Source organism: Streptomyces sp. NPDC047049 (assembly GCF_040643995.1).
Classification (GTDB): domain Bacteria; phylum Actinomycetota; class Actinomycetes; order Streptomycetales; family Streptomycetaceae; genus Streptomyces; species Streptomyces mooreae.
The window spans coordinates 636850-690737 of sequence record NZ_JBEYVM010000001.1 but is presented as its reverse complement, the minus strand read 5'-3'; the positions used below and the strand labels follow the sequence as shown (position 1 = coordinate 690737).

General features: G+C 72.2%; 54 protein-coding genes, 1 pseudogene and 1 riboswitch (2 of these 56 only partly in view). Of the genes and pseudogenes, 23 read left to right on the top strand and 32 right to left on the bottom strand.

Annotated features, from left to right (window positions below; translation table 11 throughout):
- Positions 1-662, top strand: partial view of a response regulator transcription factor gene (locus ABZ851_RS03220; RefSeq protein ID WP_361121806.1) — the 3' portion only. Its footprint begins 97 nt before the window's first position; the window shows 662 of its 759 coding nt (coding positions 98-759); its start codon lies beyond the left edge, outside the window; it ends in the stop codon at positions 660-662.
- Positions 663-714: 52 nt separating this feature from the next.
- On the opposite strand, the gene ABZ851_RS03215 is transcribed toward ABZ851_RS03220, so the two are convergent.
- The 7 genes from ABZ851_RS03215 to ABZ851_RS03185 form a co-directional block, all read right to left on the bottom strand.
- Entirely contained in the window at positions 715-2676 is a 1962-nt protein-coding gene (locus ABZ851_RS03215; RefSeq protein ID WP_361121317.1) for an FAD/NAD(P)-binding protein, read from the bottom strand.
- Positions 2677-2788: 112 nt separating this feature from the next.
- Complete coding sequence (locus ABZ851_RS03210) at positions 2789-2866, bottom strand: hypothetical protein (RefSeq protein WP_358463345.1); 78 nt, start codon at positions 2864-2866, stop codon at positions 2789-2791.
- Positions 2867-2966: 100 nt separating this feature from the next.
- Positions 2967-3044 carry a hypothetical protein gene (locus ABZ851_RS03205; RefSeq protein ID WP_358463345.1) on the bottom strand — a complete coding sequence of 26 codons (78 nt, stop codon included), beginning with the start codon at positions 3042-3044 and terminating at the stop codon, positions 2967-2969.
- 136 nt (positions 3045-3180) lie between these two features.
- Positions 3181-3258, bottom strand: a complete 78-nt coding sequence (locus tag ABZ851_RS03200) for a hypothetical protein (protein WP_358463345.1) — start codon at positions 3256-3258, stop codon at positions 3181-3183.
- Between the two features lie 9 nt (positions 3259-3267).
- Complete coding sequence (gene lanKC, locus ABZ851_RS03195) at positions 3268-5988, bottom strand: class III lanthionine synthetase LanKC (protein ID WP_361121314.1); 2721 nt, start codon at positions 5986-5988, stop codon at positions 3268-3270.
- Positions 5985-6809, bottom strand: coding sequence for a GNAT family protein (locus ABZ851_RS03190; RefSeq protein WP_361121311.1), 825 nt, complete (start codon positions 6807-6809; stop codon positions 5985-5987). Before ABZ851_RS03190 ends, lanKC begins: the two co-directional genes overlap by 4 nt.
- A gap of 95 nt (positions 6810-6904) precedes the next feature.
- Positions 6905-8164: a beta-ketoacyl-ACP synthase II gene (locus ABZ851_RS03185; RefSeq protein WP_361121308.1), complete on the bottom strand. Its 1260-nt coding sequence runs from the start codon at positions 8162-8164 to the stop codon at positions 6905-6907.
- A 542-nt stretch (positions 8165-8706) separates the two neighbouring features.
- On the opposite strand from ABZ851_RS03185, the gene ABZ851_RS03180 reads away from it, so the two are divergent.
- A complete protein-coding gene (locus ABZ851_RS03180; protein ID WP_088798687.1) occupies positions 8707-8886 on the top strand; it encodes a DUF5708 family protein in 180 nt (59 codons plus the stop codon).
- A 57-nt stretch (positions 8887-8943) separates the two neighbouring features.
- On the opposite strand, the gene ABZ851_RS03175 is transcribed toward ABZ851_RS03180, so the two are convergent.
- Positions 8944-10191 carry a helix-turn-helix transcriptional regulator gene (locus ABZ851_RS03175; RefSeq protein WP_361121303.1) on the bottom strand — a complete coding sequence of 416 codons (1248 nt, stop codon included), beginning with the start codon at positions 10189-10191 and terminating at the stop codon, positions 8944-8946.
- 372 nt (positions 10192-10563) lie between these two features.
- On the opposite strand from ABZ851_RS03175, the gene ABZ851_RS03170 reads away from it, so the two are divergent.
- Together ABZ851_RS03170 and ABZ851_RS03165 are read left to right on the top strand one after the other, a co-directional pair.
- Positions 10564-11223: a DUF1707 domain-containing protein gene (locus ABZ851_RS03170; protein WP_336047390.1), complete on the top strand. Its 660-nt coding sequence runs from the start codon at positions 10564-10566 to the stop codon at positions 11221-11223.
- A gap of 14 nt (positions 11224-11237) precedes the next feature.
- Entirely contained in the window at positions 11238-12074 is an 837-nt protein-coding gene (locus ABZ851_RS03165; RefSeq protein WP_361121299.1) for an ABC transporter permease, read from the top strand.
- Positions 12075-12325: 251 nt separating this feature from the next.
- Here the strand turns inward: ABZ851_RS03165 and ABZ851_RS03160 are convergent, their stop codons facing one another.
- Together ABZ851_RS03160 and ABZ851_RS03155 are read right to left on the bottom strand one after the other, a co-directional pair.
- Positions 12326-14047 carry a thiamine pyrophosphate-binding protein gene (locus ABZ851_RS03160; protein WP_361121296.1) on the bottom strand — a complete coding sequence of 574 codons (1722 nt, stop codon included), beginning with the start codon at positions 14045-14047 and terminating at the stop codon, positions 12326-12328.
- Entirely contained in the window at positions 14044-15288 is a 1245-nt protein-coding gene (locus tag ABZ851_RS03155) for an aldehyde dehydrogenase family protein (protein WP_361121293.1), read from the bottom strand. Before ABZ851_RS03155 ends, ABZ851_RS03160 begins: the two co-directional genes overlap by 4 nt.
- A 415-nt stretch (positions 15289-15703) precedes the next feature.
- Here ABZ851_RS03155 and ABZ851_RS03150 point away from each other — a divergent pair, with 415 nt between their 5' ends.
- Positions 15704-16945, top strand: a complete 1242-nt coding sequence (locus ABZ851_RS03150; RefSeq protein ID WP_361121290.1) for a helix-turn-helix transcriptional regulator — start codon at positions 15704-15706, stop codon at positions 16943-16945.
- Between the two features lie 70 nt (positions 16946-17015).
- Here ABZ851_RS03150 and ABZ851_RS03145 read toward each other — a convergent pair whose 3' ends face one another.
- Both ABZ851_RS03145 and ABZ851_RS03140 read right to left on the bottom strand, forming a co-directional pair.
- Positions 17016-17444, bottom strand: a complete 429-nt coding sequence (locus ABZ851_RS03145; protein WP_361121287.1) for a 4'-phosphopantetheinyl transferase superfamily protein — start codon at positions 17442-17444, stop codon at positions 17016-17018.
- Between the two features lie 759 nt (positions 17445-18203).
- Positions 18204-18467 (bottom strand): acyl carrier protein, encoded by a 264-nt coding sequence (locus ABZ851_RS03140; RefSeq protein ID WP_361121284.1) that lies wholly within the window; start codon positions 18465-18467, stop codon positions 18204-18206.
- Between the two features lie 199 nt (positions 18468-18666).
- Here ABZ851_RS03140 and fabI point away from each other — a divergent pair, with 199 nt between their 5' ends.
- Genes fabI through ABZ851_RS03125 form a run of 3 tightly spaced genes read left to right on the top strand, consistent with a single transcriptional unit; the run spans position 18667 to position 21497 of the window.
- The gene (gene fabI / locus ABZ851_RS03135; RefSeq protein ID WP_336047397.1) at positions 18667-19437 is read left to right on the top strand and encodes an enoyl-ACP reductase FabI; all 771 of its coding nucleotides are present in this window, start codon (positions 18667-18669) and stop codon (positions 19435-19437) included.
- A 6-nt stretch (positions 19438-19443) separates the two neighbouring features.
- Positions 19444-19977 (top strand): MaoC family dehydratase N-terminal domain-containing protein, encoded by a 534-nt coding sequence (locus ABZ851_RS03130; RefSeq protein WP_361121281.1) that lies wholly within the window; start codon positions 19444-19446, stop codon positions 19975-19977.
- Positions 19974-21497: a class I adenylate-forming enzyme family protein gene (locus ABZ851_RS03125; protein ID WP_361121278.1), complete on the top strand. Its 1524-nt coding sequence runs from the start codon at positions 19974-19976 to the stop codon at positions 21495-21497. Before ABZ851_RS03130 ends, ABZ851_RS03125 begins: the two co-directional genes overlap by 4 nt.
- Before the next feature lie 445 nt (positions 21498-21942).
- On the opposite strand, the gene ABZ851_RS03120 is transcribed toward ABZ851_RS03125, so the two are convergent.
- Positions 21943-22473 (bottom strand): DUF6344 domain-containing protein, encoded by a 531-nt coding sequence (locus tag ABZ851_RS03120; RefSeq protein WP_361121275.1) that lies wholly within the window; start codon positions 22471-22473, stop codon positions 21943-21945.
- 366 nt (positions 22474-22839) lie between these two features.
- On the opposite strand from ABZ851_RS03120, the gene ABZ851_RS03115 reads away from it, so the two are divergent.
- The 4 genes from ABZ851_RS03115 to ABZ851_RS03100 are packed head-to-tail and all read left to right on the top strand — an operon-like array spanning position 22840 to position 26659.
- A complete protein-coding gene (locus tag ABZ851_RS03115) occupies positions 22840-23778 on the top strand; it encodes an ABC transporter ATP-binding protein (protein WP_336047401.1) in 939 nt (312 codons plus the stop codon).
- 10 nt (positions 23779-23788) lie between these two features.
- Positions 23789-24592: an ABC transporter permease gene (locus ABZ851_RS03110; RefSeq protein WP_361121271.1), complete on the top strand. Its 804-nt coding sequence runs from the start codon at positions 23789-23791 to the stop codon at positions 24590-24592.
- A gap of 53 nt (positions 24593-24645) precedes the next feature.
- Entirely contained in the window at positions 24646-25974 is a 1329-nt protein-coding gene (locus ABZ851_RS03105; protein WP_361121268.1) for a sensor histidine kinase, read from the top strand.
- Positions 25967-26659: a response regulator transcription factor gene (locus tag ABZ851_RS03100; RefSeq protein WP_361121265.1), complete on the top strand. Its 693-nt coding sequence runs from the start codon at positions 25967-25969 to the stop codon at positions 26657-26659. Before ABZ851_RS03105 ends, ABZ851_RS03100 begins: the two co-directional genes overlap by 8 nt.
- A gap of 191 nt (positions 26660-26850) precedes the next feature.
- Here the strand turns inward: ABZ851_RS03100 and ABZ851_RS03095 are convergent, their stop codons facing one another.
- From ABZ851_RS03095 to ABZ851_RS03080, 4 genes are all read right to left on the bottom strand, one after another.
- Positions 26851-27288: a DUF5994 family protein gene (locus ABZ851_RS03095; RefSeq protein ID WP_361121262.1), complete on the bottom strand. Its 438-nt coding sequence runs from the start codon at positions 27286-27288 to the stop codon at positions 26851-26853.
- Positions 27285-28271: an acyl-CoA desaturase gene (locus ABZ851_RS03090; protein WP_361121259.1), complete on the bottom strand. Its 987-nt coding sequence runs from the start codon at positions 28269-28271 to the stop codon at positions 27285-27287. Before ABZ851_RS03090 ends, ABZ851_RS03095 begins: the two co-directional genes overlap by 4 nt.
- Complete coding sequence (locus ABZ851_RS03085) at positions 28268-28579, bottom strand: hypothetical protein (RefSeq protein WP_361121256.1); 312 nt, start codon at positions 28577-28579, stop codon at positions 28268-28270. Before ABZ851_RS03085 ends, ABZ851_RS03090 begins: the two co-directional genes overlap by 4 nt.
- Positions 28580-28827: 248 nt before the next feature.
- Positions 28828-29403, bottom strand: coding sequence for a TerD family protein (locus tag ABZ851_RS03080; RefSeq protein WP_361121253.1), 576 nt, complete (start codon positions 29401-29403; stop codon positions 28828-28830).
- 238 nt (positions 29404-29641) lie between these two features.
- Here ABZ851_RS03080 and ABZ851_RS03075 point away from each other — a divergent pair, with 238 nt between their 5' ends.
- The 4 genes from ABZ851_RS03075 (at position 29642) to ABZ851_RS03060 (ending at position 33227) form a co-directional block, all read left to right on the top strand.
- Positions 29642-30226 carry a BlaI/MecI/CopY family transcriptional regulator gene (locus tag ABZ851_RS03075; protein ID WP_361121250.1) on the top strand — a complete coding sequence of 195 codons (585 nt, stop codon included), beginning with the start codon at positions 29642-29644 and terminating at the stop codon, positions 30224-30226.
- Positions 30227-30229: 3 nt separating this feature from the next.
- The gene (locus tag ABZ851_RS03070; protein ID WP_361121247.1) at positions 30230-31195 is read left to right on the top strand and encodes a M56 family metallopeptidase; all 966 of its coding nucleotides are present in this window, start codon (positions 30230-30232) and stop codon (positions 31193-31195) included.
- A 217-nt stretch (positions 31196-31412) separates the two neighbouring features.
- A complete protein-coding gene (locus ABZ851_RS03065; protein WP_361121244.1) occupies positions 31413-31592 on the top strand; it encodes a hypothetical protein in 180 nt (59 codons plus the stop codon).
- 306 nt (positions 31593-31898) lie between these two features.
- Positions 31899-33227: an LCP family protein gene (locus tag ABZ851_RS03060; RefSeq protein WP_361121803.1), complete on the top strand. Its 1329-nt coding sequence runs from the start codon at positions 31899-31901 to the stop codon at positions 33225-33227.
- A 133-nt stretch (positions 33228-33360) separates the two neighbouring features.
- On the opposite strand, the gene ABZ851_RS03055 is transcribed toward ABZ851_RS03060, so the two are convergent.
- On the bottom strand, positions 33361-33633 hold the full coding sequence (locus tag ABZ851_RS03055; RefSeq protein WP_336047412.1) for a DUF1876 domain-containing protein: 273 nt from the start codon (positions 33631-33633) through the stop codon (positions 33361-33363).
- Between the two features lie 169 nt (positions 33634-33802).
- A complete protein-coding gene (gene cobN, locus ABZ851_RS03050; RefSeq protein WP_361121241.1) occupies positions 33803-37405 on the bottom strand; it encodes a cobaltochelatase subunit CobN in 3603 nt (1200 codons plus the stop codon).
- A gap of 56 nt (positions 37406-37461) precedes the next feature.
- A riboswitch (cobalamin riboswitch) is annotated at positions 37462-37534 on the bottom strand.
- Positions 37535-37795: 261 nt separating this feature from the next.
- On the opposite strand from cobN, the gene cobG reads away from it, so the two are divergent.
- From cobG to ABZ851_RS03035, 3 genes are read left to right on the top strand one after another with little or no spacing between them, the layout of a single operon-like run.
- A complete protein-coding gene (gene cobG / locus ABZ851_RS03045) occupies positions 37796-39268 on the top strand; it encodes a precorrin-3B synthase (RefSeq protein WP_361121238.1) in 1473 nt (490 codons plus the stop codon).
- Positions 39269-39323: 55 nt separating this feature from the next.
- The gene (locus ABZ851_RS03040) at positions 39324-40001 is read left to right on the top strand and encodes a precorrin-8X methylmutase (protein ID WP_336047415.1); all 678 of its coding nucleotides are present in this window, start codon (positions 39324-39326) and stop codon (positions 39999-40001) included.
- Positions 39998-41641, top strand: coding sequence for a precorrin-2 C(20)-methyltransferase (locus ABZ851_RS03035; protein ID WP_361121235.1), 1644 nt, complete (start codon positions 39998-40000; stop codon positions 41639-41641). Before ABZ851_RS03040 ends, ABZ851_RS03035 begins: the two co-directional genes overlap by 4 nt.
- A gap of 33 nt (positions 41642-41674) precedes the next feature.
- Here the strand turns inward: ABZ851_RS03035 and ABZ851_RS03030 are convergent, their stop codons facing one another.
- Both ABZ851_RS03030 and ABZ851_RS03025 read right to left on the bottom strand, forming a co-directional pair.
- Entirely contained in the window at positions 41675-42172 is a 498-nt protein-coding gene (locus tag ABZ851_RS03030; RefSeq protein WP_361121232.1) for a type II toxin-antitoxin system HicB family antitoxin, read from the bottom strand.
- The gene (locus ABZ851_RS03025) at positions 42169-42381 is read right to left on the bottom strand and encodes a type II toxin-antitoxin system HicA family toxin (RefSeq protein WP_361121229.1); all 213 of its coding nucleotides are present in this window, start codon (positions 42379-42381) and stop codon (positions 42169-42171) included. The genes ABZ851_RS03030 and ABZ851_RS03025 overlap by 4 nt, the downstream gene beginning before the upstream one ends.
- 243 nt (positions 42382-42624) lie before the next feature.
- Here ABZ851_RS03025 and ABZ851_RS03020 point away from each other — a divergent pair.
- Positions 42625-42852, top strand: a pseudogene (locus ABZ851_RS03020) (precorrin-3B C(17)-methyltransferase); the annotation flags it as partial.
- An 89-nt stretch (positions 42853-42941) separates the two neighbouring features.
- Here ABZ851_RS03020 and ABZ851_RS03015 read toward each other — a convergent pair.
- The 7 genes from ABZ851_RS03015 to ABZ851_RS02985 form a co-directional block, all read right to left on the bottom strand.
- Positions 42942-43526 carry a hypothetical protein gene (locus ABZ851_RS03015; RefSeq protein ID WP_361121226.1) on the bottom strand — a complete coding sequence of 195 codons (585 nt, stop codon included), beginning with the start codon at positions 43524-43526 and terminating at the stop codon, positions 42942-42944.
- Positions 43527-43531: 5 nt separating this feature from the next.
- A complete protein-coding gene (locus tag ABZ851_RS03010) occupies positions 43532-45196 on the bottom strand; it encodes an alpha/beta hydrolase (protein ID WP_361121223.1) in 1665 nt (554 codons plus the stop codon).
- A gap of 618 nt (positions 45197-45814) precedes the next feature.
- Positions 45815-46072, bottom strand: coding sequence for a hypothetical protein (locus tag ABZ851_RS03005; RefSeq protein ID WP_361121220.1), 258 nt, complete (start codon positions 46070-46072; stop codon positions 45815-45817).
- Positions 46073-46134: 62 nt separating this feature from the next.
- Positions 46135-46686, bottom strand: a complete 552-nt coding sequence (locus ABZ851_RS03000) for a CchlQ (RefSeq protein WP_361121217.1) — start codon at positions 46684-46686, stop codon at positions 46135-46137.
- Positions 46656-46886: a DUF397 domain-containing protein gene (locus ABZ851_RS02995; RefSeq protein WP_361121214.1), complete on the bottom strand. Its 231-nt coding sequence runs from the start codon at positions 46884-46886 to the stop codon at positions 46656-46658. Before ABZ851_RS02995 ends, ABZ851_RS03000 begins: the two co-directional genes overlap by 31 nt.
- Positions 46887-46909: 23 nt before the next feature.
- A complete protein-coding gene (locus tag ABZ851_RS02990) occupies positions 46910-47119 on the bottom strand; it encodes a DUF397 domain-containing protein (RefSeq protein ID WP_361121211.1) in 210 nt (69 codons plus the stop codon).
- Positions 47116-47943, bottom strand: a complete 828-nt coding sequence (locus tag ABZ851_RS02985) for a helix-turn-helix transcriptional regulator (RefSeq protein ID WP_361121208.1) — start codon at positions 47941-47943, stop codon at positions 47116-47118. The genes ABZ851_RS02990 and ABZ851_RS02985 overlap by 4 nt, the downstream gene beginning before the upstream one ends.
- Positions 47944-48093: 150 nt before the next feature.
- Between ABZ851_RS02985 and ABZ851_RS02980 the strand changes: the two genes are divergently transcribed.
- Positions 48094-48321 carry a hypothetical protein gene (locus tag ABZ851_RS02980; protein WP_361121800.1) on the top strand — a complete coding sequence of 76 codons (228 nt, stop codon included), beginning with the start codon at positions 48094-48096 and terminating at the stop codon, positions 48319-48321.
- Positions 48322-48456: 135 nt separating this feature from the next.
- Here ABZ851_RS02980 and ABZ851_RS02975 read toward each other — a convergent pair whose 3' ends face one another.
- Positions 48457-49236: a cobalt-precorrin-6A reductase gene (locus ABZ851_RS02975; RefSeq protein WP_361121204.1), complete on the bottom strand. Its 780-nt coding sequence runs from the start codon at positions 49234-49236 to the stop codon at positions 48457-48459.
- Between the two features lie 92 nt (positions 49237-49328).
- Between ABZ851_RS02975 and ABZ851_RS02970 the strand changes: the two genes are divergently transcribed.
- On the top strand, positions 49329-50498 hold the full coding sequence (locus ABZ851_RS02970) for a cobalt-precorrin-5B (C(1))-methyltransferase (protein WP_361121797.1): 1170 nt from the start codon (positions 49329-49331) through the stop codon (positions 50496-50498).
- A 27-nt stretch (positions 50499-50525) separates the two neighbouring features.
- Here the strand turns inward: ABZ851_RS02970 and ABZ851_RS02965 are convergent, their stop codons facing one another.
- Positions 50526-50891 carry a hypothetical protein gene (locus ABZ851_RS02965; RefSeq protein ID WP_361121201.1) on the bottom strand — a complete coding sequence of 122 codons (366 nt, stop codon included), beginning with the start codon at positions 50889-50891 and terminating at the stop codon, positions 50526-50528.
- Positions 50892-51628: 737 nt separating this feature from the next.
- On the opposite strand from ABZ851_RS02965, the gene ABZ851_RS02960 reads away from it, so the two are divergent.
- Positions 51629-51856 carry a bacteriocin gene (locus ABZ851_RS02960; RefSeq protein ID WP_361121198.1) on the top strand — a complete coding sequence of 76 codons (228 nt, stop codon included), beginning with the start codon at positions 51629-51631 and terminating at the stop codon, positions 51854-51856.
- 152 nt (positions 51857-52008) lie between these two features.
- Here ABZ851_RS02960 and cobM read toward each other — a convergent pair whose 3' ends face one another.
- Both cobM and cbiT read right to left on the bottom strand, forming a co-directional pair.
- Positions 52009-52839 (bottom strand): precorrin-4 C(11)-methyltransferase, encoded by an 831-nt coding sequence (gene cobM / locus ABZ851_RS02955; RefSeq protein WP_361121195.1) that lies wholly within the window; start codon positions 52837-52839, stop codon positions 52009-52011.
- Positions 52836-53888 carry the 3' portion of a precorrin-6Y C5,15-methyltransferase (decarboxylating) subunit CbiT gene (gene cbiT, locus ABZ851_RS02950; RefSeq protein WP_361121192.1) on the bottom strand. The gene runs 399 nt beyond the window's last position, so the window shows 1053 of its 1452 coding nt (coding positions 400-1452); its start codon lies beyond the right edge, outside the window — the gene reads right to left on this strand; it ends in the stop codon at positions 52836-52838. The genes cobM and cbiT overlap by 4 nt, the downstream gene beginning before the upstream one ends.

Here is a 53888-nt window from a genome sequence, read left to right as displayed (position 1 = left end):
TACGGGTGCTGGTGGCCGATGACCAGGCCGCGGTGCGCTCCGGACTGGTGCTGGTGCTGCAGACCGACCCGGGCATCACGGTGGTCGGCGAGGCCGGCGACGGTGCGGCGGCGGTGCGGATGGCCGCCGAACTACGGCCCGATGTGGTCCTGATGGACGTCCAGATGCCGCAGCTCAACGGGGTCGCCGCCACCCGCAGGATCGTGGAGCGCGGCCTCGCCGAGGTGCTGGTGCTGACCACCTTCGACATCGACGAGTACATCTTCGGGGCGCTGCGGGCCGGTGCCGGCGGCTTCATCCTCAAGAACGCGGAGCCGGCCGTACTGGTCAGCGCGGTACGGGAGGTGGCACACGGGGACGGCTTCCTCACCCCCGCCATCGCCCGGCGGCTGATCACCGAGTTCGCCGGCCGCCCCCCGGTGGCCGGTCCCACCCTCCCGGCGGGCGCCGCGCAGTCCCTCGACACCCTCACCAAACGGGAGCTGGAGGTACTGGCCTGTATAGCCCGCGGCCTGGCCAACAGCGCCATCGCGGAAACCCTCCACCTCGCGGAGGGCACCGTGAAGACACACACCAGCCGGATCCTGTCGAAACTCAACCTGCGCAGCCGGGTGCAGGCCGCGATCCTGGCCCAACAGCACGGGATCGCGCTGCGGGGGTGAGGAGCCGGGAGGGGGCCGCGCGGGGGCGGCCCCCGGGCCGGGCGGCCCGCGCTCAGCCGTCGGCGAGCAGGCCGCGGGCGATCGCGTCGTTCTGGCGGAAGTAGACGGCGTTGGTCTGCGGGCGGGGGAACTGGGCCGGTCCGGCGATGGTCCGGTCGTGGTGCACGGTGCCGGTCGAGTCGACCGGGTGCAGGTCAGCGCCGGACAGCCGCAGCATGCCGGCCGCGCCGTCCTCGGGCCCCTCCTGGACCAGTTCGCCCCGGGACAGCAGGGCACGCAGCAGAGGATCGGTCACCCGGCCGGGCTCGGGCGCCACCAGCCGGGCGTCGAGGAGGATGTCCGCCTCGTACACGGTGCCGGGGAGGGCGGGGCTGACCGCGCGGAAGACGGCACGGCGCGGGGCACCGCCCACGGCCTCGTCTCCGGGTAAGGCCCGGTCTCCCAGCACGCCCCCGGGTCCCTCCACGCCCCCGTGTCCCTCCACGCCCCCGTCGCCAGGCACGCCCCCGTCGCCAGGCACGGCCGCCACCCGCATCCCGGGGCCCACGAACGTCACCACGCCCGCCTCGGCCAGCGCCAGCAGCTGCTCGGCGCGCAGCGGTGGCGGCCCCGAGCTGAGGTACGTGCCGAGTGCGAAGCGGTTCAGTGCCTCGGCCAGTTGGCCGGCGGACAGCTCGCCGGAGCGCCACAGCTCCTCGATGACCGCGCCGGCCCGCTGCAGGCCGTCGACCAGGGCGGTGGCGACACCGCTCGCGGGGCCGGTGCGGCGGCGCAGCTCCTCGGCGAGCAGGCCGCGCAGGCGGTGCTGGAGGTCGTCGGGGCCGGCGAACCGCCGGCCGGCCAGCGGGGCGGCCAGCCGGTCCAGGTCGAGGCGGTCGGCGGGGTCGGGCACCGCCTCGCGGGCGAGCTTGGCCAGCCGGTCGGCATCGGGGTGCAGCAGGGCGTACTGGGCGTCGAAATCCGGCCAGCTCATGCGGGTACGGGCGGGCTGCCCGGCGAAGAGGGCGCGGTAGTGGCACCAGCCCAGTTCGGCCACCACCAGCGGCCACACCTCGCCGCCGAAGGAGGCGCCGGGCCGGGACAGCACGGCCCGGCAGGCGTCGACGGTGGCGAAGCGCGGGGCGGCGGGGGCTGCCGGGGTGCCGGGGGCTGCCGGGGTGCCGGGGGCTGCCCCGGGCGCGGCCGGTGGCGCATACGCCGGTTTGGGCGGCAGGGGGACGCCACGCCGGGAGCCCGCGTACAGCCGGGGCTCACGGCCGGACGGCACGTAGCGCAGCGGGCCGCCGGGGGCGGGGCGGACGAAGCGGCCGCCGCGGCCCTCCGTCAGCAGCGCCAGGCAGTCGATGAAGACCAGGCCCAGGCCGCGGACCAGTACCCGCGCGCCGGGCGGGACGGCCGCCAGCGCCGCCGGGTCGGCGGGGCCGGGGCCGATCCGGGTCAGGCCGGCCGGTGCGGGGACGGCGAGGGTGTCCGCATGGCCCTGGGCGAACACCACCCGGTCGGCGAGGAAGGGCGGTTGGCCGGAATCGAGGATCACCTGCTGGCGGCCCCGCCCGCCCGGTGCCGCCCCGGCGGGCGTGCGCCGCAGGTCGACCGCCCGCGCCCGGTGGACGAACAGCCGCACCGAGGCGGGCCGCTCGCGGGTGACGGTCTCGAAGAAGTGCCGCAGATAGCGGCCCTGGTCGCGGCGGGCGGCGTAGGCGCCGTCGTGCAGCGGGGCGTCGAGCCAGCCGGCGGTGGTGGGGCCGGGGCGCGGCGGCCCGGCGCACGCCACGCTCTCGTCGGGGTACATCGTGACCTGCTCGGCGGCGGAGTTCATCCACAGCAGACCGGGCTGGTCGGTGCGCCAGGTGCGGCCCGCGCCGGGTGGGTACGGGTCGACGATGTGCAGGTCCAGGGGCCGGTCGCCGTACAGGGCGGGGACGTTGGCGAGGATCCGCTCGACGATCGAGGCGCCGCGCGGACCGCAGCCGATGAGACACAGGGAGCGGGCCGGGCCCACCGGGTCGTTCACCTGGCCTCCGTCCAACGGCCGTGGTCCATGGGGTGTGTTGGGGTGGCGCGGACGCCGCCGAACACAGGGGCCCGGCGGCCCGTGCCGTAGCAGGGGGCCGCCGGGCGCCGTGTCAGCAGCCGCCGCTGATCGTGGAGCCGAGCGCCTGGGCGTCACGCTCGCCCGGCACCTCCAGGCCCTGAAGGTCCATGATGGTCATCTACGACACCTCCCTTCCGCGGATCGGTGGACATGTGTACGGTGAGATACACGGCGCGTGGTGGAATACGCACACCGTGTGGCCGGCTGTGTCAGCAGCCGCCGCTGATGGTGGAGCCGAGCGCCTGGGCGTCACGCTCGCCCGGCACCTCCAGGCCCTGAAGGTCCATGATGGTCATCTACGACACCTCCTCCCGGGGACTCGTCGTGGTGCGGAATCACGGTGCTGATGTGCCAGGTGCCGTTGCGGGACACCTGGAGCCGGTGGGCCGTGCATGACAGGTGCACGGTCCGCCCGGCGTCGCGTCAGCAGCCGCCGCTGATCGTCGAGCCGAGCGCCTGGGCGTCACGCTCGCCCGGCACCTCCAGGCCCTGAAGGTCCATGATGGTCATCTACGACACCTCCCTTCCGCGGTGCGTAGTGCCCGCTGCCCCGGACGGGGCGGTGGGGGTGGCGGCGCGGTGGGCGCCGCCGGCGCGTCCCGGGGCGGCCGGATGAACGGCCGCCGCGAGGCGCGAGTCGGTGAGGAACGGGAGCAGCGGGGTGCCCCGTTCGGTGGCGGAGAGCGCCAGCAGGACGCCGGCGCCGCCGTCGGCCAGGCCCATGGAGATCCGGGCGCGGCCGTCGCAGGGGAAGACCGTCGCGCCGTGCCAGGTCAGGGCGTGCTGGCCGAGCCGGGTCAGATGGCGGCGCAGATACCGGTCGACGGCTGGGCCGCTCAGCGCGGGGCCGTCCGGCCGCTCCCCGGCGTCCGGGGAGAGCGGCACCCGGTCGCGGAGCACCGCCAGGGTGGCGAGCAGGCCCGCGCGGCCGCCCAGCAGCCCCGACTCGATGACGAAGTCGGCGGCGCAGGCGCGCAGCAGGGCGGGCAGCGCCGCGCGGATCCGGTCGTCGTCGCGCACCCGGAGCAGTTCGGCCGCCACCAGGGCGATACCGGCGCTGCCGTTGTCCAGGTAGGGCAGGAGCCGGAAGCCCTCGTCCACCTGGAGGGTGTGCTGCGGTCCCGGTGCGCACCGGTCGAGGTCGCGGTGGACGGCGTGGACCGCCTCGTCCAGCAACGCGGGGTCCCCGGTGGCGCGGTGGGCGGCCAGGAGGAAGAGCGCGGCGCCCGACCAGCCGTACATCAGGCCGGCGGCGTCCTTCGAGCCGCGCCGGCGGCGGCGCTCGACGGGTTCGGCGCGGGCGGCGGTCAGCCGCTCGGTGACCCGGTCGGCGAGGCAAAGGGCCTGTCGGCGCAGGTCGGCGCTGTCGAGCGCGCCGGCGAAGTGCAGCAGGTTCAGGCCGACGCCGGACAGACCGCGGTAGAGGCTGGGGCAGTGGCGTACGGAGAGCTTGTCCGCCGCCCGGTCCAGGGCCCGCAGGGCCGCCTCGTCGTCGCCCAGCTGCCGTAAGACGTAGGCCATTCCGTGCAGGCCGTCGTAGAAGCCGGTCCGCTCGGCGGGGACCCGGTCGACGGCGGCGCGCAGCCAGGCCACGCCCTGTTCGTCGCATTCGCCGAGGGCGGTGTGCCGGGCCCACAGGACGCCGGCGGCGCCGTGTCCGAAGCCCGCGCCGCCCTCGACGAACTGCTCGAAGCCGCCGGGATACAGCCGGTCGGAGCGGTGCGGGGTGGCGCTGTCGCGCAGCCCGCGGGCGAGGGAGACCAGCACATCGGTGGGTGGGAAGGTGCCCGGAGAGGAGCGGAGCGTGGAGGTCGTGTTGTCGTTGGGGGCCAGTTGCGGAGCCAGCCGGGCCACCAGCGCGTCCGGCAGCCCGAACCGCTCGGCCGCGGCGCTCAGCAGCGCGGACGCCTTGTCCGGGGCGAGCCCGCCGAGGGCGGCCAGCGGCAGGAAGAGCCACAGTCCGATGGCGGCGAGTGCGTAGTGGTCGCCGTCCGCGCCGGTCGCGTCGGCGCGGTGGAACCCGGGGGCGCCGAGGCTGCTGGGGGTGGCCCGGTCGAGCTCGTCGGCCACCTCGAAGTCGATGAGGACCGGTACGTCACCGGGCCTGATGATGAGGTTGCCCGGGTGCAGGTCCCCGATCCGGATGCCGCGGCCGTGCACCGTGGCGACCAGCGCCTCGATCCGGCCGAAGAGGGCCAGGGCGCGGTCACGGTAGTGCGCGACGGCCTGCTCGTCGGGGTCGGGGACGGTCAGCGGGTGATGGGCGGCGAGCCAGGTCTGGAAGTCCTGTCCTGCGATGTCCTCCAGCACCAGGAAGAGGTGGTCGCGGACCTGGAAGGTGCCGAAGGTGCGCGGGATGCCGGGCATCCCCGCCAGCCGCTGCAGCATCCGGTGCTCGTGGGTGATCCGGCTGACCGCGTCGCGGCCGGTGCCGTCGGTGCCGGAGTAGGGACGGCCCTCCTTGAGGACGACGCCGGCCTCCCCCGCGCCGGGGGCGTCGGCGCGGGTCGGGACGGCGCGGTAGACACCGCCGCCGTGGGAGAACTGCAGCGCCCCGGTGATCCGGTAGGGGAAGTCGTCCAGCGCCTGCCGGGCGGCCAGCGAGTCCTTGAGCACGTCCGGCAGCCCGACCCAGTCGGGGGTGTGGAAGACCGGGGTGCGGCGGTCCGGCTCCGGGGTGCCGTCGGGGCGGTGGAGGGCGGTGACCAGCTCGCCGTCGGTGTCTTCCATGTAGTGGGTGCGGAAGCCGCCGTAGCGTACGTGGAGCGGGCCCTGCCGAAAGCGCAGGTCGGTGAGGACGTACGGGCCGGGCCGGCCGCCGACGAGGGCATCGAGCCCTTCGAGGGTGCGGGCGAACTCGGCGTCGTCCACCGGGTAGACGGTCAGCAGCTTGCCGGCCGAGGAGCGCTGGGCGTATTTGCGGCTCAGGGCGCGCAGCACGTTGGCGCTCTTGAGGTACTTGAAGGCGATGCCGTGCCGGCTGCAGTAGCGGGCGACATCGGCGAGGGTGCGGACGGCGTCGTCCGGTGCCGCGCTGACGTGGATCTTCCAGCCCTGGTCCGGGAGTTGGTCCTCGGGCGGGCGGCAGAAGGTCCAGGCCTCATTGTCCTCGCGCCGCCAGCCGTCGGGCAGCGGCGGGGCGGGGAAGCGGGTGGCCTCCAGGTCCCAGTTGCCGGGCCAGTCGAAGAAGGTCCGGTCGGCCAGGGCGAAGCTCTCGGCGCCGTCTCTCATGCGGCACCCCGGGCGGGGGCGGGGGCGCCGGCCCCGGCGGGCGGCGGTGCGGTGGGCTCGGTGAACGCGGCGGCGAGCGGATCGGCCCCGGCGGTTCCGGCGGTTCCGGCGGTTTCGACGGCCCCGGTTTCCGCGGCGAGCGACGCGGCCGGCCGGCCGGGCTCGGCGGCCCCGTCCAGGTAGGCGTCGAGTGCGGTGCGGCGGCCGGTCGCCAGGTGTTCGGCGAGCACGGCGCGGGCCTGGATCTTGTCGTCGTCGGAGAGGAAGTCGGCGAGGCCGACGGCCAGGACGCGGTTGTCCTCACTGGGCTCGAGCGAGGCGTAGTGCTCGTCGCGCAGCAGGCCCCAGACGATCGCGTCGTGGTACCGCCCGTCGAGGTAGCAGTGGTCACGCAGGATGCCCTCGACCACGAACGGGGTCTTCGTCATCAGCCGGATGACGCCCTTGTTGTAGCCGGCGGTGGTGACCTGCACGCGGTGCGCGTCGAGCTGGTGGAAGAGGTAGTCGACAAGCAGGACGACGGCCTCCGCGCCGTAGCCGCGGCGCCACAGCTCGGGCGAGCCGATCGCGCCCCCGACGGTGAAGCCGCCGATCCGGCCGGAGCGCTGGTAGCTGACGGTGCCGATGCGCTCGCCGTCCTTGGTGCGGATCACCAGGTGGTGGACCCGGCCGGAGCGGTTGGCCTGCTCGACCTCGGCGGCGCCCAGCAGCTCCCAGTCCCCGCTGAGCACGGCGGCCGGCGAGCCGGGCCGCAGCCAGGAGGCGATCGCCGCCCAGTCGTCGTCGCCGGGCCATTCCAAGGTCACCAGTCGTCCCTGCACGGTGCGTTTCCCTCCTCAGCGGGTTGGCGGATCGTCAGCGGGTGGAGCGGGTCGTCGGGCACGTGGAGCGCGTCATCGGTGCGTGGAGCGGGTCGTCAGCGCGTGTAGCGGGTCAGTACGAGGACGGCGTTGTGGCCGCCGAAGCCGAAGGAATTGCTCAGCACCACATCGCCGTCCCAGTCACGGGCGCCCTTGAGGACCAGGTCGAGGTCTTCTTCCGCGGGGTGGTCGCAGTTGCGGACCGGCGGGATCTTGCGGTCCCGGAGGGACAGCACCGCGGCGGCGGCCTCGGCGGCTCCGGAGGCGCCGAGCATGTGCCCGGTCATGCTCTTGACCGCGGTGACCGGTGTACGGCTCAGATGGTCGGGGCCGAGCGCCTGGCGCAGCGCCGCCGCCTCGATGCGGTCGTTCAGGAGGGTGCCGGTGCCGTGGGCGCTGACCTGGCCGACGTCCTCGGGGGCGAGGCCGGCGTCGGCGAGCGCGCCGCGCATCGCGCGGACGGCTCCGGCGCCGGTCGGGTCGGGGGCGGTGGCGTGGTGGGCGTCGGTGGTGGCGGCGTAGCCGGCCACCTCGGCAAGGATCTCCGCGCCGCGGCGTTCGGCGTGGCCGGCCTCCTCCAGCATCAGGACGGTGGCGCCGACGGCCATCACGAACCCGTCGCGGTCCCGGTCGAAGGGCCGGCTGGCGCCTTCGGGGTCGTCGTTGCGGCGGGAGAGCGCCTGGGCGTTGGCGGTGCCGGCGAGGTCGACGGCAGTGAGGGCGTCGTCGGTGCCGCCGGCCAGGGCGAGGTCGGCGCGGCCGCTGCGGATCAGCTCGGTCGCCTCGCCGAGGGCCACCGCGCCGGTGGCGCAGGCCGCGGAGACCGCGCAACTGGGGCCGCTGATGCCGTACTTGATCGACAGCAGGCTCGCCGGGTGGTCGATGGCGGTGAGGACCGAGTGGTACGGGGAGACCCGGCGCGGGCCCTGTCCCTTCAGGACGTCGTACTGCTGCTGGATCGCATGGGCGGCGCCGTAGCCGGAGCCGATCACCGCGGCGAAGCGGTGCGGGTCGGTTCCCGCCTGCTCCTCCAGGCCGGCGGCCCGCATCGCCTGCGCCGCGGCGACCACCGCGTACTGCGTGAAGCGGTCGCTGCGCCGGGCTTCCTGCGGGGTGAGGTAACCGGTCGTGTCAAAGCCGGTGACATCGCCGCCGATACGGACCGGAAGGCCGGAGACGTCGAAGCGGGTCACGGGGCGGACGCCGCTACGGCCGGCGAGAAGAGCGGCCCAGAAGTCCGCGGTGGTGTTTCCCACGGGGGACACCACGCCGCAGCCGGTGACGACCACGCGTCGCCGATCCGTGCGCAACTCCATGAAACCCGCCTCCTGATTTCCTGCCCCGTTGTCACGCTCAGGGCGTCCTCATGACCAGAAACATGACAGGTGAGTCATTGCCCTGTCAACGGTTCGCCCGGAAGGCAGTCAGCCGCCACTCCACGGATCACCCCACAGTCCACCAGGACCAGGCCTCGTACCAGCGAAAACGCTCTCAGCTGCATGACTCGCAGAGTCACTAAAATTGACTGACCCCACATGTGACTGCTGTTCGACGGGGGCACCGGCGCCCGTGCGGCGGGAGTGGAGGACCCGGCCGGGGCAGGGGCACCCCGGGGTCACCACCCCGCTCGCCACCCCACTCCTGCCGCCCACCACCCCACTCCTGCTGCCTGCCCGGCGGCCCCGCACCACCCCGTCCGGGGCCCCTTCGCCTCCCCCCGGCAGGCCCGGGAGTACATAGAAAGTGACAGACGGCGGGACGGAAAGTGCCTACCTGCGGATGATCCGAATGCGCCGGCTGGGCGGGACGCTGGTCCGTACAACGCGCTCCGACACATCACAGGGAACGAGGGGAACTCATGAAGGGTATTGCCGTAGGCATTGTGCTGGCGATCGCAGGTCTGGTCCTGTGGCTGACCACAAAGGAAGTGGAGACCCCGATCGTCTCGCTTCACAAGGCCGGGCTGATCCTGGCGATCATCGGCGGCGCGGAGGCCTTGTTCGCGCTCCTGGGATTGGGAAAGAAAGCTAATAAATAAACGCGCATTGCGCGCAAGAGTGGCATTGCACCACAGCGGGACACGGCCCCGGTGCCGTCAGTCCCGTTTTTCGAGGAGAGCCGTCAGCCGTTCCCGGGCCCGCTCGGCGTGCCGGTACGCCTGGGCCCCGCGGAACAGTTCCGCGGAATACCGGAAGTACCCGGCCGCCCTTTCCCGGTCCCCCACCCGCTCACATGCCGCCGCGATCTCACCGAGCGCGGCGGCCTTCTCATGACTGCGGCCGGTATCGGGCAGCGCGGCCAGCCGCTCGCCCAGCGCGAAGAGGCGGTCGGTGTCACCGGCCGCCTCCGCACGGACCGCATCGGCGGCCGTGAGCCACAGCGGGAACTCCGGTTCCTGCGCCACCGAGGCCACCACCAGCCCCCGCTCGACGAAGCTGTGGGCCGCTTCCGTCTCGCCCCGCTGCAGCAACAGCAGGGCGTACCGGCCGTTGATCTTCTCCCAGAGCGGGAAGCCGGCGGCCGGGGTCACCCGGCGCGCACACTCCCCCAGCAGGGCGGCGGCGCGCTCCGCCTCGCCCCGGTCGGCCAGGTCGAGCGCCCGGTGCAGCGCGATGGCGGCGTGCGGCCCGGGGAGCACGCCGTCCGCCGGGGGCCGGACCTGATCGCCGCCGGGAGCCCAGTCGGGGCAGCCGCTCCAGTACGCGCAGCGGGTGAGCACTTCGCGGGCCAGCAGCGAGTGGAACCCGGTCTCGGGGCCGCGGCCTTCGCAGGCGAGGGAGCCGGTGAGCGCGTGGCGCAGCCCGTCCTGGACCCGGCCGGCCGATTCCAGCAGATCGGCCAGCGCGATCAGAGCGCGCAGCCGGGAGTCGGCGTACGGCACGGGGTCCGGCGCCGCCAGCATCCGCAGCAGGACCTGTGCGCCCTCGTCGGCGCGGCCGAGCGTGCCCAGTATTTCGGCAATGGCGAGCTGCGCCTCGGTAAATACGTCGTCCGGCCGGCCGGACGGTTCCCGCTCGGCCAGTGCGCGGAATTCGGACAGCGCACCCTCGGCGTCACCGCCGTCCCATTGCCTGCGCGCCGCCACCAATCGCCCGACGAGGTCGAGCCTGCGGACCCGGCCGGTGGTTTCGGCTTGCCCGGTGGTACCGGATATTTCCTCCACGCCCACGCCGAGGCGTTCCGCCAGGATCTTGAGTGCCCGGCCGCTGGGAATACGCTTCCCGCGTTCCACCAACGAGATGTAGCTGGATGACATGTCGGGCCCGGCGAGGTCGTGCTGTGTCATACCGGCGCCGACCCGGAGCTCTTTGATTCTCCTCCCGGTGTCCGCCAGCTCAGGCATTCGACAAACCCTCCGGATTTCGGACGACGGATGATCCCGGCCGGCTGCATCAAATCGCCGAGTCACAATGAGTGGTCGGCACTTTACCAAGCAGTCAAGAAGAAGTCGACCAATATTCGGATTCCTCCCCCGGGCCTTCACCGAGTCCGCCGAGATCATTTCGATGCCCTCGGTGCATTGCGTCCGGCGCCGCGCCGAGAGGCCGGTGCGCCCACCGAAAAACCGGCTGCCGGGTACACCGAACTGTGTGCCGCGGGGCCGTGGGTCAACCTTTCGATGTACTACCGCACGGCGATGCACACCCCGCGGGTGCCGTGGTCGGATGAGGCATCAAGCGCCCCACCACCGCCGGACTCCGCGGAGGCACCACCCATGACGCAGCCCCCACGCCCGGATCTGCAGAAGAATCCGGCGCCCCCTTCCCCCTCGTCGCCCTCGGTGCTGGCCTCCGACGCCGAGCGCGAGAACATGGTCGAACGGCTCAGAGAGGCCGCCGTGGAAGGCCGGTTAACCCTGGAGGAGCTGGCCGAACGGTCCGAGGCCGCCTACCTGGCCCGTACCCGCACGGAGTTGCTGTCCGTCGGCGACGACCTGCCGCAGGTGACGCCCCCGCAAGCAGGCCCGTCGGGTCCGGCGGGAGCGCGCACCTTCCGTGCCGCCTTCGGCGACCTCGTCCACCGCGCCCCCGTCCTGGAACACGGCATCGAGGCGACCGCGGTCTTCGGGGACCTCACCCTGGACCTGTGCGCCTCCCCGGCGCCGTCCACCGGCGAACTGACCATCGCGGCCCGTGCGATCGTCGGCGATGTGCACCTGCTGCTCCCCGAGGGCGTCCGGGTCGAGATGAACTGCAGCCAGGTCCTCGGGGACGTGCGCGACCTGACCCGGGCGCACGCCGGCCCGGAAGCCATCACCCCGCTCGTACGCATCACCGGCACCGCCGTCCTCGGCGACATCATCGTCGCCCACCCCGACAGCGACCGCCGCACGTACTGGCAGAAGTGGCTCGACGAGCGCCGCACCAGGGCCTGACCCGAGGAGCTGTCGTGGCATCCGCGCAGACCCTGCCCCGCTCCGGACCGTCCGCCCCCGTGCCCGACGAGGGCCGGATCACACTACGGGCGAGCGCCCGGCACACCGGCGCGCTGGTCCGCCGCAACCTCCTCCAGATCCGGCAGAACCCGGCGGCGATGACCGACGCGCTGCTGATGCCGGTGGTGCTGACCGTGCTGTTCGTCTTCGTCCTGGGCGGCGCGGTCGACCCCGGCGGGAACCGTGTGCGGTACACCGCCTTCCTGGTGCCGGGCCTGATGGTGATCCTCGGCATGACCATCGCCATGGCCGTGGGCGTCGGCGTCAACGACGACTTCCGTACGGGCGTGATGGACCGCTTCCGCACGATGCCCATCGGCCGCTCCCCGGTGCTGGTGGCCAAGGTGGTGGTGGAGACCGGCCGGATGCTGGTGGCCATCACGGTGCTGCTGCTCGTCGGCGCGCTGCTCGGCTTCGACGTCGCCGGGCACTGGCCGGGCCTGCTGGCCGCGACCGCCCTGACCGCCGTGTTCGGCACCTCGCTGGTGTGGACCTTCATGCTGCTGGGCCTGACCCTGCGCACCGCACAGGCCATCCAGGGGCTCTCGGTCCTGGTGCTGACCCCGCTGGAGTTCGGTTCCTCGATCTTCGTACCGCCCTCGACCATGCCGGACTGGCTGTACACCTTCACCCGCTTCAACCCCCTGACCCATATGGCCGACGCGGCCCGCGGACTCGCCCTGGGCGAGGGCCCGGTGGCCGGCCCGGTGCTCTGGACGCTGGTGTGGTCGGTGGGGCTGACCGCCCTCACCGCCCCGGTGGCCGTCGCCAAGTTCCGCACCAAGACCTGACACCGATCCGTACGGAGTCGAGCGCCTCCCTGGCACGCCCTCGGCGTGGCTCCCTCCGTACGAAGAAGTCGTGCCCGGCTCCCTCCGGCACCCCCGGGCCGGAGGGAGCCGGGCACGCGACCTCCCCGTCGGGGCCGCACCTTCCCGGTGCCGCCCACCGTCCGCTGTCCACTGCCCGCTGTCCGCCGCCCACCGGCCCCGGGCCGACAGGCCTTGACTGCCCGGCAGCCGCCATGGCCCCCACGGCCCCCTCAGCCCTGGTGTCCCTCCCGCTCCGGGAAGTCCCCCGCGGCGGCGGTCATCCCGGGCGGGGTGTCGGCGAGCGCGGTCGCCACCTCGACCACGGCGGTGGTTCCGGCCGCGACCTGCCGCCAGGCGTCGGCCAGCGCCCCGGGCAGCTCGTCGGCGTCCGTCACCCGCCGGTAGCCCAGGCCGTAGGCGCCGGCCAGGCCCTCGGTGCCGGTCGGGCCAGGCCGGGTGAAGGCGAAGCGCGAGCCGCCCGGCGAGACCCGGTCGAGGTTGGACTGCAGCCAGCCGTAACCGCCGTTGTCGAGGACGACGTAGAGCACGGCGACGCCCGCGTCGGCGACGGTGGGCAGCTCGCCGCGGAAGAGGTTGAAGGCGCCGTCGCCGACCACCGCGACCACCGGCCGCCCGGCCGGTCCGGCCAGCCGTACGCCCACCGCGGCGGCCGCGCCGAAGCCGAGCGGGGTCTGCTCGCTGGGCACCACGGAACCGCCGCCGGACCCCAGCGACCAGTGCGGGAAGAAGTACGACCACATGTCCTGCAGGCCGTTCTCCTGGACCAGGACGCGGTCCGCGGGCAGCGCGCGGTCGAGGGCGGCCAGCACCCGGGCGACCGGCACGGCCCCCTCGGCCACCGTCTTGGCGGCCTCCTCGGCGCGGTCCGCCGCCCGCCGCTCCAGCGCGGCCCGCACCGCACGGACCCGCGCCGGCCAGTCGCCCGTGGGCCGGTGACCGGACAGCAGCTCCGCCCAGCCGTCGACGATCCGTCCGGCGTCCCCGAGCACATGGCCGCCGGGCCGCTCCATGGACAGATTCTCCTCGCCCAGCACCGCCTGGATCACCGGGAGTTGTGCCGTCTCCGATGGCCAGCCGAAGGTGGCGGTCTCCTCCAGGCGGCTGCCCAGCGCGATGACCAGGTCCGCCTCGCGCCACAGCGCGTCCATCGGGGCGACGGTGTAGAGACCGCTGACGCCGCAGTGCAGCGGGTGGTCCTCGGCGACCGTGCCACGGCCGGAGGCGGTGCTGAAGAGCCCTGCGCCGAGCAGTTCGGCGAAGCGCTCGATGCGGCGGCCGGTGTTGCGGTGCCGGGCGCCGCCGCCGACCAGCAGCAACGGCCGCTCGGCCGCGGCGATCCGGGCGGCGGTGGCGGCCAGCGCGTCGGGGTCGGGGGAGGGCCGCTGGGGCGTGGCCGGGCGCCACGGCCCGTGGCGGGTGACCGGTTCGGCGGCGATCTGCTCGGCGAGCTCCAGGTAGACCGGCCCCGGGGCACCGTTGACGGCGAGCGCGGCGGCCTTCTCCAGGGCGCCGGGCAGCCGCTCGGGGTGGTCGACGCGGGCCGCCCACTTCACGTACGGGCGGATCGCGGTCAGCTGGTCCAGCTCCTGGAAGGCGCCGGTGCCGAGCCGGTCGAGCCGGGTGCCGTCGGCGATGAGGAGCAGCGGCACGGCGGCGGAGCGCGCCTCCAGGACGCCGGTGAGCGCGTTGGTCAGCGCCGGGCCCTTGCCGATCACGCAGACGCCGGGGCGGCCGGCGACGAGCGCGTAACCGGTCGCCATGAACAGGGCGTTGCGCTGGTCGCGGCAGAGCACCACCTCGGTGTCGGACCGCTCCAGCTCGCCGAGCAGCGCCATGTCGTCGCCGGGCAGCCCGAACACCACCTCGGTGCCCAGGTGGTGGAGGTGGTCGGCGATCGCGGCCCAGGCGGTGGGGTGGGTGGTGGGGGTCATCGTCCTGCTCCCGGCCGGTGGGCGGCGACGGCCTGGGAGATCAGTACGGGTTCGGCCCGCACGTCCTCGCCGTCGGCGATGTAGTTGGCCATCCGGCCGTAGCCGCCGAACGGGGCGTTGCCGTTGTCGATGGAGAGCAGGGTGGTGTCGAGGGTGACGGTGGTGCGCCGGCGCAGCGCCTCGACGAGGCCGGGGGCGTGGCCGTAGACGCTGGAGCCCAGGGCGCGTTCGGTGAACATGCCCGTGGTGAGGGTCGCGGCCAGCGCGTCCTCGTCGCGGTAGCCGGTGACGTGGAAGATCGGGGCGAAGAACTCCGGTACGTGCGTGCGCGGGGTGACCTCCGGCCCGACGACGACGGTGGGATCGAGCCGCCGGCCGCGGAAGTCGACATGCCCGCCGTGCACGATGCCGCCGTGGTTGCGGGCGAGGAACCGCGCGCCGTCCTCCAGCGCGCTCTCGTAGAAGATCGGCCCGAAGTCGGCGTCCGGGTCGGAGTAGGGGCCGTAGCGCAGCCCCTTCAGCTCGCTGACCAGGGTGTCGACGAACGGGTCGAGCAGCGACTCGTGGACGCTGAACAAGTCGGGGCCCAGGCAGTCCTGACCGGTGTTGAGGACCCGGATGGCGATCGCGTCGCGGACCGCCCGCTCGACATCGGCACCCGGGGCGACGACGAACGGGTTGACGCCGGAGCCGAGGAAGAGGAAGAGCTGCCCGGGGGAGAGCTGGGCGCGGATCTGCTCGGCGTTGGCGTAGGCGCCGGTGAAGACGACGACATCGGCGGGGCGGACGTGCTCCTGCAGGAACTCCCGCTGGCTGGCGCAGGTGAGGGTGATCGGCAGGCGGTGCCGCTCGGCGAGCAGGGTGTGCAGCCGGCGCATCTGGTCCTTGACCCGGCTGGAGGGGCGGAAGACCAGCCGGTCGGTGTAGAGCGACGGGACCAGGAGGTAGAGGGCGTAGGAGTAGAGGAGGACGTTCGACGGCATGAAGGCGGCCAGGTGGGGGACGCGGCCGGGCCGGTGGGCGGCCACCTCGTCCAGGGCCCCGTCGAGGGTGGCGATGGTCGACTCGATCTCGTAGCGCGCGGCGCGGTGGGTGGAGATCTCGCACAGCAGCTGGTGCACGGTACCGGCGTCGTTCACCAGGAAGTCCCGGACCCGGTGCACGGCCGCCACACGCCGGCTGTCGGTGCTGTCCTCCTCCGGCTCGGCGGCCACGGTCGGCCATGCGGGAGCGGAGCTCATATGTCCCTCCTCGGGGCGTAGTCCATGGAGGGTCAGCGTCAGCCAACTGTCATTTATTGTCAAGTAAAGTCATTGCACTCGACTGCCTCATATGACAAGCGGCCGCCCTCCCGGCCGGTCCGCGGCCCCCTTCCCCCTGCTGCCTGTCGCCGCGTCAGCCCCCTGAGGCCACCTCTCATCTGTCGTAATACTCCTCCCCGAACCAGGGGAATGCCACGCTCCGAAAGTGACAAAAAATGACTCCGGCGGGGAACCGGGTCGTTCACAAACGCCCCTGAGCAGGCCTGCGACGAGTAGACTCGCGGTCATTGCGTTCCGTCTGTCCGCAGCGTCCGTACCCCCGTCACCGTCCGTCCGCCCCACTCAACTGCGAGCGATTTTCTTGACGATTGAGCAGCCTGCTTTCGGTAAGCGAGTGCGGGAGGTCCGGCGCTCTCAGGGTCTGTCCCAGGGGGACCTCGCCGGGGACGATCTCTCCCCCAGCTATGTCTCGCTGGTCGAGAACGGCCGCAGAGTCCCCGGCGCCAAGATCGCCCGGTCCCTCGCCCAGCGCCTCGGCACGACGGTCGAGGCACTGTGCGCCACCGACGAGCCCGGCGACCGGCTGACCCGGCGCCTGGGCCTGGTCGGCCAGTTGGTGGCCGCCCGCTCCAGCCAGCTGGCCGGTGACTGGCCCGCCGCCCGGCGGCAGTTGGAGTCCGTGGTGGAGCAGGCCGGCACCGGTCACGACGAGGTGCGCTGGGAGGCGCGCTGGGAACTGGCCACCGTCCTCGGGCGGCTGGACGACCCGGCCCGCCACGAAGCGGCACTGCGCCACCTCCTCGACGACCCGCTCACCCGCTCCGCGCCGGTGCTGCACGCCCGGGTCGCCGTCGAACTCGCCCAGCATCTGCGCGCCGCGGGCCGCCTCGCGGACGGGGTCCGCTTCGCCGAGGAGGCCGTCCGCGTCACCGGCGAGCTGGAGCCCGGCCGCCCGGAGCGGGCGCAGGCCCGGATGGCGCTGCTGTCGGTGTCCGTCGACAGCGGGGAGTGGAGCCGCGCCGAACAGCTCGGGGCACAGCTGCAGGCGGAGGTCACCCCGCTCCCGGCCGGTGAACTGCGGGCCGGCGCGCTGTGGGCGGTGGCCGGGGCGCAGTACCTCGGCGGGCATCCGGAGCGGGCGCTGGAGCTGCTGGCCGAGGCGGAGGAACTGCTCGCCGCGACGGACGGCGTGCGGCTGCGGCTGCAACTGGCCCGCGCCCGTACGCTGCTGGCCCTCGCCGCGGGCCCGGCGGACGAGGCCGACGCCCTGCTGGCGCGGGCCCGGCAGGCCGCCGCGCTCATCGACACCCCGGCCTCCAGGACCTGGCTCGCCGTCCTGGAGACGGCCGGTGCGCTGCGCCACCACCGGCCGGCGGCGGCCGCCGAGCACGCCACCGCGATCGATCCCGACGCCGCCGGGCTGACGCCCCTCGACCGGGCCCGCGCGCTGCTCCACCTCGCCCGCGCCCATCGCGCGGACGGCGGCGCGGAGGCCGCGGAGGCCGACTTCAAGGAGGCCGCCGAGGGCTACGAGCACGCCGGCGCCTTCCGGCTGGCGCTGGAGAGCTGGCGGGAACTGAGCGCCGGCGGCCGTACGGGCGAGGGGCCTGATCCGCACGCGGTGCTCATGCCGTAGGGCGGTGGCCGGGGCTCGGGGGAGTCTGGCTCCAGGCGTCCCCGGTAGTCGTTGCCTCCGGGCGTCCTCTCTAGGCGTCCCTCCAGGCGCTGCCCGCCTCGGTTGGTGCGTCGCCGTGGGCACCGGCGGGCGCGCACGGCGGGTTCGCCCGCCAGATCCGGACCCCGGGTGCCGGGGCCGGGGTCGCCGCGCAGGCCACGGTCTGCGGGCCCGCGGGCAGTTCGCGGACGTACGCCGTGCCGCCGGGGCCCGCGGCGGATCCGGGGATCACGATCGTGCCCTCCCGCGCACCGCTCAGCGCGTCGATCGCGTCGGCGGCGGCCAGCTCGCCGCGCCCGGTCAGCCGTAGTGCCGCTTCCTTACGGGTCCACAGCCACGCAAGCCGCCGCCCCCGCCGGCCCGCCGGGGCCTCCTGGACGTAGTCGCGCTCCAACGGGGTGAAGGGGAGCAGCAGTTCGCCGACCGGCCCCCGGGGCACCGTGTGTACGGACAGCGCCACCGGGAGGTCCCTGATCAGGGCCAGGAACCGACGGCCCGTGTCCGCACCGGCGTCGAGACAAAAACGGGTGCCCGGTCGCCGGCCGGCGGCGGCGGGCGGTTCGGCGCACACCGGTCGTCCGAAGCCGTCCCGGGACACCCGAATATCACCGGGAGAACAATGCAGCAGCCGGCCCAGAAATGCCGTTAAACAGTCGGACTGTCGAATGTCAACGGGTACGTTCGAGAATATATGCAGAAAACCGTCGGCTAATTCTGATGAGCGGGACGCATCCCAACTCGCCTCCGTTTGTGGCGCGTTGGCCGGTCCACCGTCATGGCTGAGCGAATGCGCGCCACAGGAAGGCTGGTCCCCCCGCATAGATCCCCTCGCACCATGTCTCCTTTCCGGACGGTCACATCCGAGAAAGCAGTGCACTGAGTCGATTTGATTTACACTCCGGAGATCTTCAAGGTATCCCTGGTCTATGCCTGCGTCAACAAGCGACGACCGAAAATCAACTTCGTTTTACCCGGGGGCATTACGAGATTTCGCCACCCCGCGGCCCGCCGCGACGCGGTGAACGCCGGGTGGCCGCAAGCCGAGGGCCGTTCGCTCTTCAGCCGGCGGCAACCTGACTGTTATTCATCTCCTTTGCAGGGCCGCCTTCTTGCGCGAGCACCCACCCGCTCGGGTGTGCACGCGCTGGGGCACCTGCGTGCGGGGTGCGCTTCTGCCGGTGCGGCACGGCCGGCAGAAGCGCACGGCCGGCGGCCGCCCTCAGGACGCCGCCTGCTTCTCCACCCGGATCACTATGTCCAAAACCGTGCGCATGCCCTTCATCTCCTCTTCGGGCAGCTCGACCCCGAAGCGCTCCTCCGCCACGACGATGACCTCGGCCATCGCGAGCGAGTCCACATCCAACTCCTCGACCAGGTACTTCTCTTCGGTCACCTCGGCCGGAACCACGCCGGCCACCTCGTGCAGGATCTCGGCGAGCTGCGCAACGATCTCTTCGCGGGTCGGGACGGTCGGGACGGTCATAACGGTCACCTCTCTGTTCCGGCGTCACGTCCGCGCCTCCATGACACCAGAGTCATTGTTTTGACTATACTTGACTATTCCAGTCAACTGGAGGTCCGATAGGTTGTCAATGACGTCCTTTCAAGACCAAGCCAGGACACAGCTTCTGAGTTGACTTCAGTGACTCCGAAGTCCGGACTGAGTCAGACGGAGGAACCGCATGAGCGGTCTGCTCGACGGAAAGCAGCTGGTCATCACGGGTGTGATCACCGAAAGCTCGATCGCCTACGCGGTGGCACGCCTCGCCCAGGAAGAGGGCGCCAAGATCGTCCTCACCGCTTACGGACGGCCGAGCCTGGTCGCCCGGCTCGCCCGGCGGCTGCCGGAAGAGCCCCCCGTCGTGGAGCTGGACGTCACGGACGAAGACCAGCTCAGCACCCTCGCCGACCGCGTCGGCGCGCACCTCGACGGCCTCGACGGCGTCCTGCACTCCGTCGCGGGCGCCCCCGCCGGCTGCCTGGACGGCGGCTTCCTGACCGCACCGTGGCGCGATGTGTCCGCCGCCCTGCACACCTCGACGTACTCCCTGGTGTCACTGGCCATGGCCTGCCGGCCGCTGCTCCGCCCCGGGTCGAGTGTCGTCGGCGTCGACTTCGACGCCTCCCGTGCCTGGCCCGGATACGACTGGATGGGCGTCGCCAAGGCCGGTCTGGAGGCCTGCTCCCGCTATCTGGCGCGCGATCTGGGGGGCCAGGGCATACGGGCCAACCTCGTCGCGGCCGGCCCCCTGCGTACCCTGGCCGCACGCGGGATCGGCGGCGACGGCCCGTCCTTCGAGAAGAGCTGGGCGGCCCGCGCCCCGCTCGGCTGGGATCCGCAGAACGCCGAACCGGTCGCCCGTACGTGTGTGGCGCTGCTCTCGGACTGGCTGCCCGCCACCACCGGCGAGATCGTGCACGCGGACGGCGGCCACCACATGATCGGCGACTGAGCGGCGATGTCGGAGAGCGCGGCAACGACGGGCGGGCCGACGGCGGGCGGGGCGACGACGGGCGGTGCGGTGGCGCCCACCACGCTGTGCTGCGGCCCGTACGCCATCGAGCGGCTGCGGATCGCCGCCTTCGCCGCCGCGCTCGGCGACCCCCACCCCGCCTACACGGACCCGGCCGCCGCCCGCGCCCTCGGCCACCCGGACGTCATCGCCCCGCCCACCTACCTGGCCGCCCTCGCCGGCCACGCCGAGGACCAACTCCTGCGCCGGCAACCGGCCCCCGTCACCGTCGAGGGCGCCGTGCACCGCGCGCAGACGCTGCGCCATGCCCGCCCCGCTCACGCCGGCGACACCTTGCACGCGACCGTGCACCTCACCGCCACCACCCTGGCCGGCCGCCCCCTCCTCACCCTCGACTGCGAGTTCCGGGACGAGGGTGGCGCCCGGGTGGCCACCACCACGTCCTCGCTGCTGTGCCCGGCCGCCGCACCGCGGCCCGCCCGGCGGCCGCTCGACACCACGGAATCGGACCACCCATGACCGACACCATCGCCCCTCCGGTCGCCGCCGCCCGCCTCGTCGACGGGACCGCGGCCCCGGCCCACGGCACCGCGGCCCCGCCAGGCGCCACCGGCCGCCTCGACGGCCCGGCGCTCGGCCGCCGGATACGCACCACCGCCCACGCCTTACAGGAGCTCGGCCTCCGCACCGGCGACCGGGTCCTGGTGCAGGGCGACAACAGCGTCGACTACGTCGTCACCCTGCTGGCGCTGATGCAGCTGGACACCTCACTCATCCCGCTCGACCACCGGCTCTCCGGCGCCGACGCCGCCGCGGCCGGCCGCCAGGCCCGGGCCCGCTGGCTGGTCACCGCCGCCGACCGCGCCACCGGCTTCCCCGGCATCCCCGACCGGCGCGTCATCCACTACCCGCGGCTCGCCGCCGACGCCCCGGCGCCCCCGCCCGGCCCCGCCGGTCCAGGGGCCTGGTTCCGCCGCCCCGACGCCCTCGTCCTGTGGTCCTCGGGCACCACGGGACGGCCCAAGGGCATCATCAAGCCCGGCCGGGCCGTCCTCGACAACTCGCTGCGCACCATCCAGGCCATGGGCTACCGGGAGGACGACGTCCTCGCGCCGCTGCTGCCCTTCTCGCACCAGTACGGTCTCTCCGTCATCCTGCTGTGGTGGCTGGCCCGTTGCACCCTGCTGGTCACCCCCTACCAGCGGCTCGACGCGGCCGTCGGCCAGGCCGCGGCCCACGGCGCCACCGCCGTGGACGCCGCCCCGTCCACGTACCACTCGCTCCTCGGCGTGGTCCGCCGCCGCCCGGAGGTACGCGCCGGACTCGCCGGCGTACGGCTCTGGGGCGTGGGCGGCGCACCGCTGCCCGCTCCGCTGGCCGAGGCCTTCCACACGACGATGGGCCGCCCACTCCTGGACGGCTACGGTCTGACGGAACTCGGCAATGTCGCGCTGGCCACCCCCGACGCACCGCACGGCTGCGGGCGCCCGTTGCCCGGCGTACGGCTGCGCGTCATGCGCCCCGACGGCAGCGCTGCCGGCCCCGGCGAGCTCGGCGGCATCGAGGTGCGCTCACCCGGGCTGATGGCCGGCTACCTCCAGGAGGACGGCTCGCTCACGCCGGTCGACCCGGACGCGTGGTATCCGACGGCCGACCTGGGCAGTGTCGACGCCGAGGGCACCGTACGGGTGGTGGGCCGCAATCAGGCCGTGCACCGGCTGGGCTTCACGCTCTACCCCGAGAGCCTGGAACGCCGTGCCGAGGCCTGTGGCCGGCCGGTGAAAGTACTGGCGGTCGAGGACCAACGCCGTGGCAGTGCACTGCACTTCGTGGTCGCCGACCCCGACGGGGAGGCTCCGCTCACCTGGCGCCGACGGCTCGCCGAACACCTCGCGGAGTATGAACAGCCCAATGCGGTCCATGTCGTCGACCACTTCCCGCTCACGGCCAACGGAAAGCCCGACACGCGTGCGCTGCGTGCGGAGCTCGGGCTGGAGCTGGGAGGGGGTCCGGGGACCGACGCCCCGCTCGGGGGCTGAGCCGGACAACTCCGGGTGAAGGGCGGGTGGTTCAGGTATACGGGATCCCCGGGAAGTCCGGGTGGTTCACGTCTGTGGGTGGTTCACATCTGTGGGTGGTTCACGTCTGTGGGTGGTTCACGTCTGCGGTTGGTTCACGTCTGCCGTTGATTTACGTCTGCGGGCGGTTGGTTCATGCCCGCGATGAGTCAAGCCTGCGGGTGAGTCACGTCTGCGGATGAGTCACGTCTGCCGTTGTTTCACGTGGAACATGTCGGTCTGCGCTGCTTCTACGACGCTCCTTCGCCGACGTCCGCGCCGGAATGGACTCCGTGTGAGCATTCGCTCGCTGTGAGGTCCCTCGGCGTGAGCCTTCGCTCGGCGTGCGTGTCCGCCGGAGCTGTCACGCGTCGTTGCGCCCTTTTCCCAGGGCCGGGTACCGGCTTCAGAACAGCTGCCGCCCGGTTCAGACGGCGCGAGCGGTGTGCGCATGGCGGCGGGCCGCCGGAACGACCGCGGGGCGGGCGTCCGCCTCGGCGCCAGTGTCCGGCCCGGTACCGGCAGGAGCAGAGGCCGGGGCCGGGGCGGCGGACTCGTCGGCCGTCGGCTCGGTGCGGGAACGAAGGCGGGTGCGTAGACCGGGCGAGGTGCCATGGGCCTCGGCGCTGATGCGCTGCTTGATCGTCGGCGGCAGCTCGGGCCGGGCGAACATCCGCCGGGCGGGACCGGCCTGGCAGTACAGCGGTACGGCGCGCGGCGCGGGCACGGCAGGGGTTCTGGTCCCTGGACCGCGGTCCGGTGCGCCGCAGCTCACCTCCTCCGGGGCCTCGGCCGCGGGCGCGTCGGTGCCCGCCTTCTCGTTACCCAGGGTCCGCTCGTACAGTGCGGCATCCCGGCGCGCGGCCGAGGCCGTCGCGGAGACACCCAGTGCTGCCAGCAGCTTGCCCAGCACGGCAAGGCACACCGCCCAGAACTTCATGACCTTGGTCGCAGCCATGGCCCCTCACTTTCGGTCAGGATCTCCCCGAGAGATCCGTTGCGTCTGCTTCGTTGTGCTTCTTCAGTTGCTTCGCTTCAGGCGCTTCACTTCGGTTGCTTCGCTTCAGTTGCGCCGCTTCCGGTGCACTGCTTGGATGGCGTCGCTTCTGTTGCGTTTTCTTATGATGAGTACGCAATGGGAGGATTCACGGACCGACGCCCCCGGATCGGCGTTCTTCCGATGAACACCACCCGTACGCAGTAGCCACAGCCGTCGGACGGCAGGCCGGCGACGGGTCGCAGCCTCCAGTCAACCGATCGGTTGATGCCGTTCCGAGCGGGTCGGGCGATGTGCCACCGGGGGCGCCGGGCGGATTCTCGGGTTATGGCAATCATCGAAGTCACCGGTCTGCGCAAGGTCTACGGGGGCCGGGCCGTGGTCGACGAGGTCTCCTTCGCCGTAGAGGAGGGAGAGATCTTCGGCGTCCTCGGCCCGAACGGCGCCGGCAAGACGACGACCGTCGAATGCATCGAGGGCCTTCGCGTCCCGGACGGCGGGACGGTGCGCGTGGGCGGGCTGGATCCGGTCGCCGACCACGACCGGGTCACCCAGATCCTGGGCTCCCAGCTCCAGGAGAGCGAGCTGCAGAACAAACTCACCGTGCAAGAGGCGCTGGAGCTCTACGCCGCCTGCTATCCCCGCCCGGCCGACTGGCGCCGGCTCGTCGAACGGCTCAGCCTCACCGACCGGCTCTCCGCACGCTTCGGCAAGCTCTCCGGCGGCCAGAAGCAGCGGCTGTTCATCGCGCTTGCCCTGATCGGCAATCCGCGGGTGGTGGTGCTCGACGAGCTGACCACCGGCCTCGATCCACGGGCCCGCCGGGACACCTGGCAGCTGATCGAGGAGGTCCGTGCTTCCGGGGTGACGGTGCTGCTGGTCACGCACTTCATGGAGGAGGCCCAGCGGCTGTGCGACCGGATCGCGGTGATCGACCGCGGCCGGGTCGCCGCGCTGGACACCCCGGCGGGTCTGATCAGCAAGGCCTCGCGGTCCGTCGTCATCTCCTTCACGCCGTCGGCCCCGCTCGACCCGGCCGAGCTGGCGGCGCTGCCACAGCTCGGGTCCGTGGAACGGAGCGGCCGGACCGACGGACGGGGCGCGCCGGGGTCCGCCGGTGAGCGGCTGGTGATCCACGGCACGGACGCCACGGTCGACGCGGTGATCTCCCTGCTGGCCCGGCACCGCATCACCGCACGTCAACTACGGGTCGGCGACGCCACGCTCGACGACGCCTTTCTCGATCTGACCGCGCAGGAAGCCTGAGGTGCCCGCCATGCCCGCCACGTCCACCACATCCGCCCCGGCACACCCGCCTGCCGCGCCGAAGACCCGGGCCGCGGCCGTCTCGCGCGCCGTCCTGAAGACCGAGGCCCGGCTCTTCCTGCGTGAGCCCGCGTCCTTGTTCTGGATCCTGGTCTTCCCGACCCTGCTGCTGACCATCCTCGGCCTGATCCCCTCCTTCCGGGAGGCCAATCCGTCGCTGGGCGGACGGCGGACCATCGATCTGTATGTGCCGGTGGCCCTGCTGCTCGCCGCGATCACCACCGGAATCCAGGTGATGCCCGCGGTGCTGACGGGCTACCGGGAGCGCGGCATCCTGCGCCGGATGTCGACGACCCCGGTACGGCCCGCGGCGCTGCTCGGCGCACAGATCGCCCTGCACGGCGGGGCCACCGTGGTCTCCATGGCGCTGGCGCTCACCGTCGGCCGGCTCGCCTTCGGGGTGGCGCTGCCCGGGCAGCTCGTGGGCTATGTGCTGGCGGCCGTGCTGACCCTGTGCAGCGCGCTCGCCCTGGGCTGCCTGCTCTGCGCGCTCTCCCCGACCACCAAGGCGGCGAGTGTGGCCGGCTCGGCGGTGTTCTTCCCGATGATGTTCACGGCGGGGGTGTGGGGTCCGGTCCAGTCGATGCCGGACACGCTGCAGCAGATCGTCCAGTTGCTGCCGTTCGGCGCTGCCTCACAGGCACTTACCCAGGCCTCGTCCGGCCACTGGCCCGGCTGGTCGCATCTCGCCGTGCTGGCGGTGTGGGCCCTCGTACTGGGCCACGTGGCCAGGCGTCGCTTCCGGTGGGAGTGAGGGTGGCGACCGGAGTCCGGGGGTCCGCACGCCGCCCGGGAGACACTGGCCGCATGGCAAGCGTCGACAGCAAGGGCGGGACGGCGGGACCCGTCACCGGGCCACCGGTCTTACGCGGCTCGCCCACGCTCGCGCAGCCCCGCAGCTCCGCGCAGCAGGAGTGGGACCACAACTTCCGGCGGTGGGGCGGCTACCCCCTGCTCGGCCTCGGGGTCCTGACCTCGGCCGCGTCGGCTGACGAGCTGCTGCCGGGACAGGAGCCGTGGGCGGCGGGGGTACTGGTGGCGGCCGCGCTGGCGCTCCAGGTGTGGTGGAGCCGGGCCGGCTACCGGCTGCCCGCGCAGGCACCGGCCGGGCAAGTCCACTACCTCGTCCGCTTTCTGCTGGCCTTCGCGCTGACCTGGCTGAACCCCTTCTTCGCGATCTACGCGGTGCTCGGCTACTTCGATGCCTCGCACTTGCTGCGACCGCGTTTCGTCCGCGCGGGGCTGCTGGGCACCGCGGTGATCATGTCCGGCTCGCAGTCCGGTGGGCTGCCCCCGGCGAGTGCCGTGAACTGGGTGGCATTCGGGCTGCTGTTCCTCCTCAACGCCCCCTTGGTCCTGGTCTTCAGCCGGATCGCCGTCCAGGAGGCCGAGCACGCCGCGGCGAATGCCGCCACCATCGCCGAGCTGGCACGCACCAACGCCCGGCTGGAGTCGGCGCTGGAGGAGAACGTCGGCCTCCACGCACAGCTGCTGGTCCAGGCGCGGGAAGCGGGCATCGCCGATGAACGCCGCCGGCTGGCCGCGGAGATCCATGACACTCTCGCGCAGGGCCTGGCCGGCATCATCACCCAGCTGGAGGCCGCCACCGAGAGCAGCGCCCCGGCGGCCGCCCGCGGGCACGCCCGGCGCGCCATGGCGCTGGCCCGCGACAGCCTCGGTGAGGCCCGTCGCTCCGTGCACAACCTGGGCCCCGGCGTGCTGGAGCATGCCGCACTGCCGGATGCCCTGCGCAGCACCGTCGAGGAATGGTCGGCCGTGGCGGGCGTGCGCGCCGAGTTCACCGTCACCGGGACCGCCGAGCCGCTGCACGACGAGGTCGAGGCCACCCTGCTGCGGATCGCTCAGGAGGGCCTGGCCAATGCCCGTCGGCACGCGGATGCTTCGCGGGTCGGCGTCACCCTCTCGTACATGGGGGACGAGGTGACCCTGGACATCCGCGACGACGGCCGCGGCTTTGACCCGGCGGCGCTGCCGCCCCGTGAACGCACCGGCGGCTTCGGCCTCGGCGGGATGCGGGCACGCGCCGAACGGATCGCGGGCGCCGTCGGCATCGAGTCCGAACCGGGCCAGGGAACAGCCGTCTCCGCACGCGTACCGTTGGTCCGCCATGGCTGAACACACCGAGCGAACCGAGCGCGCCGAACGGACCGAGCCCAGCGGCCGCACCGGCCCGGCCGCCCCCGTCACCGTCCTGATCGTCGACGACCACCCCGTCGTCCGGGACGGTCTGCGCGGCATGTTCGCCTCCGCCACCGGCTTCGAGGTGCTGGGTGAGGCCGGGGACGGCATCGAGGGGGTGGAACTCGCTACCCGCCTCGACCCCGATGTGGTCCTGATGGATCTGCGGATGCCGGGCGGCGGCGGGGTCGCGGCCATCGTCGAGCTGGCGCGCCGGGCGCCGCGCTGCCAAGTGCTGGTGCTCACGACCTACGACACCGACTCCGACACCCTCCCGGCGATCGAGGCCGGTGCCACCGGCTACCTCCTCAAGGACACCCCTCGCGAGGAACTGTTCACGGCCGTCCGTGCGGCGGCCGAGGGCCGTACGGTGCTCTCGCCCGCGGTCGCCTCCCGTCTGGTCTCACGGGTCAGGTCACCGGGCAACGAACCGCTCAGCGCCCGCGAGCGCGAGGTCCTGGCACTCGTCGCCAAGGGCACCTCGAACCGTGAGATCGCCGCCGTGCTGTTCATCAGCGAGGCAACGGTCAAGACCCATCTGACCCATATCTACGGCAAGTTGGGCGCGAAGGACCGGGCCGCGGCAGTGGCGGTGGCGTACGACCGGGGGATTCTCGGCTAGCGATGCCCGGCGCGGCCGTGCCTTCGGGGTGGTGCGGCGTCGTCCTCGGCCGGTGCGGCCGTTTCACGTGAAACGGCCGCCGCCGACTGCCCGTTGGCATGGGGCAGCCCACGCAGCCCATGCAGCCCCCACAGCCCATGCAGCCCATGCAGCCCATGCAGCCCATGCAGCCCATCGACCCTTGCTCCCGCTCAGGCCGGTGTCAGCTCACCCGTGCGGGCCATCTGCGCCATCATGCGCACGGCCTCCGGCTCGGGGGTGCTGGGCGGGATGATCAGCAGGTCCCAGCGGCCGTGGCCGGGGGAGACCAGGCAGATGGTGTCGGGGCCGGGGCGGCCGGTGGTTCTGCGGAGGCGGACGACATGGCCTTCGACGAGGGTGTGGGCCGGGAGGGCGGACCAGGGGGCGCCGTTCACCGTGGCGTGGGTGATCCGGGGCCAGTCGAAGGGGAGCGCGGCCAGCAGCTCGGGGAGTTCGGCCAGCAGGTCGGCCGAGTGGGGCCACCAGACACCGTCGATGCACCGCACCGTATCGGTGTGCGGGGCGATGGTCAGCCGGGCGACGAGGGGTGGCGCGTGCGGGGCGTGGTGGCGGGAAGGGGCTGGGTGGGGATCCCCGGCGGTGGTCATGCGGTGCTCCTGATGCGGCGGTCCGCCACCCGGGCCGGGTCGGGCCACCGCACGTCCCAGACCCAGCCGAGACGTTCGAAGAGCCGGATGACGGCGGCGGACACATCGAGCTGACCGCGGTCGACGCCGTGCCGGGCGCAGGTCGGGTCGGCATGGTGCATGTTGTGCCAGCTCTCCCCGAACGACAGCAGGGCCAGGGGCCACAGGTTGGTCGCCCGGTCGTGGCGCCGGGTGCGGAACGGCCGCTCCCCGATGACATGGCAGAGCGAGTTGACGCTCCAGGTGACGTGGTGCAGCAGCGCGATCCGGATGAACCCGGCCCACAGCAGGGCGGTCAGCGCGGTGACCCAGGAGCCGCCGAGCACCCAGCCCAGCCCGAACGGCAGGGCGAGGGTGAGCAGGCACAGCAGCGGGAACGCCCGGTCGACCGCGCGGATCTTGGGGTCGGCGAGCAGATCGGGCGCGAAGCGCCGGTGCGAGGTGGGGTCGTTGCCGAACAGCCAGCCGATGTGCGAGTGGACCAGTCCGCGCAGCTGACCGCGCAGGCTGGTGCCGTAGCGGTAGGGGGAGTGCGGATCGCCGGGCCGGTCGGTGTAGGCGTGGTGGCGGCGGTGGGTGGCGACCCAGTCGATGACATCGCCCTGGAAGCTGAGCGAGCCCGCGAGGGCGAGCGCGACCCGCAGCGCGGGGGCGGCGGTATAGCTGCCGTGGGTGAGGCCGCGGTGGAAGCCGATGGTGACGCCCAGGCCGCTGATGACGTAGAAGACGGCCAGCAGAACGAGGTCGGTGAGGTGGACGACGCTGCCCCAGAGGAGGGGGATGGCGACAGCCAGGCCGACGAAGGGGGCGATGACGATGACGGCGGTCACCGTCACGTACATCCGGCGGCCGGGGGTCGGCGGGTGCTCGGTGCCGCTGTCGGGGAACGGGGAGGTCCCGTCGTAGTCCCGTGCCGACGGGTGGCCTCGGGCGGTGGACGTCACGGGTCGCCACCTGCCTTGTCCGGTGGCGTCGGTGGGGCGGCCGTCGGTGGGGCGGCCGTCGGTGGGGCGGCCGTCGGTGGGGCGGCCGTCGGCGGCCCTGCTGCCGGCGGCGCGGCCGGCGGTGCTTCGGGGTGGGCATCGTCGTGCTCGTGCGGGGGCCTGTGCTTCCGGTCCCGCAGCGACTGCTTCCAGTCCGCGTAGCGGTGCGGGGCCATCCGTCCGGCCCCCTGGGCATTGACCCGGGCGATGAACAGTGCCCCCAGCGCGACCAGCGCCAGCAGCACGACCACGGTCCACAGAGTCTGCATGGTGCTCACCTCACCGAATGCGCGCCTCCCCGGGCTCCCTGGGCGTCCCCAGGCGCCCTCGGCGCCCTCGGCATCCTTCGGCGTTCCGGTGTTTCCAAGGTACCCCGCGGGTGGCCGTTACATCCCGTTGTGGGTGGTTATGGGCGAGAGGGCGCGGTGACGGGTGCCGCACCCGTCCCCGCGCCCTTCCCTGGCACCGGCTCAGCGGCTCAGCGGCTCAGCGGCTCAGCGGCTCAGCGGCTCAGCGGTCAGACGTTGACGCCGAAGTCCGCCGCGATCCCCGCCAGGCCGGAGGCGTACCCCTGGCCCACGGCGCGGAATTTCCACTCCGCGCCGTTCCGGTAGAGCTCACCGAAGACCATCGCGGTCTCGGTCGAAGCGTCCTCGCTCAGGTCGTAGCGGGCCAGCTCCGCCCCGTCCGCCTGGTTGACGACGCGGATGAAGGCATTGCGGACCTGGCCGAAGCTCTGTCCCCGGCTCTCGGCGTCGTGGATGGAGACCGGGAAGACGATCTTTGCGATCTCGGCGGGCACCGTCGACAGCGTGACCTCGACGGCCTCGTCGTCCCCCTCGCCCTCGCCGGTCAGGTTGTCACCGGTGTGCCGCACCGAGCCGTCGGGGCTGGTGAGGTTGTTGTAGAAGACGAAGTGGGCGTCGGAGACGACCTTGCCCGCCTCGGTGCACAGCAGCGCGCTGGCATCCAGGTCGTAGTCCGCGCCCGTCGTCGTCCGTACGTCCCAGCCGAGGCCGATCGTGACCGCGGTCAGTCCGGGCGCTTCCTTCGACAGCGAGACGTTGCCGCCCTTGGCCAGCGAGACTCCCATGGCTTCCCTCCAGGTGTTGCCTGCATTCGGGGTGAGCTCAAAATCTACAGGAGTGTAGAAGTTAGCGGCCGGAGTCCGTGGCGTCCGGCGACGGTACGAGCGGACCACCGCCCCGGATACGGCGCCCGGTGGCCCGCCCGGATCCGGGGCACGCGACGAGCCGCCCGGACCAGGCCGCTCAGTAAGATGCCCCGACGTCCCGGCCAGCGGGACACCCGGAGCGACGGGAGGCGACGGCATGGGCGGGAAGGCCTTCGGGAACTTCGGCGGCGCCGGACGGGAGCGCGCCCGCAGGCGGGGGCAGGGCCAGCTGGAGGCCCAGGTACTGGCCGCGCTGCACCACGCGCCGGGGCCGGTCACCGCCGCCTGGGTGCAGGAACGGCTCGGCGACGACCTCGCGTACACGACCGTGATGACGATCCTCTCCCGGCTGCACGCCAAGCAGGCCGTCACCCGCGAGCGGTCCGGCCGTGCCTACCTCTGGACCCCGGCCGCCGACGAGGCCGGGCTCGCCGCACTGCGGATGCGCCGCGTCCTGGACGGCGAACCGGACCGGGACGCCGTACTGACCAGCTTCGTCTCCGCGCTCTCCACCCACGACGAGCAATTGCTGCGCACCCTCCTCGACCGCGACGCGGCCGAGGACCCCACGGCGACCGAGGACACCACAGCCACCGAGGCCCCCACGGCCACCGAGGCCCCCACCGCGACCGAGGACACCACGCCGGCCGAGGACACCGCGGCGACCGAGGGCCCCACAACGGCCGGCACCCCCACGCCCCCCGCCCGGCACCACCCCTCGGACGAAGCGCGCGGAGGCTGACCGGTGGGTGTCTTCGTGTTCCTGCCGCTCGTCCTGCCGCTCACCGCCCTGCCGATCGCCCGGCTCGCGGAGCAGCACCTCCACCCCCGCGCCACCACCCGCCTGCTGACCCTGCTCGCCGCGGTCCTCGGCCTGTGCAGCACGCTGTGCCTGGGTCTGCTGGTGGTCGTCGGCACCGCCCAACTGCGCGGCAATCCGCTGCCCGACGGCTGGTCGGACCCCCAGGTGCGGGCCGCGGTCCCGTTCGCCGAGGTCGCGGGCGTCGCCGCGATCCCGCTGCTGGCCGCCGCGCTCACCGTGTGCGGGGCGGCACTGCGCCGGCACCGCCGTATCCGGGCCCGTACCCACCGGGCGCTGAACGGGCTGCCGGCCGACGCCGATCCCGCGGTGCTGCCGGACGACGAGCCCTACGCCTACGCCGTGCCCGGCACCCCGGCCCGCCCCGGACGGCCCGCCAGGCCCGGCCGGGTCGCGGTCTCCCGCGGGATGCTGCGCAGCCTGGACGGCGACGAGCGGCGGGCCCTGTTCGCCCATGAGCGCGCCCATCTGCACTGCCGCCACCACCGCTCGCTGCTCGTCGTACGCCTGGCCGGCTGCGTCAACCCGCTGCTGCTGCCGCTGCGTTCCGCGGTCGCCTTCGCCACCGAGCGCTGGGCGGACGAGGAGGCGGCGCAGGTGGTCGGCGACCGGCGGCTGACCGCGCGTGCGGTGGGCAAGGCGGCGCTGGTCACCCGGTCCGCGCCGGAACCGGGGCTGGCGCACTTCGCGGCGCCCGGACCGGGGCCGGTGCCGCGCCGGGTGGTGGCGCTGCTCGGGCCCGTGCCGCCGGCCCGCCACTGGCCGCCGGCGCTGACCCCGGCCGGTCTGGCGGCCCTGGTCGCCGCGGCGGGCACGGCCGCCTCCGCCGTCTCCGCGCTCAACGCCGCGGTAGCGCTGTTCGTTGTTCTGAAGGCAGCAACGCCCCTCTAGGGGCACACTGACCCTTGACCCTCACGGGGCACGCACGGCGCACCCGCGCGGTGCGTAACCGTACCGGGCAACTTCTACAACTCTGTAGACCTTGTCGGTACAGTGGCGCGCACCTGCGCAACAGGCGCCGCCGGAGGGGGAGATGGCAACGAGGTGCGGACTCCTGACCTGGGACTGCCCGCCCCCAGAGGCGGAGGTGCGATGGGTTTATCAGCCGGTGGAGGTCCAATACGCGGACGGCGGATGGGCGTTGGGGCGGATCAACGCCTGGTGGACGGACGGCTCGGGCGAGTTGTGGTGCCGGCTGCGCACCCTGCCCGGCAGCGCGAGCGCGTGTCCGCAGTGGCTGCGGTTCGACCCCGAGTCCATACTGCTGCTGCCCAGCACCGGCATCTGACCCGCCCTCCCCTGCCGCCACAGCAGACGCTGACGGCACAGCAGGCCCTGCCGCCCCAGCCGACACCGTCGGCCGCCGCTGCCGCACCCTCCCCCCTAGAGCACCGCTCGCCTCACCAGTATCAGAAGGACCAGAAGGGCCATCGGCGTGCATGACAGGCAGACGCAGCAGCAGACGGCCCGGCGGGGCACCGGCGGCGCATCCGGAACGTCCCGCGGCACCGCCGGCACGTCGCGTGCCGGCGGCAGAAGGTCCCGTACCACCGGCGACGGCGCCGGTCCCGCGGCCGGTAAGGGCAGGCTGCGGATGACCCGCCGCGGCCGCGTCCTCGCCTGGACCGGCGGCGTGCTCGGCGTGCTGCTGCTCGGCACGGCCGGTGTCGGGGCGTGGGTCTACCAGCACCTGGACGGCAACATCCACGGCGTGGACATCGGGGTCGACGGCGCCCGGCCGGTCAACCTCAGCCCCGGCTCCAAGAACATCCTGGTCGTCGGCTCCGACAGCCGCGCGGGTGCCAACGCCAAGTACGGCAGGAACCTCACCACCATGCAGTCGGACACGCTGATGGTGCTGCACATCGCCGCGGACCGTAAGTGGGCCACCGCGCTGTCCTTTCCCCGGGACTCCTGGGTGCAGATCCCCGCCTGCACCCGGGGCAACGGCTCGAAGTCGTCCCCGCACCACTTCAAGATCAACGAGGCGTTCTCGATCGGCGGTGACTCCGGCGACATCCGCAAGGCCGCGGCCTGCACCATCAAGACCGTCGAGAAGAACACCGGACTGCGCATCGACCACTTCACCTCGGTCGACTTCCAGGGCTTCAAGGGCATGGTCAACGCGCTCGGCGGCATAGAGGTCTGCCCCAAGCACGCCATCCACGACAAGAAGGCCCACCTCGACATGGACGCGGGCTGCCAGAACGTCCGGGACGAGAAGGCGCTCGGCTACGTCCGCACCCGCTACAGCGTCGGCGACGGCTCCGACCTCGGCCGCATCGGCCGCCAGCAGGAATTCATGAAGGCCCTGGGCGCCAAGGCCCAGTCCAAGCTCACCAGCCCCGGCGAGCTCTACGACTTCCTGAACTCGGCCACCAAGTCCCTCACCACCGACAAGGACCTGGCCGGAATCAAGCCGCTCTACGACCTGGCCGCGACCGTCAAGGACATCCCCACCGACCGTCTCACCTTCCTGACCGTCCCCAACTACTACCGCGAGGCCGATGTCCCCACCGACAAGGCCAATGTCGTCTGGCAGTACCCGCAGGCCGGCCGGCTCTTCAGCGACCTGGCGCACGACCGCGAGATCGGCGCCGCCGGAAAGCAGCAGCTCGCCGAGGCCGCGAAGAACCCGGTGACCGCCCACGCCGTGCGGGTCCGCGTCCTCAACGGCACCGGCGTACCCGGCCGGGCCGCCTCCGCCGCCGGCCAGCTGCGGGGGCTCGGCTTCACCGTCGTCGGCACCGGCAACGCCCCGGCGACGGACAAGACCACCGTCAGCTACCCGGCCGCGCTCAAGACGCAGAGCGAGGTGCTGTCGTCCCGCCTCCCCGGCATCAAGGCCACGGAGTCGGCCGGCGCGGCACCGGGCGCGGTGACGCTGACGATCGGACCGGACTTCCCGGCGGAGATGCCGTGACCGGCCGGGATGCCGTAACCGGCCGGGATGCCGTAAGGGGGCTTCCGGGGGCTCTCCTCAGGGAGGACCGCGGCCGCACGGTCCCCCGGGGCGGCCGCGCACAGCCGCACCTCCGCCCTGCCGGCCGGTGTCCTCAGAAGCGCAGGCGTTCCACCGGCCGGGCCGTATGCACCTCGATGTCGTGCGCGGCGCGCTGCACCAGCTGATGGCTCAGATCCGACATCGCCCGGGCCACCGCCAGCTCGTCCCCGATGGCCGGGACGTTCTCGTCGGCGGGATTGCAACGGGCCTCCCCCTGGCCCACCATCTGCCCGTCCTCCTTGCCGCGCAGCCGGGCCTCGGCCCGGACCTCGCCCCCGGTCTCGGTGATGCTGATCTCGGCGTTCCATGTCTTCGTGGCAGTCACCGGAAGCCTCCTCGTTCCGCCCCGTGAGCAGCACAGGAACCGCCCCCACGAAAAATCCTCGCACCGGCCCCGGCGGCCCGCACCTGGGGCTTGCCGCACCCCGGCCGCGGGGTTCGCCCCGCGGCCGGTGCCGGGCCCGCCGCGGGCAAGACCGCCGGGCCGGCGTCCGTCAGTCCTCCCCCTCCAGCTCCCCTTCGGTCTCCAGGAACGCCTGCCGCAGCGCCGCCAGCGTCTCGGCGTCCGGCTTCTCCCACATCCCGCGGGACTCGGCCTCCAGGAGGCGTTCGGCGATGCCGTGCAGGGCCCAGGGGTTGGCTTCCTGGAGGAAGTCGCGGTTCTCGGGGTCGAGGACGTAGGTCTGGGCGAGCTTGTCGTACATCCAGTCGGCGACCACGCCCGTGGTGGCGTCGTAGCCGAACAAGTAGTCCACGGTCGCGGCGAGTTCGAAGGCGCCCTTGTAGCCGTGGCGGCGCATCGCCTCGATCCAGCGGGGGTTGACCACCCGGGCGCGGAAGACCCGGGAGGTCTCCTCGACCAGGGTGCGGGTGCGGACCGTCTCGGGGCGGGTGGAGTCCCCGATGTACGCCTCGGGGGCCTTGCCCTTGAGCGCCTTGACGGTGGCGACCATGCCGCCGTGGTACTGGAAGTAGTCGTCGGAGTCCGCGATGTCGTGCTCGCGGGTGTCGGTGTTCTTCGCGGCGACCGCGATGCGCTTGTAGGCGGTCTCCATCTCGTCCCGGGCCGGGCGGCCTTCGAGGCCGCGGCCGTAGGCGTAGCCGCCCCAGACGGTGTAGACCTCGGCGAGGTCGGCGTCGGTGCGCCAGTCACGGGAGTCGATCAGCTGGAGCAGACCCGCGCCGTACGTCCCCGGGCGGGAGCCGAAGATGCGGGTGGTGGCGCGCCGCTCGTCACCGTGCTCGGCCAGGTCGGCCTGGGCGTGGGCGCGCACGAAGTTGGACTCCGCGGGCTCGTCCAGACCGGCGACCAGCCGTACGGCGTCGTCGAGCAGGCCGATGACGTGCGGGAACGCATCGCGGAAGAAGCCGGAGATGCGCAGGGTGACATCGATGCGGGGGCGGCCGAGCTCGGCGAGGTCGATCGGCTCCAGGCCGTTGACCCGGCGCGAGGCGTCGTCCCATACGGGGCGGACCCCCAGCAGGGCCAGGGCCTCGGCCACATCGTCGCCGCTGGTCCGCATCGCGCTGGTGCCCCACAGGGACAGCCCGACCGACTGCGGCCAGTCGCCGTTGTCGGTGCGGTAGCGCTCCAGCAGGGAGTCGGCGAGCGCCTGGCCGGTCTCCCAGGCGAGGCGGGAGGGGACGGCCTTGGGGTCGACGGAGTAGAAGTTCCGGCCCGTCGGCAGGACGTTGACCAGGCCGCGCAGCGGGGATCCCGAGGGCCCGGCCGGCACGAAGCCGCCGTTCAGCGCGTGCACCGCGTGGTCGATCTCGTCGGTGGTGGCGGCGAGGCGCGGGACGACCTGGCGGGCCGCGAAGTCGAGGATGTCGGCGACCGCGGACGGGTGCCCCTCGGCGACAGCGGGCACCGCCGCCGGGTCCCAGCCCGCGTCCTCCATCGCCTGGACCAGGCCGCGGGCGGTCTCCTCGGCCGCGTCGGCGGTCGTCCGGGTGGCCGCGGACTCGTCGAGACCCAGCGCCTCCCGCAGACCGGGCAGGGCGGAGGTACCGCCCCAGATCTGGCGGGCGCGGAGGATGGACAGGACGAGGTTGACGCGCGCCTCACCGGCCGGGGCGCCGCCCAGGACGTGCAGACCGTCGCGGATCTGGGCGTCCTTGACCTCGCACAGCCAGCCGTCGACGTGCAGCAGGAAGTCGTCGAAGCCGTCGTCGTCGGGGCGCTCGTCCATCCCCAGGTCGTGGTCGAGCTTGGCGGCCTGGATCAGCGTCCAGATCTGGGCGCGGATCGCGGGCAGCTTGGCCGGGTCCATCGCGGAGATCGCCGCGTACTCGTCGAGCAGCTGCTCCAGGCGCGCGATGTCGCCGTAGGACTCGGCGCGGGCCATCGGCGGGACGAGGTGGTCGACGAGGGTGGCGTGGACCCGGCGCTTGGCCTGGGTGCCCTCGCCGGGGTCGTTGACCAGGAAGGGGTAGACGAGCGGCAGGTCGCCGAGGGCGGCGTCCGGGCCGCAGGCCGCGGACAGGCCCGCGTTCTTGCCGGGCAGCCACTCCAGGTTGCCGTGCTTGCCCAGGTGGACCATGGCGTCCGCGCCGAATCCGCCGTCGTCCGCGGAGGCGGCGATCCAGCGGTAGGCCGCCAAGTAGTGGTGCGAGGGCGGCAGATCGGGGTCGTGGTAGATCGCGATCGGGTTCTCGCCGAAGCCGCGCGGCGGCTGGATGAGGATCAGGAGATTGCCGCGGCGCAGGGCGGCCAGCACGATGTCGCCGTCGGGGTTGCGGCTCCGGTCGACGAACATCTCGCCGGGCGGCGGCCCCCAGTGCTCCTCGACGGAGTCGCGGAGCTCCTGCGGGAGCGTCGCGTACCAGCGCCTGTAGTCGGCGGCCGGGATGCGGACGGGGTTACGGGCGAGCTGTTCCTCGGTGAGCCATTCCTGGTCGTGGCCGCCGGCCTCGATGAGGGCGTAGATCAGCTCGTCGCCGTCGCCGGACTCCAGGCCGGGAACCTCTTCGGTCCCGAAGTCGTAGCCGTCCGCCCGCAGGCGGCGCAGCAGGGCCACGGCGCTGGCCGGGGTGTCCAGGCCGACCGCGTTGCCGATCCGGGAGTGCTTGGTCGGGTACGCCGACAGCACCAGGGCGAGGCGCTTGTCCGCGGCCGGGATGTGGCGCAGCCGGGCGTGCCGGACGGCGATCCCGGCGACCCGGGCGGCGCGCTCGGGGTCGGCGACGTAGACCGGCAGGCCGTCCTCGTCGACCTCCTTGAAGGAGAACGGCACGGTGATCAGCCGCCCGTCGAACTCGGGCACGGCGATCTGCGAGGCGGCGTCCAGCGGCGACAGGCCCTCGTCGTTCTCCTCCCAGGCGCTGCGCGGCCCGGTCAGGCACAGGGCCTGCAGGATCGGCACGTCCAGGGCGGCCAGCGCGCCCGCGTCCCACGACTCGTCGTCGCCGCCGGCGGAGGCGTCGGCGGGCTTGCTGCCGCCCGCCGCGAGGACGGTGGTGACCAGGGCGTCGGCGGCCCGCAACTCCTCGATCAGCTCCGGTTCGGGGGTGCGCAGGGAGGCGACGAACAGCGGGCGGGCCCGGCCGCCCGCCGCCTCGATCTGCTCGCACAGGGTCCGTACGAAGCCGGTGTTGCCGCTCATGTGGTGCGCGCGGTAGTAGAGCACGGCGACCAGCGGGCCGGTCGCGTTGCGGGGCTCCCACTCCAGCGGGCCCCAGCTCGGGGCGGGCTCCGGCGGCTCGAAGCCGTGGCCGGTCAGCAGCACCGTGTCGGACAGGAAGCGGGCGAGCTGGCCGAGGTTGGCGGGCCCGCCGTGCGCGAGGTAGGCGTGCGCCTCGGCCGCGATGCCGACCGGGACCGTCGACTGCTCCATGAGCTGGGCGTCGGGGGCCTGTTCGCCGGTGAGGACGACGACCGGCCGGTGCTGGTCCTCGGCGAGCAGCACCTCCAGGCCCTCCTCCCAGGCGCGGATGCCGCCGAGGAGGCGTACGACGACGAGGTCACAGCCCTCCAGCAGGGCGGGCAGCCCGTCGACGTCGAGACGGGCGGGGTTGGCGAGCCGGTACGGCACCGGGCCCGTGGCCGCGCGGGCACTGAGCAGGTCGGTGTCGGAGGTCGACAGCAGCAGAAGCATGCGAGCGCAGGCCTTCCTCGGGGTGTCCGCGCCCCGGGTGGTCGTAAGGACGGCGGGAGTTCCTGGCTCGCCCGGCAGCTGCCGGGTTCACAGTGGCGGGACCGCGCCGGATTCTCACCGGGCTTCCTCCCCGGGGCCGCAGCCCCTGCGCCGTCGCTGGCGTCCGGTGGGCCAGCCGACCCACCGACCTGAATGGTAAGGGGTGGGGGCGGGCTGGGTAAGCGGGCCTTGGGACGGGCTGCGGCAGGACGGGGAACGGGCGGGCGGTGGGCCGGGCGGAGAGCACACGGCGGGCCGGGCGGAGAGCCGGATGGAGGGTACGCGGCGGGCCAGGGGCCCGGCCGGATCCGGCCCGGATCGGCGTCCGCCCCCGTGGGTATGCTCGCGGCCATGCCGCCCTCCCCCTCGACACGGTCCCAGGCCGCCGCACCGCCGCTGCGCGACCGCGGTGACGCCTGCCCGGGAGCGCTGCGGCTGCACCAGGCCGCCGACGGCCACCTCGCCCGCATCCGGCTGCCCGCCGGAGATTTGACGGTGCGTCAGGCAACTGCCCTGGCCGACGCCGCGGACCTGCTCGGCGACGGTCACCTCTCCCTCACCTCCCGCGGCAACGCCGAGCTCCGCGGCCTGGCGGAGGACTGCGGCGGCCGCCTCGCCGCGCTGCTGCGCGACGCCGGTCTGCTGCCCTCCGAACGCCATGAACGCATCCGCAACATCCTCGCCTCGCCGCTGGCAGGCCTGGACCGGCACACCCCTTCTGACGTGCGACGGTGGGCCCGTGAGCTGGACGCGCTGCTCTGCGCGAGCGAGTCCGCGACCGCCCTCTCCGGCCGTTTCCTGTTCGTTCTGGACGACGGGCGGGGCGATGTGGCGGCGCTCGGCGGGGATGTGAGCTTGCTCGCAGAGCGGGCCGGGGACGAGGCCGGCCCGGCGGGCGGCGCCCTGCTGCGGGTCGGCGACGATCCGGCGGCGCTGCGGATCGCCGGCCCGGACGCACCGCGCGCCGCGCTCACCGCCGCCGAGGCCTTCCTGACCGCCGCCGCGGCGAGCGGCAGCGGCGCCTGGCGGGTCCGCGAACTCCCGGACGGGCACGGGCTGCGGGCCCGGGACGTGGCCGAGGCGCTGCGGTCGGCGGGCATCGAGGCCGCGTACGTGGCCGGGGCGCCCGCACCCGGCGCCCGCACCTCCCCTCCGGACGCCCCGTCCTTCGCCCCGCCGTACGGGGACTCCGCCACCGCGCCGTACGCGGACTCCGCCGCCCCCGGCATCGTCGAGGGCCCCGACGGCGACCGGGCGCTCTCGGTCCTGGCCCCGCTGGGCCGGCTATCGGTGGCCCAGTGGCGGCTGCTGACCGCGATCGCCGGCGCCGACGGCTCCGGCGCCCTGCGCCTCACCCCGTGGCGCGGCATCGTCCTGCCCGGACTGCCGGCCGCCACGGCACCGGACCGCCTGGCGGAGCTCACCGCCGCCGGCCTGATCACCGACCCGGCCTCCCCCTGGCACCGCCTCGGAGCCTGTACGGGCCGCCCCGGCTGCGCCAAGTCCCGTACCGACGTGCGCGCCGACGCCACGGCCGCTGTCGCCGCCGGCACGACCGTCCCGGACGAAGCACCCCCCGGCTCCCCACCCTTGGGCGTCCCCGTCTCTCCCGAGGGCGCCCCCGTCTCTCCCCTGGGCGTCCCCGTCTACTGGTCCGGCTGCGAACGCCGCTGCGGCCACCCGCACGGCACCTGGGTCGACGTACTGGCCACGGCGGAGGGCTACCGGGTAGCACTGGTGGACCCGGACACCGCCGCGACCGGTACCCCGAGCAGCGCCCCGCCCGCCGCACGCACCAAGGCGCCCCCGCCCGCGGCCCCATGAGCCACCCCGAAGTCCCGGCACCACCCCGAAACCCCATGATCTGCCCCGAAGTCCTATGAACTGCCCGAGCCCGCCCGCACCCGACACCCCCGAGGCCAGAGTGACCGCGTTCGACTACGAGAAGGACGGGGCGACGATCTACCGCCAGTCCTTCGCCACCATCCGCGCCGAGGCGGACCTCGCCGGCCTGCCCGCCGACGTCAGCCAGGTCACGGTCCGCATGATCCACGCCTGCGGCATGGTCGACCTGGTACGCGATCTGGCCTTCACCCCCGAGGTGGTGGCCCGTGGCCGCGCGGCACTGCGCGCCGGCGCGCCGATCCTCTGCGACGCCAACATGGTCGCCAGCGGCGTCACCCGTAAGCGGCTCCCGGCGGACAACGACGTGCTGTGCACGCTCACCGACCCCGCGGTCCCCGAACTCGCCGCCCGGACGGGGACCACCCGCAGCGCCGCGGCCCTGGAACTGTGGCGGGACCGGATGGAAGGCGCCGTGGTCGCGTTCGGCAACGCCCCCACCGCCCTCTTCCGGTTCCTCGAAATGATCGAGGACGGCGCGCCCCGCCCGGCCGCCGTCATCGGCATACCCGTGGGCTTCATCGGCGCCGCCGAGTCCAAGGACGCGCTGATCGCCCACCCGTCGAAGCTGGACCACCTCGTGGTGCGCGGACGCCGTGGCGGCAGCGCCATGGCCGCGGCCGCGATCAACGCCATGGCGAGCGAGGAAGAGTGAGCGTGAGCGAGCAGCAGGCAACCGGTGACGGCAGCGTCGCGGCGACGGCCGGCCCGGGGCGGCTCTACGGGGTCGGCCTCGGCCCCGGCGACCCGTCCCTCATGACGGTCCGGGCGGTCGAGGTCATCGCCGGCGCCGATGTCATCGCGTACCACAGTGCCCGGCACGGACGCTCGATCGCGCGCTCCATCGCCGCCGCGCACCTGCGCCCCGACCACATCGAGGAAGCGCTGGTCTACCCGGTCACCACCGAGTCGACCGACCACCCCGGCGGCTACCGGGGCGCGCTGGACGAGTTCTACGAGTCGGCGGCGGCCCGCCTCGCCGCCCACCTCGACGCCGGCCGCACCGTCGCCGTCATCTCCGAGGGCGACCCGCTCTTCTACGGTTCCTACCAGCACATGCACAAGCGGCTGGCGCACCGCTACCCGACCGAGGTCATCCCCGGCGTCACCTCCATCAGCGCCGCCGCGGCCCGCCTGGGCAAGCCGCTCGCCGAGGCCGACGAGGTCCTGACGATCCTCCCGGGCACGCTCCCGGAGGAGGAGTTGACCGCCCGCCTGGCCTCGACCGACACCGCCGTCGTCATGAAGCTGGGCCGCACCTTCCCCGCCGTCCGCCGCGCCATGGAACGCTCCGGCCGCCTCCCCGAGGCCCGGTACGTCGAGCGCGCCACGATGTCCGGGGAGCGTACGGAGAAGCTGTCGGACATCGATGCCGAGACGGTCCCGTACTTCGCCGTCAGCGTCGTCCCGAGCCGCATCGCGGACCTGCCGCCGGCCGCGGCGGCGTCGCCCGGCAGCTCAGAGGCGGCCGCATCGCCGGACGGGCGCACCGACTCGGCCGCATCGCCAGAGAGGTCCGGCGAGGCAGCCGCAACCCCCGCCCTCCCCGGCGAAGTCGTGGTCGTCGGCACCGGCCCGGCCGGCCCCCTCTGGCTGACCCCCGAGTCCCGCGGCGCCCTCGCCGCCGCCGAAGACCTCGTCGGCTACACCACCTACCTGGACCGTGTCCCGCTGCGCCCCGGCCAGCGCCGCCACGCCTCCGACAACAAGGTCGAGTCCGAACGCGCCGAACTCGCCCTCGACCTGGCCCGCCGCGGCCGCCGGGTGGCCGTGGTCTCCGGCGGCGACCCCGGCGTCTTCGCCATGGCCACCGCCGTCCTGGAGGTCGCCTCCCAGGACCCGTACCGCGCGATCCCCGTACGGGTCCTCCCGGGCGTCACCGCCGCCAACGCCGCCGCCGCCCGCGCCGGCGCCCCCCTCGGCCACGACTACGCGGTCATCTCCCTCTCCGACCGCCTCAAGCCCTGGGAAGTCATCGCCGAACGCCTGCACGCGGCAGCCTCCGCCGACCTGGCGCTCGCCCTCTACAACCCCGGCTCCCGCAGCCGCACCTGGCAGGTCGGCAAGGCCCGCGAACTCCTCCTGGAGCACCGCGCCCCCGACACCCCGGTCATCCTCGCCCGCGACATCGGCGGCCCCGAGGAATCCGTCCGCACGGTGCGCCTGGCCGACCTCGACCCCACCCAGGTCGACATGCGCACCCTCTTGATCATCGGCTCGTCCCAGACCCAGGCGGTACGGCGCGACGACGGCACGGAGATCGTGTGGACGCCGCGGAGGTATCCGGAGAACTGAAACCGGCAGCGGTTACCGGCAGGGGTTAACGGGTCATCCGGACAATTCCCTGCCCCGCTGCGAACGCTTCTGCCTGCCGGAACGCTCGTCGTGACCGGAGCGGGCCCGCCCGGCCTTCGTCGCCTTGACCGCGGTCTTCGGCGCCGAAGCGCTCGGCCGGGCCCGCAGGAGCTGCGATACGCGCTGGAAGGAAACCCCGAGAACCCGACCGGCATCCCGCTGACTCAGCGACTCGGTCAGGGTGGCCGCGGCTTCCTGCATTGCCTTCTGGGCGGCCTTCCTCGCGTCCTCGGCAGCCTTCTCGGCCTTCTCCGCCGCCTTGATGGCCTGGACAGCCTCACGCGGCAGCACCGGCTCGATCCTCACCTCGACGTCCTCGGTCTCGACATCGAGCATGACGGCGATGGCCTCGCGGGCCGCCTCGTCTGCCTTGTCGAGGCGCTTGGCCTGGCTGAACACCCCTGGAAGGTCCGGGACCTCCAGGGCCCACCATTCACCCGCGCGGCGAGCTGTGACACGGTAGGAAGTCATCGCCACCACCCTTCTCCGAGTTCCGGTTCGAGCGTCTTACAGATGCCCTGACCAGTGAGTTCGTTGACTTCGGTGTGCTTGGGGATCACGACGCGGGTGCTGCCGCACACCCAGGTTTGGTGACTGCCCTTCTGACGGACGAGGTCAAAGGCGAGACCCTGGGCTTTGGCTGCGTCACTGATCTTTTTGATCAGATCCCGGTACTTCATCAGTGTAAGTCCAATGACACTAGACACATCAAGTCAAGCTCAGGTAGACACCCCTCTGCCGATGCAGAGCCCCCGAGATGAGCCCATCGTCATCTTGGGTGCGTTGGGAAGTGACAGGTACGCCACGGAGGCGTCCGAAAGGGTGACGGCAGGCGGCGCGGCACCAGCTGTACCGCGGGAAGATGCACCGGTCATTGCACATGCGGACTTGGCATGGCTGTTATTGCCGCAGGTGACGAAGTGGCCCGCGAACTCCTCCTGGAGCACCGCGCCCCCGACACCCCGGTCATCCTCGCCCGCGACATCGGCGGCCCCGAGGAATCCGTCCGCACGGTGCGCCTGGCCGACCTCGACCCCACCCAGGTCGACATGCGCACCCTCTTGATCATCGGCTCCTCCCAGACCCAGGCGGTACGGCGCGACGACGGCACGGAGATCGTGTGGACGCCGCGGAGGTATCCGGAGAAGTAACGCGCCATGCAGGGATGGTGGCTCCCGGGCGATCAGGAGCCACCACACCCTCGTGACGTGGCCGTGCATGCGGGGCAGCAGCGTGTGCCTCACTTGGACCAGTAGGAATCCTGCACGTCCGGTGTGTAATCGGGCCCGCCATCGGGCGCCTTGGGGAAGGTGTCACCCTCCTCTCCATCGAGGTGAAACCCCTCCCCTGGAGATACGGCACCGACACCGGCATCAAAACGAACCTCGCCGAAGCCACTCATCGAGACTTTGACAGTGCAGCCGTCGGACGCCGTGCCGGAAAGCGAAGGAACTTCGGCGTGCATCTGACCCATCTTGAACCCCGCTGCCCTCCAACGTTTATCGACCACGGTCAGCAGCTCCGCAAGCTTTCGCTTCGACACTTTGGTGCGCAGATGACGAGTCCTGCCAACGGTCAATTCACCATTCGCGGTATTCGTGAATGAATTCCTGCGTTCCGTCGTCCTGATCGGCCCATCCCGCCATTTAAGGCGAGGGTGTACCGCCTTGACCGCATCGCCCAGAACAGAGTCGACTCGCTTGACAGCCTCGCTCACCTTCATGGTCGGCTCGGGGTCCTCCTCTCGACTGAACGAACAGCCGTCGAGACAGGCGGAAGCGAGCACTACGCCGACAACTGCCAGGAGGATCTTCCGTCGCCCCATCGCGTTCACCTCCTCCCCTGAATGGTCACCTTTTCCGGATGCCCGGCCACAATCGAGCCCATATTCCCTAGCGAGTTGCCGCCCTTGTCCGCGTCAAAGTAATTCGAGTGAGAACTCGGTGAGTCACCGTGTGCGACATCGAATCTCCGCCCGCCGAACTCCTCACTGGCTGGATCCTGCCCGAAATGCAGTTCATGCGGATCCAACAAATGTGCAATAGCCCCACCGGGCAGGAGTTCAAAGTCACTCGGAGCATGAGTAACCAGATCACTCTCTGCCGCACCTACCCACACATGGTCTGCTCCCACCCCAAGCTGTTCAGCTTTCTGGGCACCAGTTCCGGGACTGCCCACCAAGATGATGTCGTCCGCAGGAATTCCTCCCTCACGCTGGGCGGCCTGCCCCACCGTGAACGAACCATAACTGTGACCAATGGCTGTCACATGGGGACGGTCACCTTGATGCGTGGTCTGGACACCATCGAGAAATCTGCCGAACGCCGCACCACCCTGTTGGCCCCGCTCGCGGTCAGCGACCGAAATATCGCTCTCAGAAAACCTGTCCGTGCCTGCCTGCGGGGCGTCATATCCCAACCAGACGATGGAGGCTGTCTTCTTACCGTCCCCGGCGTCCCTCGCCGAATCCCAGATGCTCCGCGCACGGTTCCCGTCTTCACCCCCGACATCCCTGAGTTGAGTATTGAGCCCGGGCACATAGGCAGCGACGTTATCCGCCGTATCGGGATCTCCGTACGACAGGATGGCCCGCCCCTGGCCCTCCGGCCCGATGCCGAGCAGCAGCGGTTCCGGAACCTTTCCGGAATCCCTCTCCAAACGGTTCCTGATCGCCTCGAATCCCTCACGTTGCCGCGCAACAGTTGGCGACATAGGCCTGCCCGGCGGATACCAGGCGATCATCCTGTCAAGGTTGACACGGTTCGCCTTGTCGCGAGTCTTCGCGGGAATACCGTCGAGGTTTCCGATGACACTCGGATTGAGCGCCATCTGCTCCTCCTGCTCCTCCTTGCTCAGCCCCTTCCACCAGTCCCGGACCTTCTTCGGGTCCGTTCCCTTTCCCGGGGTTGATTCAAGCCCAACAGCCACTCCGGCGATCTTGGAAATATTCGAGGCATCCCGCTGAGATTCCAGACTGTTTACGGCGAGCCCCCGGCCCACCCGCAGTCTCATCAGAGCGACGCGATAGCGGGCATCAATCTCTTCGGCATCGCGCAGGACAGCGAAAATATCTTCCTCAAGAGTGCGCCGCTGCTGCTCTTTCGCCGGCAGTCCCGCGTCAGGATCTCCCGTGGGTATATCGCCTTCATCGGCATATATGACCTCACCGGTCGGAGCCACTTTGTAGCCCTTCCGGGTGGCTTCGTCCAATGCCTGATGGAGCATCTTCTGCTTGGCTCGAAGTTCGGTGATGGCCCCGTCCAGGGTCGTCTGAATCAGTGCACATTCCTGGCTACTGAACTGAAAGTTCTCGTGCAGCCTGCTCATGCGCTTCTGCGCCTTTTCGGCTGCTTCCCCGGACCAGTCACGCTTCAACGGACGGACCATATGAGTGTCCGCCCGGTCGCTGTACCCCCCGAACCGGCGGGCAGTCTGCGCCCACTCCTCCTTCGCGCTTTCCAGAGCGGAAAAACGCAGTTCTTCGAGATTTCGCACAGTCAGAGGCATCACACATCACCCAAAAGGGCTGTCATGGCGAGCAGCACTCTGCGCCGCGGGGCGGACCACTACGGCCGCGTTTCCGGAATTCCGAGTGAATGACCGTGCGGTTCTCTCGTCATTCTTCTCGTAACTGTCCGCAGACGCACTTAAAGATCGCGCGATCTCCCCGCACTCTACCCTTACGTCATTGAGCCTGTCGTGCCATGATTGATGGGTCTTCAGCAGCTCTCCGGCGAATAGAAATCCCTCCGCCTGGCCTTGCACGCCCTGATGCTGTGCGCTTAGATTTCCCACGGCAGTTCCCGTGCCGGCTTGCATCTCTTCGCCATGGACCGCGGCCGCACGCAGCGACTTAGGATCAACTTTAGTATTCGACAAAATTCCCCCACTCCCCCTTTTATATGCGCCTCACATACACGCCAAACCCTTTCCTGGACTTGAAAATGCCACCGTCCGCCGCTCCCCCAGGGTTTGACAACCTGTCACCATAGGTGACAGTTCCTGCACTCGCGTCGACAGCACATCATCCAGCCAATTTCTCTTCCGGAATGCTTCGGTGGAACGCGGCCGATGCCGGCCGGGCGCCCTCAGCGACAACGTGCAGGGCGTCACTCAGCGGCCGGTCGCCTGGGCCAGACGCCGGTCGAGGTCAGCGTCCAGGTCCTGCTGCTCCACAGCGGTCGGGGCATAGCCGTTCCACTGCTTCAGCGCCGTGCGAGCCCTCTCGGCGCGGTCCGCACGCTCAGCCGGGGTCGGCAGAGTTTCTGCCAGGCGTGTCAGATAGGCGCGCAGGGACAGGCCCTCGGCGGCAGCGATCGCGGCAAGACGGTCCTTGGCTTCTACAGGGACGCGGACATTGACATCGGACATCGTCGTGCTCCTCCTGCCACGTGGGGATTCCCCACGACCGGCGGCCTCCAAAGGCCCGGCATTCAGGCTCCGGTGGCCGCCGCCTCACGGCGGCAGACCGCACACCGGTCCGTGCCGTCCCACTCCTCCCACCCGAAGGCCGCGGGGCCGAAGGACGTGCCCTCCAGCTCTTCGCGCACCGCCACGCGATAGGCCCAGACGGCGTCGAGATACGGGTGGTAGGCGTCGTGGAACACGGGCGAGGTCTGCCGGGCACCCTCACCGACGACCCGCTGAAGAACGCGCAGCCGCTCGAACATCGCCTGCCCGGCGCCGGCGATGTCGGTCGTCGCGTCGATGAACAGCCGCTCGCGCACTTCCTGGATCCCTGCGTCGCTCAGCGCCGCGCGGGCAGCGGCGGCAAGGTCGGCCTCGGCCTCCGGGCTCTGGGCAATCTGCCGCAGCCGCGCATGCCCCACCCCGGCGGCGGTGATGAACTCGATGTACACCGCCCGCCGCCGGGCCTCGCTGCTGCGCTCGCCCTCGTGACGATGGCGCAGATGATCGGCGAGCACGGTCCCGGAGATCGCGATGACCCCACCGCTCAACGTCGCGAGAAGCGTTCCCCAGTCCATGCGTCCCCCTTCACGGTGGCTATGAACGCCGACCACGCCTCGGCCGGAAACAGCAGCACACCACCGGTCGGGTTCTTGCTGTCACGGACCGGAACGGCACCAGGGAAACCGTCGGAAACCTCAACGCAGTTGGCGTCGCCGCCGTTGCTGTAGCTGCTCTTACGCCACGCGATGGCGGCCGGGTTCAGGATCGTCTTCATGACTTGCGGCCCTCCTGCTGTCCTCAGCTCAGATGCTCAGCCTTCACGGTGGCTATGAACGCCGACCAAGCCTCGGCCGGAAACAGCAGCACACCACCGGTCGGGGTCTTGCTGTCACGAACGGGAACGGCGCCAGGGACGCCGTCGGCGATCTCGACGCAGTTCCCGTCCCCCCCATCGCTGTAGCTACTCTTGCGCCACGCTATGACAGTCGAATCAGGAGTCGTCCTCATGGTGTGCTGTCCTCCACCAACTGCTGGATGAACGCCGCCGAAGCGGGTGGCGGGAGCGCCAGATCTCGGAGCCGATCGTAGGACAAGCGGTACTTCGCGACCTCCTCCGGCTCTTCGACCAGGCCACCCGACTTGTTGCCTTCCAGGTAGGCAACGCCGCTCCCATCCACCATCCACAGGAGCGACAGGGAGCCGCCCATCAAGTCGTGGACTCCGGCATCGAACCGAAGCACTTGAATCGTCAGGTTCGGCGCCTCCGCCGCACTTGCGATGCGGGCGAGTTGCTCGTGCCAAATCCGGCGATCGACCGTAGGACGCCGAAGCACCGACTCGTCGAAGATGACACGAATGCTCGGTGCCGGGGAGCGGCCCAGCAACTCCTGCCTTCCCATGCGTGCGGCCACCAACTCGTCCACCTCGTCTGGATTCGTGAGCAGCGACGGCACGGAGGAGAGCACCACTCGGGCGTAGTCCTCGGTCTGCAAAATCCCCGGGATGACCATCATGTACTTGTGCATGATGGTCGCCTTCGCCTCGCACTCCATGAACTCCCGGTACTTGTCCTTGAAGGCATCCAGCCGCGCCAGCCCCCACAGCCGCACCAGTAGCTCGCCCGTGCCGTAGACCCGGTCCAGGGCCTCCATGACCGGGCGCTTGGAGAGCCGTTCGCCGGTCTCCAGGCGGTGTAGGTAGGTGCGGTCGTAGTTGGTCTCTTCGGAGAGCTGGGCGAGTGACTTGCCGGACTCTTCCCTTAACCGCTGGAGTTCGCAGGCGAGGACCCAGCGGGCCGAGCCCTCGTACTCCTCGGAATTCTTTTCGACCATTCCCCCGTCACCTCGTTGTCCCGTTCCGACGGCAACGCCAACTCCCTGTTGGAAGTGGCCCGTTGTGACGACTCTAGGACCGTGAAAGGGCTGTCGCAGCCCAGTCAGGACTCGAACCTGGAAAGAGGAAGAGGAAAAGAGGAAATGGGAATGGGAATGGCGGAGCGCGGTCCGGCGGCCGGGAAGCGCAGGGACGCGGAGCAGGCGTGCGGCGAGCTGCGGGCGGCACTGAAGGGGGCGGGCATCACCCTTCCGTCGCTGGCCGTGGACCCGGTCTCGCTGGCGGATCACTTTCCGCGGCCGCTCGTGGAGCTGGGCCGGTGTACCCCGGAGGTGGCACGGCGGCTTGCGGACGCGGTGCGGGCGTCCGCCTCATGAGCGCGGAGGAGGGCGAATTCGCGAGTGCCTGCGAGTCCGGCGGGGAAGAGGCAAACGACCGCCGTGATGACGAGCCCGCCGAATCGGCAAAACGCCGCGCGGAATTAGCGAAAAGGGTCCGCGAGGCCAATCACTTCAGCGTGCATTGGCCTCGCTGAAAAGGCGGCGGATCCAGTGCACGGCCTCGTCCGGGTCCGCCGCCACCGGCACCCCTTCCGGCAGCGGCGGGCGCCGTACGACCACTACGGGCAGCCCGGCCTCCCGCGCCGCCGTCAGCTTGGCGGCGGTGGCGGCGGCGCCGCTGTCCTTGGTCACCAGGACGTCGATGCGGTGGTCCCGGAGGAGCTGCCGTTCGCCGTCCAGGGTGAACGGGCCGCGGTCCAGGAGGGTCGTCATCCGGGGCGGGTGCGGCGGCTCGGGGGCGTCGACGGAGCGGACGAGGAACCAGAGGCCGGTGAGGTGGGCGAAGTGGGCGAGGCCCATGCGGCCCGTGGTGAGGAAGATGCGGGTGCCGAGGGCGGGGAGGGCGGCGGCGGCCTCGTCCAGGGAGGTGACCTGGTGCCAGGAGTCGCCGGGTCCCGGTACCCAGCCGGGCCTGCGGAGGGCGAGCAGGGGAACATGGGCGGTGGCGGCGGCCACGGCCGCGTTGTGACTGATCGTGTCGGCGAAAGGATGGGTGGCGTCGATGAGCGCGTCCACCGCGTGCTCCCGCAGCCAGCGGGCCTGGCCCTCGGGGCCGCCGAAACCGCCGATGCGGACCTCCCCGGCGGGCAGCCGCGGCGCGGCGACCCGGCCGGCGAGCGAGGTCGTCACGCGCAGCGCGGGCTCCACCGCCAGGGCGGCGGCCAGGCGGCGGGCCTCCGTCGTGCCGCCGAGGATGAGTACGTGGCGCGGCGGGCGGGCTGCGTCGGGCATGGGATGTGGGTTCCTCCGTGGCTGAATCGCAACCGCAGGGTACGGGGCGTACGGGTGAGGGCCGTACCGGGCCGCAGGGTACGGGCAAGGCCGTGGGCGGGCGCAGCGCGCAGCTCGCGCACACCGGGCTGCGGCACGGCTGGACGACCGGGGCCTGTGCAACGGCGGCGAGCACGGCCGCGTACACGGCGCTGCTGAGCGGCGAATTTCCCGACCCCGTGACGATCACCCTGCCGAAGGGGCAGACGCCGTCCTTCGCGCTGGCGGTGGAGGAGCTGACAGAGGAAGGGCCGGCGCCGGGGCGTACGGCCGCCATGGCCGGGGTGGTGAAGGACGCGGGCGACGATCCCGACGTGACCCACGGGGCGCTCGTCCGGGCCACCGTGCGGGCGCTGCCGGCCGGGTCGGGGGTCGTGTTCAGGGCCGGGCCCGGGGTCGGAACGGTGACCCGGCCCGGTCTGCCGCTGGACGTGGGCGAGCCGGCGGTCAATCCCGTACCGCGGCAGATGATGCGGGAGCATCTGGCCGAGGTCGCGGCACGGTACGGCGGTCCGGGGGCGGCGGCCGACGTCGAGGTGGAGATCTCCGTCGATCACGGGGAGGAGATCGCCCGGAGCACCTGGAATCCGCGGCTGGGGATTCTGGGCGGGCTGTCGATCCTGGGGACCACCGGGATCGTGGTGCCGTACTCCTGCTCGGCCTGGATCGACTCCATCCGGCGCGGTGTGGACGTGGCGCGGGCGGCGGGGCGGCGGCATGTGGCCGGGTGTACGGGCTCGACGTCGGAGAAGGTCGCCGTCGCCCTGCACCACCTGCCCGAGGACGCGCTGCTGGACATGGGGGACTTCGCGGGGGCGGTGCTGAAGTACATCCGGCGCCATCCCGTGGAGCGGCTGACCATCTGCGGCGGGTTCGCCAAGCTGTCCAAGCTGGCGGCCGGGCATCTGGATCTGCACTCCGCGCGGTCCCAGGTCGACAAGGGGTTCCTGGCGGAGCTCGCCCGGCGGGGCGGCGCGGACGAGGCGCTGGCGCAGGCGGTGGCCGAGGCCAACACGGGCCTGGCGGCACTGCAGTTGTGCGCCGCGGCGGACGTTCCGCTGGGGGATCTGGTGGCGGCGACGGCGCGGGACGAGTCGCTGGCCGTGCTGCGCGGGGCGCCCGTCGCGGTCGATGTCATCTGCATCGACCGGGCGGGCATGGTGGTGGGGCGGGCGGAGCCACGGGGACCGGGGGAAGCCCGTCAGGGAGGGCCGGTCCGGTGAAGGGTTCCCCCCGCCTCCCCGCACCCGTCAGGTACGCAGCCCGTACCGGCTGGCCACGCAGTCGTTGCCGCGGCCGGTGATCCTGCCCAGCGCCGTGCCGAGGGCACAGGAGGTCAGCAGCAGCGGGTTGTCGCGGAACCGGCCGTTGCGGTCGAAGCCGGCTTGCCCGCGGTCGTAGCGCCCTACCGGACGGGTGTTCACCCGGAGCGGCCGGTCGTTCGTCGTGGCCGGACGCTCGTGCATCCACGGTGAGCTGTCGGGCGTCTGTGCCGGGGTGTCCGCCGCCGTCGCCTGCGTGGTGTGGTCCCTGCCGTCGGCCCCGGCGACGTTGCCGCCGAAGAGCGTCAGCAGGACGGCGGCGCCGACCGCACCGGCGGCCAGTCTGGTACGCATCGTGGCGCACTCCTTTGCTCGGCCCCCCTTGGGCGTCGCAGCTTCCTTACCGGCCCCCGGGAGCCGAGTAACGGACATTCACCCCTATGCGGTCGCATGGTCAGCCGGACGGGCCCGGGGAGACCGGGCCTGACGGGGCCGGGCTTCAGGCCCGGGACCAGGTCCGAGGACAGGCCGTGGGCAGGCAGCGGCCGCGCAGCGAACGGGCGCCCGTAAACGGATGTGCCGCCTTTCGGTGCGGAACCTTCACCGAAAACCCATAAACCAAAGCCGGAAAGCGGAAACTGAAAGCGCGACTGCGACCGCCCCTGCCAGGGACGTGCCGCACCCCCGGCAAACCAAAGGGCATTTCAGGGCTTCGGCGTGAATTCATCATCCCTGCGGCAACCGGCATGACAACCCGCGCCACAACCCGTGTTACGCGGAAAATGCAGACATCTCACGCCATCCCACTCGGTGGATACCCGGTGCGCCCCATCAGGCAAGAACCGGACAAAGGCGCACGTCAGGGCGGTTGTGGCGCCGAATTTCGCGCCGCCGGAAAACCAGTCGGAGAGTTGCCGCGAAACCCCTCTCCGTGATTGCATTTCATGAACACGCGGACGCCATTACGCGCGTCATTCCCCCGGTGTCCGGTTTCCGGTGCCCGGTGCCAGGCGCCCGTGTTGCGGACGGATTGCTCCACAATTCGGCCTGCATTGGTTCAGAATCCACAGCATTAACGAAAAGGGCACACCATGCGCAACGACTTCACCGCCGCCACGGAGATCTCCGACAGCGAGCTCGAGAACATCTCCGGTGGTCTCGTCGCCGGCGGCGCCAACACGGGTGCCGAGATCGCCGGGCACGGCGTCTCCGCCAACGTCGGCGGCTTCCTCGGCGCCGGCGCGTCGGTCTCCCCCGAGGGTGCCTCTGCGCAGGTCGCCGGCTCCGTCATGGGCGCGGTGCACGCCACCAGCCTCTGAGGCCGGCACGTCCCGCATCAGCAGGACGCACCGGAGCCCCGGGACCTTCCGTCCCGGGGCTCCGGTGCGTCTGCGTCGTTGTGTCTGCGTCTTTGTGTCTGCGTCTGCGTCTGTGTCTGCGTCTGCGTCTGCGTCTGCGTCTGCCCTGATATTCAGGGAGCGTCGGCCGGAGCGGGCACGGAGTCCTGTGCACCGCCTTCGCCCCCACCTGCACCGACCCCATCTGCCCCGCACCCTCCGTGCGGCCGTTCCCGGTCCGCCGAATAGAGGTGGCTGTCGCGGAACTGCTCGGCGCCCAGCGTGCGGCCGACCATGATGACGGCCGTACGGACCACGCCCGCGGCCTTCACCTGTCCCGCGATGTCGGCGAGGGTGCCGCGCAGGACCAGTTCATCGGGGCGGGAGGCCATGGCGACGACGGCTGCCGGGCAGTCGGCGCCGTAGTGCGGCAGGAGCTCGTCGACGACCCGGTCGACGTACATCGCGGCCAGGTGGAGGACCAGCAGCGCACCGCTGCGGCCGAGGGTGGCCAGGTCCTCGCCCTCGGGCATGGGGGTGGCGCGCTGGGCGACGCGGGTGAGGATGACGGTCTGGCCGACGGTGGGGACGGTCAGCTCGCGCCCCAGGGCGGCGGCGGCCGCGGCGAACGCGGGCACACCCGGCACCACGTCGTACGGCACCCCGGCCGCGTCCAGCCTGCGCATCTGCTCGGCGACCGCGCTGAAGACGGACGGGTCGCCGGAGTGCAGCCGGGCGACGTCGTGGCCCTCCTCGTGGGCGCGGACCATCTCGGCGGTGATGGTGTCGAGGTCCAGCTGAGCGGTGTCGATGAGCCGGGCGCCGGGCGGGCACTCGGCAAGCAGCTCCCGCGGCACCAGGCTGCCCGCGTAGAGGCAGACCCCGCAGGAGGCGAGCGTACGGGCGCCGCGCACGGTGATCAGGTCGGCGGCGCCGGGACCCGCGCCGATGAAGTGGACGGTCATGGTTGCTCGGTCTCCTGGGGGCGGGAGGACGGGGACGGGGAGGTGGCCGGGAAGGCGGCCGGCGGCTGCACGGCCGGCCACGGCTTCACGGCCGACCACTGGGTGACCGGCATCGCCTGCCGCCAGCCCGTGAAGCCGCCGACCGGCACCGCATGGGCGACCGCGAGCCGGACCAGTTCGCCGCCGTACTGCCGGTGGCAGTCGGCGAGCTGTGCCTCGGACTCCAGCGTCACGGTGTTCGCGACGATGCGGCCGCCCGCGGGCAACGCCTCCCAGCACGCGGCCAGCAGGCCGGGGGCGGTCAGCCCGCCGCCGATGAACACCGCGTCCGGCGTCGGCAGTCCGTCCAGGGCAGCGGGCGCGGAGCCGTGGACGACGCGCAGCGCGGGGACGCCGAGCGAGCGCGCATTGCGGCCGATCCGCTCGGCCCGTACGGCGTCCCGCTCGACGCCGATGGCGCGGCAGGTGCGGTGCGCGCGCAGCCACTCGATGGCGATGGAGCCGGAGCCGCCGCCGATGTCCCACAGGAGTTCGCCGGGGGCGGGCGCCAGCGCGGCGAGGGTGGCGGCGCGGACATGGCGCTTGGTGAGCTGGCCGTCGTGTTCGTAGGCGGCGTCGGGGAGGCCGGGAACGGTGGACAGCGGCGGGGTGCCGGGCGCGCGCCGGCAGTCGAGGGCGATGACGTTGAGGGGGTCGGCGGGCGGCGCGTCCCAGCCGTCGGCGGTGCCCTCGGCCGTGTGTTCCCGGGGGCCGCCGAGTTGTTCCAGTACGCGCATCCGGGTCGGGCCGAAGCCGTGGGCGCGCAGCAGGGCGGCGACCTCGGCGGGGGTGCCGGCACCGGCGGACAGCACCAGCAGGCGGTGGCCGTCGTACAGCGCGCGGGCCAGATTTTCGGCGGGCCGCCCGACGAGCGTGATGACCTCGGTGTCCTCCAGCGGCCAGCCGAGGCGGGCGCAGGCGTAGGAGACGGAGGAGGGGTGGGGGAAGATCCGGAGGCGGGGCGGGTGGGGTGACTGGGTCTGCCCGGACTGCTGTGTCTGCCCGGACTG

What these genes read in the sequence shown, in the direction of transcription:
- ABZ851_RS03210 (WP_358463345.1), bottom strand. Translation starts at nt 2,866, where the DNA reads ATGGACCTTCAGGGCCTGGAGGTGCCGGGCGAGCGTGACGCCCAGGCG.
- ABZ851_RS03205 (WP_358463345.1), bottom strand. Translation starts at nt 3,044, where the DNA reads ATGGACCTTCAGGGCCTGGAGGTGCCGGGCGAGCGTGACGCCCAGGCG.
- ABZ851_RS03200 (WP_358463345.1), bottom strand. Translation starts at nt 3,258, where the DNA reads ATGGACCTTCAGGGCCTGGAGGTGCCGGGCGAGCGTGACGCCCAGGCG.
- lanKC (WP_361121314.1), bottom strand. Translation starts at nt 5,988, where the DNA reads ATGAGAGACGGCGCCGAGAGCTTCGCCCTGGCCGACCGGACCTTCTTC.
- ABZ851_RS03185 (WP_361121308.1), bottom strand. Translation starts at nt 8,164, where the DNA reads ATGGAGTTGCGCACGGATCGGCGACGCGTGGTCGTCACCGGCTGCGGC.
- ABZ851_RS03180 (WP_088798687.1), top strand. Translation starts at nt 8,707, where the DNA reads ATGAAGGGTATTGCCGTAGGCATTGTGCTGGCGATCGCAGGTCTGGTC.
- ABZ851_RS03175 (WP_361121303.1), bottom strand. Translation starts at nt 10,191, where the DNA reads ATGCCTGAGCTGGCGGACACCGGGAGGAGAATCAAAGAGCTCCGGGTC.
- ABZ851_RS03170 (WP_336047390.1), top strand. Translation starts at nt 10,564, where the DNA reads ATGACGCAGCCCCCACGCCCGGATCTGCAGAAGAATCCGGCGCCCCCT.
- ABZ851_RS03160 (WP_361121296.1), bottom strand. Translation starts at nt 14,047, where the DNA reads ATGACCCCCACCACCCACCCCACCGCCTGGGCCGCGATCGCCGACCAC.
- ABZ851_RS03155 (WP_361121293.1), bottom strand. Translation starts at nt 15,288, where the DNA reads ATGAGCTCCGCTCCCGCATGGCCGACCGTGGCCGCCGAGCCGGAGGAG.
- ABZ851_RS03140 (WP_361121284.1), bottom strand. Translation starts at nt 18,467, where the DNA reads ATGACCGTCCCGACCGTCCCGACCCGCGAAGAGATCGTTGCGCAGCTC.
- fabI (WP_336047397.1), top strand. Translation starts at nt 18,667, where the DNA reads ATGAGCGGTCTGCTCGACGGAAAGCAGCTGGTCATCACGGGTGTGATC.
- ABZ851_RS03130 (WP_361121281.1), top strand. Translation starts at nt 19,444, where the DNA reads ATGTCGGAGAGCGCGGCAACGACGGGCGGGCCGACGGCGGGCGGGGCG.
- ABZ851_RS03125 (WP_361121278.1), top strand. Translation starts at nt 19,974, where the DNA reads ATGACCGACACCATCGCCCCTCCGGTCGCCGCCGCCCGCCTCGTCGAC.
- ABZ851_RS03120 (WP_361121275.1), bottom strand. Translation starts at nt 22,473, where the DNA reads ATGGCTGCGACCAAGGTCATGAAGTTCTGGGCGGTGTGCCTTGCCGTG.
- ABZ851_RS03115 (WP_336047401.1), top strand. Translation starts at nt 22,840, where the DNA reads ATGGCAATCATCGAAGTCACCGGTCTGCGCAAGGTCTACGGGGGCCGG.
- ABZ851_RS03110 (WP_361121271.1), top strand. Translation starts at nt 23,789, where the DNA reads ATGCCCGCCACGTCCACCACATCCGCCCCGGCACACCCGCCTGCCGCG.
- ABZ851_RS03105 (WP_361121268.1), top strand. Translation starts at nt 24,646, where the DNA reads ATGGCAAGCGTCGACAGCAAGGGCGGGACGGCGGGACCCGTCACCGGG.
- ABZ851_RS03100 (WP_361121265.1), top strand. Translation starts at nt 25,967, where the DNA reads ATGGCTGAACACACCGAGCGAACCGAGCGCGCCGAACGGACCGAGCCC.
- ABZ851_RS03095 (WP_361121262.1), bottom strand. Translation starts at nt 27,288, where the DNA reads ATGACCACCGCCGGGGATCCCCACCCAGCCCCTTCCCGCCACCACGCC.
- ABZ851_RS03085 (WP_361121256.1), bottom strand. Translation starts at nt 28,579, where the DNA reads ATGCAGACTCTGTGGACCGTGGTCGTGCTGCTGGCGCTGGTCGCGCTG.
- ABZ851_RS03080 (WP_361121253.1), bottom strand. Translation starts at nt 29,403, where the DNA reads ATGGGAGTCTCGCTGGCCAAGGGCGGCAACGTCTCGCTGTCGAAGGAA.
- ABZ851_RS03075 (WP_361121250.1), top strand. Translation starts at nt 29,642, where the DNA reads ATGGGCGGGAAGGCCTTCGGGAACTTCGGCGGCGCCGGACGGGAGCGC.
- ABZ851_RS03060 (WP_361121803.1), top strand. Translation starts at nt 31,899, where the DNA reads ATGACCCGCCGCGGCCGCGTCCTCGCCTGGACCGGCGGCGTGCTCGGC.
- cobN (WP_361121241.1), bottom strand. Translation starts at nt 37,405, where the DNA reads ATGCTTCTGCTGCTGTCGACCTCCGACACCGACCTGCTCAGTGCCCGC.
- cobG (WP_361121238.1), top strand. Translation starts at nt 37,796, where the DNA reads ATGCCGCCCTCCCCCTCGACACGGTCCCAGGCCGCCGCACCGCCGCTG.
- ABZ851_RS03040 (WP_336047415.1), top strand. Translation starts at nt 39,324, where the DNA reads ATGAACTGCCCGAGCCCGCCCGCACCCGACACCCCCGAGGCCAGAGTG.
- ABZ851_RS03030 (WP_361121232.1), bottom strand. Translation starts at nt 42,172, where the DNA reads ATGACTTCCTACCGTGTCACAGCTCGCCGCGCGGGTGAATGGTGGGCC.
- ABZ851_RS03025 (WP_361121229.1), bottom strand. Translation starts at nt 42,381, where the DNA reads ATGAAGTACCGGGATCTGATCAAAAAGATCAGTGACGCAGCCAAAGCC.
- ABZ851_RS03015 (WP_361121226.1), bottom strand. Translation starts at nt 43,526, where the DNA reads ATGGGGCGACGGAAGATCCTCCTGGCAGTTGTCGGCGTAGTGCTCGCT.
- ABZ851_RS03005 (WP_361121220.1), bottom strand. Translation starts at nt 46,072, where the DNA reads ATGTCCGATGTCAATGTCCGCGTCCCTGTAGAAGCCAAGGACCGTCTT.
- ABZ851_RS03000 (WP_361121217.1), bottom strand. Translation starts at nt 46,686, where the DNA reads ATGGACTGGGGAACGCTTCTCGCGACGTTGAGCGGTGGGGTCATCGCG.
- ABZ851_RS02995 (WP_361121214.1), bottom strand. Translation starts at nt 46,886, where the DNA reads ATGAAGACGATCCTGAACCCGGCCGCCATCGCGTGGCGTAAGAGCAGC.
- ABZ851_RS02990 (WP_361121211.1), bottom strand. Translation starts at nt 47,119, where the DNA reads ATGAGGACGACTCCTGATTCGACTGTCATAGCGTGGCGCAAGAGTAGC.
- ABZ851_RS02985 (WP_361121208.1), bottom strand. Translation starts at nt 47,943, where the DNA reads ATGGTCGAAAAGAATTCCGAGGAGTACGAGGGCTCGGCCCGCTGGGTC.
- ABZ851_RS02980 (WP_361121800.1), top strand. Translation starts at nt 48,094, where the DNA reads ATGGGAATGGCGGAGCGCGGTCCGGCGGCCGGGAAGCGCAGGGACGCG.
- ABZ851_RS02975 (WP_361121204.1), bottom strand. Translation starts at nt 49,236, where the DNA reads ATGCCCGACGCAGCCCGCCCGCCGCGCCACGTACTCATCCTCGGCGGC.
- ABZ851_RS02965 (WP_361121201.1), bottom strand. Translation starts at nt 50,891, where the DNA reads ATGCGTACCAGACTGGCCGCCGGTGCGGTCGGCGCCGCCGTCCTGCTG.
- ABZ851_RS02960 (WP_361121198.1), top strand. Translation starts at nt 51,629, where the DNA reads ATGCGCAACGACTTCACCGCCGCCACGGAGATCTCCGACAGCGAGCTC.
- cobM (WP_361121195.1), bottom strand. Translation starts at nt 52,839, where the DNA reads ATGACCGTCCACTTCATCGGCGCGGGTCCCGGCGCCGCCGACCTGATC.